The organism is Solidesulfovibrio aerotolerans, assembly GCF_009856865.1.
GTDB lineage: Bacteria > Desulfobacterota > Desulfovibrionia > Desulfovibrionales > Desulfovibrionaceae > Solidesulfovibrio > Solidesulfovibrio aerotolerans.
This window is the reverse complement of record NZ_WVUD01000010.1, coordinates 57,672-114,321: the sequence shown is the minus strand read 5'-3', so window position 1 is coordinate 114,321 and position 56,650 is coordinate 57,672. Positions and strand designations below refer to the sequence as shown.

Below are 56,650 nucleotides of genomic sequence, written 5' to 3'. Positions count from 1 at the left end.
CCACCTCGTCGTACTCCATAAGCGCCACCCAGTCGGCGAACTTGGCCACAAAGGCGTCGGCCTCGCCGGCCGGGGCTTCCAGGCTGTCAAAGAGAAAATGCAGACGCTCCCACAGGATAGGCCCGGCCAATTCCACATCGGCCAGGAGGATTTCCAGCCAGACCGAGAGTTTCGGCTCGGCCTGGCGCAGGGACAGGATCAGCGCGTTGCGCCAGGCGGCCTGCGCGTCTGTGACGGGTGCGGCTGGTGCGGCGGCTGCCTGGGGCTGGGCAGCGGGCCGGGCCGCAGGCTGGGCTGGCTCGGCAGGCGGCGCGACCGGCTGCGGCGCGGGCTGGGGGGTGGCGACTGCCGCAGGTTCGGGCTGCGGCGCGGGTGTCGGGACAGGCGTCGGGACAGGCGCGGGCGTCGGCAGCGGCGTCGGTTCCGGCTCGGGCTGCGGGATCGGTGTCGATTCCGTCCTGGGCCGGGCGGTTGGTTCCGGCTCGGGCCGGGAGGCCGGCGCGGGTTGGGTATGGACCGGTTCCGGTTGGACAGCGGCAGCGGCCGCGTCGGCCTGGCTCGGCGCAGGCTCGGGCACGACGACCGGTTCTGCCTGGGCAACGCCATTCGGTGCGATTTCCTGTGCGGCCGGTCTGGCCGGCGTGGGTTGCGCCAGGGCGGTAATCACCGGGTCGGGGTGGGGCGCTGGCGCGGCCGGGGCGGGAGCCTGGGGCGGCGCGGCCTCGGTAGGCGGCGCGGACGCGGCGGTTGCAGCCGGGGCAGCCGGTGCGGCGGCATCCTGCTCGGCCACTGGTTGGGCGGCATCATCCGGGGCGTTGTCGGCTTTCCAGAATTTTTTCAGCTTGGAAAAAAAACCCATTGGGCGACATCCTTTTGTGGGACAGGCGGTTTGCGCGATTGGGCGCGCCGAGCGGCGCGGCCAGACAATATAGCTGCTGGCCCGGTGGGAAGCAACCGCTGCGTGGCACCGCTGCGGCGATGTCCCGCCGGGCCAACGGCGGTGCGCCGAAGCGGTTGTGGTCAGGCCCTGCGTTGTGGCAAAAGGGCGGGACGTCCGGGACACACTGTGCGGGCCAAGGAGAAACGCAGCTATGGGCAATGCCCCTGAAACAGAGGTCGCCTTGCTGGAAAAACGGCGCATCGAGGCCGCCATCCTGGCCGACCTCTACGCCGTCCTGACCAAACGTCTGGGCCGCGACACCGCCCTGGCCGTAATCGAGGAAACCGTGGCCCGGTCTTCTTTCGAGGCTGGCAAGGCCTTTGCCGCTGCCGCCCCGCACGGACCGAGTCTGGCCCATTTTGTCACGGTCGCCGATCTGTGGCGACGCGGCGGGGCGCTGACCATCGAAGACGAACAACAGACCCCGGACCGCGTTTTTTTTGCGGTCACACGCTGCCGGTACGTCGAGAGCTACCGGGAGATGGGGCTGCCGGAAGAACTGGTCACCCGGTTGTCCTGCCAGCGCGACGGAGCCTTTGCCGCCGGCTACAGCCCCTGCCTTGTATTGTCGCGCCCAACGACCCTTGCCGCCGGCGCATCCGGCTGCCCTTTTACCTTCACCTGGAACAACCCATGAGCATACAACGCACCACCGTCAAAGCGGCCCTTGCCCGTCCTGCCCCCTGTCCCGAAATTCGCGTCATGGGCTGGGTGCGTACCCGTCGCGACGCCAAGGGCTTCTCTTTTCTGGAAATAAACGACGGCTCCTGCCTGTCCAACCTGCAGGTCATCATTGACGACGCGGCCGTTGGCGCGGCGCTGGTCAAGGATCTCGGCACCGGGGCCTCGGTGGCCGTCACTGGCGAACTGATCGCCTCCCCGGGCAAGGGCCAGCGCTACGAGGTCCGGGCCACTGCGCTGGAACTGCTCGGCCCGGCCGACCCGGAAACCTATCCGCTCCAGAAAAAGCGCCATTCCGACGAATTTTTGCGCACCATCGCCCATCTGCGCCCGCGTACCAACAAATATGGGGCCATGCTGCGCATCCGCTCGGCCCTGGCCCACGGCATCCACGCCTATTTTGCCGCGCGCGATTTTGCCCTGGTCCACACCCCGGTCATCACCGGCTCGGACTGCGAAGGGGCCGGCGAGATGTTCCGGGTGACGTCGCTGGGACCGGAAGCGGCCTCGTTGTCGGCCGCTGAGCGCATCAGCCAGGATTTTTTCGGCAAAGAAGCCATGCTGACCGTGTCGGGCCAACTCTCGGCCGAACCGCTGGCCTGCGCCTTGGGCCAAGTCTATACCTTCGGGCCGACCTTTCGGGCTGAGCACTCCGACACTTCGCGCCATGCCGCCGAGTTCTGGATGCTTGAACCGGAAATGGCCTTTGCCGACCTGACCGACAACATGGATCTGGCCGAATCCCTGGTCACCCATCTGGTGCGTCTGGTCATTGAGCAGTGCGCCGAGGACTTTGGGCTGTTTGCCAAGTTTGTGGACCCGACCCTGCCGGCCACCCTGGAAAATCTGCTGGCCAACCCCTTCGTGCGCCTGCCCTATGCCGAGGCCGTGGACATTTTGGCTGCCTGCCCGAAAAAATTCCAGTATCCGGTGGCCTTTGGCCGTGATCTGCAAAGCGAGCACGAGCGGTATCTGGCTGAGGAGCATTTCAAGCGCCCGGTCATCGTGTATGATTATCCCAAGGATATCAAAGCGTTTTACATGCGCCAAAACGACGATGGCCAAACGGTTGCGGCCATGGATGTGCTGGTGCCGGGCATTGGCGAACTGGTCGGCGGCAGCGCCCGCGAAGAGCGCCTGGATCGGCTGGAAGCCCGCATCCGGGAGTTGGGGCTGCCCTTGGAAGCCTACTGGTGGTATCTCGACACCCGGCGTTTCGGCACGGTGCCCCACGTCGGCTTTGGCCTGGGCTTTGAGCGGTTGGTTATGCTGGTCACCGGCATCGGCAACATCCGCGACGTCATGGCCTTTCCGCGCACCTGGAGGCATCTGGAGTTTTAGTCCCCGGCGAAGCCACGGGAGCCGATGCCGGCCGGCCTCCCGTGGCGGTCACGGTCCGTCCAGGTTCAGGCCGGGAGGGCTTCTCCCAGGCAGATGGCGGCACCGGGCAGACGCACGTAAAAGGCGCTGCCCGCGCCGAGTTGCGACTCGGCCCAGATGCGCCCGTCGTAGTGGCGCACGATCTGGCGGCAGATGGCCAATCCCAGGCCCGTGCCCTTGTTGGTCGGGTTGGAAACCGTATCGCCGCGACCCACCTGATGAAATCTGTCAAAGATCGATTCCAGTTGATCTTCCGGGATGCCCAGGCCCTGGTCGCGCACCACGATAAGTATGCCGGTCTCCTCACGCCGGATTTCCATGACGACTTCCCCTGCTGCGGTGAACTTGACCGCGTTTTGCAAAAGATTGGTCGCCACCTGGGCCAGTTGGTCCGGGTCCATGAGCAGAAGGGGGATGTCTGCGTCGCTGGTGAAGCGAAAGGAAATTTCCGGCCGCTGGGCCACGAGTCCGTTGATGGCCTGGGCTGCCTGGCCCAGCACGGCAACGGGATTAATGCAGCGGTCGCGCCATTGCATGTTGCCGGATTCGATGCGGTTGATGTCCAAAACATCGTTTATAAGCCGCGTCAGTCGTTCAGCCTCGCCATAGACCACGGCCAGGTTCTGGGCGATGCGGCGCCCTCGGGCCGACAGAGCCTCGTTGTTGCCGGAAAGAGGCTGGAAATGCTCCTTAAACTCCCGACCGATGAGCTTGGCAAAACCCAGAATCGAGGTGAGCGGCGTACGCAGTTCATGGGAGACCGTGGACAAAAAGGCGGATTTGAGCCGGTCGAGTTCGCTTAAGCGGATATTGGCCTCGGCCAGTTCCAGGGCCTGGCTGCGCAATTCACTGGTGCGGTTCTCCACCTCGGCTTCCAATTGCGATTGCTGGCGTCGCAGCGCGATCTCGGCTTGCTGGCGCTCGGTCACGTCCCGGATAGCCTCGATGGCTCCGGTGACAGCGCCTGTGGCGTCGCAAAGGGCCACGGCCTTGGCCCAGACGTGGCGGGGACCGCCGGGCAGGGCGGTCAGTGTGACCTCGGCGATGATTTCCCGGGGGCCGATGTCGGCCACCTGGTAGCGGGGATCGGGATGGGCCAGCGCGCCCCGGGCGTAATCGAGCAAAAGCGGCGTCGGGCGGCCGTAGAAGGCGGCGCCATAGGCGTAGTCACCTTTGCCGAGCATATCGGCGGCAGTCACGCCAGTCAGTTTCTCCAGGGCCTTGTTCCAGAATGTGACCCGGCCTTCGCCGTCCACCACTAGGGTGGGGTCTGGCAAAAACTCTATTATTTCAGCAAAGTTTCGGTCCCTGTCCTGTATCCGGTTGTGGGCTTGGCGCAATTCTCCGATCAGGCGCGATTGCTCAAAATTAGCCACGGCCAATACGGAAAGATGGTTGGCAAAGTGGTGTAGGGCCTGACAGATTTTTTCAAATCGGGCCAGGGACATGCGCGGCACGTGGGATAAGGCGTCCCGGAAATCGGCCTCGTCGGCCCCGATGACCCGGGCATAGTTCTCAATGGTCTGGGTATCGGCGGATTCGTCAAGAACCTGTCCCACCAGCCAACTGGCGATATGGCGCTGGCCAACATAGATGGCCATGCCGCCGTCAAGCAGGCCGGCACTGAGGCAGTGCCGGATAGTTGGTCCATCCCGACGACCGGTTGCGAGGCAAACGTCAGACCGCAGACAGTTGGCCCTGCCGACTTCGGTTTTTCGAATGATGTCGGCGCAAAGCCTGGTGAAGTTGCTGGGCCGGGTCAGCGGCCGTCCGGCGGGGTCGGTGATAAGCGAGGCCACGTCGGCGGCCTCGGCAAAGGCGTCCTGGATGCGTTGGATATCATCCAGGCAAAAGATATCTTCAAATCGGGCAGTCGCCGGATCTTGCCTGGCGTCTGGCCCACGGGCAGGCGGCTCGGCTTGGCAACTGCCGGCTTCGGGACAAGGGATGCTCGGTTCGGCGCGATCCGTGGACATGGCGTCTCAATGTGGTTGCAGGGTGTCCTGTTTTCTCATTTGTAAGCCATGTATGGGGTTTTTTACAATGGCTAATTTTACGGGAGGCGATTTCCGGTTTTGTCACGGAAATGTCGCTTGCCTCGCACCGGACTCCCGCCCCATCTTTGCCATATGGTAAACTGCCACGAGACACCGAACTGGTCTCAATCCGAACAGCGGGAATTGCTTGACGCCGGGCGGGCGGTGCTGTTGTCCCTGGGCGAAGGGCGGCTGGCCAGGGAGTATTGCCGCCAGGCCGCAGCCACGTCCTCCCGGGAGGAACTGACCGAACTGCTGTTGACCTGCCTTGCGTCCCGCCGCTCCCCCTCCTCCCGTCGCCCCCGTTGACCGAACCCTGTTGTCCTGCCCAGGCCGAAGTACGGCTGGTCGTTGGCGTGTCTCCCAGCCCTCCCGTTGGCCAATCCTTGTCCCGGCTGCGGTCCTTTGTCGCGCCGCAGAAGGCCCGGTCCGGGGGATACGCCGTCCGAATTTTCCCATCGTCACCGGTTTGCCACAAAGCCATGGCCTGATCGTCATGCCCGGGCGGCATAGCAGTTACGGCCGGCGCGGACTTCGGGACGCACGGGCACATCGCGCAAGGACGGCTTGCCCCATGCAGCATAGCGTCAAAATGGCCGCCGAGAACCTGGATTTCTACTATGGGCGCTTTCGGGCCTTGGAAAGCATCAATCTTGAGATCCCCGAACGTCAGGTCTCGGCCCTTATCGGCCCTTCGGGCTGCGGCAAATCCACGTTTCTGCGGTGCTTAAACCGCATGAATGACCTTATTCCCGGCACCCGGACCGAGGGTGCCGTGCTTTTGGACGGGGTGAAAGTCAACGTCCCCAGTCTCGACGTGGTCGAACTGCGGCGCAAGGTGGGCATGGTGTTTCAAAAGCCCAACCCTTTCCCCAAGACCATCTTTGAAAACGTTGCCTATGGGCTGCGGGTGGGCGGCGTGAGCGATCGCAATTTCATTTCCAGCCAGGTGGAAAAGAGCCTGATTGCGGCCGGACTGTTTACCGAGGTCAAAGACCGGTTGCATGACTCGGCCCTGGGGCTGTCCGGTGGCCAGCAGCAGCGCCTGTGCATTGCCCGGGCCGTGGCTCTGGAACCGGAAGTGTTGCTCATGGACGAACCGGCCTCGGCGCTGGACCCCATTGCCACCCAGAAGATCGAAGAGCTGATTGCCGAACTGAAACGCAACTACACCATCGTCATCGTCACCCACAGCATGCAGCAGGCAGCGCGCGTTTCTGATCGCACCGCCTTTTTTTACATGGGCCAACTCGTCGAAGTCGGCCCGACCGAAGGCATTTTTACCCGGCCGGCCAAGCAACAAACCGAAGACTATGTGACCGGACGCTTCGGCTAGCGTAAGCGGCATCCGCACAGAAACGGCTTGCACCGCCGATCGAGACGAAAGCCAAACGCCGGGAGCCTATTTTATGGAAACAAGAGCGCATTTTCACGCCGAGTTGGAGGCCCTCAAGGGTCGTGTCACCGCCTTGTGCGGCCTAGTCGAGGACTCCCGCCAGGGGGCCGTGGCCGCTTACCTGGGACGCGATCTCGGCATGGCCAAACAGGTCATCGAAGCGGATCGGGTCATCAACCAGCAGACCTGCGACATTGACGACGCCTGCCTCAAACTGTTGGCCCTGGAGCAGCCTGTGGCCCTGGATCTGCGCCGCATCGTCGGCTATGCCCGGGCGGTCATCAACCTGGAGCGTCTGGCTGACGAGGCCGTCAACATTGCCGAAGGGGCCTTGGCCGGTGCCGGGCTGCCAGGGGATTGTGACGGGACGCTGCAGCGTCTCTCCGAGCATGTCGCCGCCATGTACGCCCTGGCTGCCCGCTCCTTTGTCGGCGACGACGTGGACGCGGCCATGGAAGTCTGCCGTCTTGACGAACAGGCCCGGGAATTGGCCGTGGCCGCCATGCGCTGCATCACCCAGTCTCTGTCCCAATGTCAGGCTTCGCCGGAAGACGGCGTCCGGGCCATTTTAGCTTGCCGCAGTTTCGAGCGCATGGCCGCTCATGCGGCTAATATTGCAGAAATATTGGTTTTTATTGTCAAGGGCGTGGTTTTGAGCCAGAAGTGTCAGCCGCGTTGACCATGTCTTGCACTGTACGCCACACGGTGGACGCCACAGCGGTTGACTGTGCCGCCATCATTGCCGGGAGTCAGGTGCCCTTGCCCTATGCCCTGGACGTGCTCCTGGCCGGGGTGCGCCTGTGCCTGCGCAGCAACAGCCCGTCGCTCATTGAAGCACTGACACGGTATTACGGTGATTTCATAGGTGACGGCCAGGGCGAACCCGATGTGACGATCTGGGCTATCGACGGTCCGTCGCCGCCCGTTGCGCTGCCTTTCATCCTGCACGGCCAGGCCGGGGCCAAGGAAGAATACTGCGATCTGGCCGACGGCCGGGTGGTGCGCAAACGGCGTACCGGATTGTGGCTGGTGTTCGGCCGGACCGGCAACGCCATCCTTGGTCCGTGCGCCCGGCAGCCGCAGCAGGTGGCCAATTGCATCAACGCCCGCTTTGCCGATTGGCTGTTGTGCCGGGGAGCCAAGCTGGTCCATGCGGCTGGTGTTGCCTTGGGCCAGCGGGGACTGGCGGTTTCCGGCTTTGCCGGCGCTGGCAAGTCAACTTTGGCGCTGGAAATCATGCGGCATGGAGCGGATTTCGTCACCAACGACCGGGCGCTGGTGGGCCGCGACGCCCAGGGTCTTTCTCTTGCCGGCATTGCCCGGCCACCCCGGGTCAATCCCGGCACTATCCTTGGCAACGACCGGCTGCATGGCCTGCTGCCGGACGAGGTGCGCCAGGCCTACGCGAAACTGCCGAGCGGGGAATTGTGGGCCTTGGAACGTAAATACGACGTGCCCATCGCCGCCTGTTTCGGACCCGGCCGGGTGCGGCTTGCCGCCAAACTGGAAGCGCTGGTGGTCCTGGCCTGGAAGCCGGGCGGCGGGGCCATGCAGGCCGACTGGACCACGCTGTCGCGCCGGGAGGAGTATCTGCCGGCCGTGACCAAGGATCTGGGCGTCCTCTTTGAAAACGGACCATGTGCGGCCGACAACGACGGGTATCGGGCGCTTTTCGGCGATTGTCCGGTGCTGGCCCTGACCGGGGGCGTCGATTTCGCCAAAGCTGCCGCCCTGTGTCTGGACGTCCTTGGCCGCAGCGCTTAAACCGTTTGCCTTTCCCGTATTGCCGCGACAAAGGAACCGTTGTGCCACAGAGCAAGTCTTATCCCCGGGTGGCCATCACCCGGACCGTGCGGTTGCCGGACCCGTCCCGGGCGGCATTGTACCGCCGTGCCCCGGAACTGGGTCCGAAAATTCTTTTTTTCAGCGGCGGCACAGCCCTGCGCCACTTAAGCGAAACGCTGATCGAATACACGTCCAATTCCATCCACTTGATCACGCCCTTTGATTCCGGCGGCTCCTCGGCCGTTTTGCGCCGGGCCTTTGCCATGCCGGCCGTGGGCGATCTGCGCAACCGGATCATGGCCCTGGCGGATCGCTCCATCACCGGCAATCCGGCCGTATTCGAGCTTTTCGCCTTCCGGCTGCCCAAGGACGCGTCCCAGGAGGAACTGGCCCTGCGCCTGAGCCGGCTTATCAGCGGCGATGATCCGCTCATCCGGCGTGTGCCCGACCCGCTGCGCAAGATCATTCGCACCCATCTGCGTTTTTTTGAGGAGCGTCGGCCCGCCAGTTTCGATCTGCGCGGGGCCAGCATCGGCAACTGCATCCTGACCGGCGGCTATTTCAACTACAACCGCATGCTCGATCCGGTCATTTACCTTTTCATGCAACTCGTCGAAGCCCGGGGCGTGGTGCGCCCCATTGTCAACGCCGATCTGCATCTGGCTTGCGAACTGGCCGACGGCCGGGTGCTCATGGGCCAGCACCGCATGACCGGCAAAGAGGGAGCGCCCATCGATTCGCCCATTGCCAGGCTTTGGCTCACGGCCGATCTCGAGGACCCCAGCCCGGTCACCGTCCGCATCCGGGACAAAACCGACAAGCTCATCCGCCAGGCCGATGTCATCTGTTTCCCGTATGGGAGCTTTTATTCCAGCCTGCTGGCCAATCTACTGCCCCAGGGCGTGGGCGATGCCATTGTCGCCGCCGGCTGTCCCAAGATCTACATTCCCAATCTTGGCCATGATCCCGAACAGTGCGGTCTGACCGTGGCCGGGCAGACTGCGCGCCTGCTCGCCGCCCTGGAGACCGGCTGTGTGCGGTCCTGCCGGCGGGAGGATTTGCTGCGCTTTGTGGCCGTGGACAGCCGGGGCGGGCGCTACGACGCGCCCCTTGATCTTACCGCCTTGCGTCGTCTGGGCGTGGAAGTCCTCGACGTCCCGCTGGCCCGCGACGACAATCCTGCCCAGGCTGACAGCCGCAAAGTGGCGGAACTGCTGCTTTCTTTGGCCTGATTTGCCGCAAACGCTTGGCGCTGGCACTGTCCCGAATCAGCTCCCGGCCTGGTTTGGCTGGGTGGTTTCCGGCTGCCTTTGCCCCGGGCCAAACAGGGTGCGGCCCGGCCTGCCTGACGTGGCCCGGCCTGCTCGATCTTCCCGATCTGCCCGGCGCTGCCGCTCGACCTTGCCGACGCGGCCAGACGGTGCCGCTCGACCTTCCTGACGTGGCCCGGCCTGCCGCTCGAACTCCCTGAGAGAGGTCGGCGGAGTGCCGGGCCGTGGCTGGGTGGTCCCCGATCGGACCGGGTGTGTGCTGTCGGGCGGGGGCGGCTTAGCCGGGATGGGTTTGGGCGCGGGCAAAGGCACCCAGGAGTCTGTCTTCCCGGGTGATGTGGGTGAGGAACCATTCCGTCAGAAAGGCCAGGATATCGGACAGCATTTGTTCGCTGACCACCCCGAATTCCTTTTCGATCTCAAAAAAAATGACATGGTTGACGAATAGTTCGTGCTGTTGCTGGTGGGCGGCGCGGCCGGGATAGACCAGATCCAGCATAAGTTCGGCTTCCAGCTCGAAATGGTCGTGCAAATAGCTTCGCAGAAATTGCAAAGCTTTGGCGGCAGCAATATCGTCGCCCTGGCCTTTCAGGGCTTCGAGATCGTTTATGAGCGCGATGATGGACTTGTGTTGTGAATCAATTTCAGCGATGCCGACAGTCAGCGCGTCGTCCCATGCAATCATGCCTTGCTCCATGTGCCTTGCGGCGGCTCCGTCATTACTTCTTCGATTCCGGCGCGAGTTTTTCCTGACCATTTGAAGATGCCACAGGTCTTGCCGAAGTCAAGGGAAGGCCACGATAAAGCTGTCTGTCTGCCGCGTCGGGGGAGTTGCACCGAAGAGCTGTTTTTTTGCCGCAAGGGATTCCAAGGCCGCCCACCTTGTCGTAAAGGATACGGGCATGCCGTTTTGAACACCGCTGATCCAGGAGCTGCATATGCCCCACATCCGTTCCCTGCTCATGGTGACTCTCCTGGCCTGTCTGCTGCTGCCGGCCTGTCGCAACAGCGCCTCGACTGGCTCCACAACGGCTCGGGCCATGCCCGCGACCCCGCCTGCGCCCGTGGCCGCGACAGCTTCCCCGACGCCGACTTCCCAGGGAGGGGCACCACTGGCCGGAGCGCGCCAGCTCGTTTTGGTGGTGGCCGAAGGTTTTAACGACAACCAAGCCCGGTTGCGCCGGTTTATGCGCTCGGGCGACGGTCCCTGGCGGCCGGTGGGTGATGACGTGGCCGTGACCCTTGGCAAAAACGGTCTGGCCTGGGGCCGGGGGCTGCATGGCACCGATCTGGGCGGCGGCGGTCCGGTCAAGGTCGAGGGCGACGGGCGCTCGCCTGCCGGGGTGTTCACCTTCAGCACGGCCTTTGCCTACCGGCCGGAAAACACCTGGCAACCGAGTAAGATGCCCATGCACAAAGTGACGGATAAGACGGTGTGTGTGGAAACCATCAATTCGGCCTGGTACAACCGCATTGTGGATGAAAACGCGGTGCCGGCCGTGGACTGGACCTCGCCGGACCGGATGCTGCGCCCGGACGGCATTTACCGCTTTGGGCTTATGGTCGATCACAACGCGCCCGACACCAAGCCCGGGGCGGGCTCGTGCATCTTTTTCCACTTGTGGCGTCGTCCGGGAGCGCCGACAGTCGGCTGTACGGCCATGAACGAGCCGGCCATCCAGGCCGTTATCACTTGGCTGGACCCGGCCCAAAAGCCTGTCCTGGTGCAACTGCCCCGGGCTGAACTGGAACGTCTGGCCCCGGCCTGGGGTGCGCCGGAGTTGCGGGCCTACCGGACCAAGGCCGATTAAGCGGCGGTTTGGCCGGTGCTGCGCCAGAATGGTGCGGCGCTGGCCAAACTCTGGCTGTTTCGCGCCGGCGGGCGGCAGCGGAGGCGGGAGCCGCGCCGGGGAAGGCCGAAGGGGAACGATTCTGGCAGCCCGGGGAGACAAGACACCCCGGACGCCGAAGCCGCCCAGCCGGCGGCAGCGCCTGATCGGCCTGAGCGGGGGGGCACTCCTCAAAACGCCAAGGCTCGAGCCACCGTCTTCGGGGCGGCAACGCCTGCGGGACCTGGACGCGGGGCACTTTTAAAAGCGCCAAGGCTTGCGCCTCAATCTTCGGGGGGCAACGTCTGCGTGGGGCGGGCGAGGTGGTACTGTCCGCAGTGCGGCAGGCAGGGAGGTCAGGCCCCGGGTTCGGGGTCTTTGCCTTGCTTTTTCAGGGCGTAATTGAGGAGCTTTCGAGCCTCGACAAAGCCCGGCGACAGGCGCAGGGCCAGGCGTGAGGCTTTCTCGGCCTTGTCCCAGCGCGCCCAGTCGATATAGAGCCGGCCCAGGTTGAAATAGAGGTTGGGATCGGATTTGGCGAATTCCGTGGCCCGCATGAAATATTTCTCGGCAATGTCGAACTTGCGCAATTTACGCAGCACGATGCCGATGCGGTTGTAGTGGTGTATCTGGTCCGGGGAGAGTTCGATGGCCTCGTCAAGGTAGGAAAAGGCCTCTTCAAAGAGTTCGCCGCCGATGAACAGCTCGGCGATGCGCGCCCGCAGATCGGAATCGCGCGGGAATTCCCGGGCGAGCTTCTCCAGCAGATCCTTGGCCTCGTCAAAGCGCTTTTCTTCGATGAGCAGCTTGCCTGCAGCCAGCCCCCGTTCGATGCGCTCTTCCTTGTCGGCCATCATGTCCTTGGCTGATTCCACAGCCGAGGCCTGGAGTTCGCCAAGGACGCTGTAGAGCTGGTCGACCAGCTCTTTTTCGCTGCCGGGCTTGTACTCAAGGATGAGCGGGTAGATCTTGCGCAGATTGCGGTCGCCGTTTAAGTGCAGCACGGCGTCGAGAATGAGTTTGGAAAACTCTTCTTTTTCGGAGCGGATAAGCTGGGTGCGCATAACCGCAGCCACAGCTTCATACAAGGCCGAGACGGCCGGCAGGGGTTTGGCCTGCTTCAGGTACGTCCCGACCTTGTTGATTTGTGCCCGGGCTTTGGTCAGTTCAGCGGACATGCATCCCCGGCGCTACGGCGCCTGCGGTTATTTGCCCGTCTCCCGGCTCACGAGCTTGCGGAAGCGGGTGAAAAAGTAACGACTGTCATGGGGGCCTGGGGCCGCCTCCGGGTGGTACTGGATGGCAATGACAGGCTTTTTCTTGTGCGCAAAGCCTTCAAGTGTGTTGTCATTTAAGTTGACGTGCGTCAACTCTACGTCGGACAGGCTTTCGATGTCCACGCAAAAACCGTGGTTTTGCGAGGAAATTTCGATGCGTCCGGTCTCCAGATCCTTGACCGGGTGGTTCAGTCCATGGTGGCCGAACTTGAGCTTGAAGGTCCGACCGCCAAGGGCCAGCCCCAGGAGCTGATGGCCGAGGCAGATGCCGGCCAGGGGATAGTCGTTGACCAAAAGCGCGGTGGTGTGGACCAGATCGGTCAGGGCCGCCGGGTCGCCCGGGCCGGGGGACAGGAAGATGGCATCGGGACCGAGCTTGCGCACGGCTTCGGCCGAGGTGGTATAGGGAACCACCAGCATGTCGAACCCCTGGGCAGTCAACAGCCGCAGGATGTTCCACTTGATGCCCATGTCAAAGACCACGAGCTTCGGTCCGGTTCCGGGCCAGGCATAGGTGCCGTCAACGATTTTTGCCGGGACCATGGCCGTGCCGTTCCAGGTGAACGGTGCGTCGCAGCACACCCGGTCGGCCAGCCCCAGGCCTTCCATGGACGGCAGGCCCTTGGCCGCTTGCACAATGCGCTGGGGATCGGACACGTCGGTGGAGATGTAGCCGCGCATGGCTCCGTGCAGGCGCAGATGGCGGGTGAGCGCCCGGGTGTCGATGCCTTCGATGCCGGTTATGCCTTGCCCGGTGAGATAGTCGGGCAGGGACATGGTGGAACGCCAGTTGGAGGGCTCTTTGCAACATTCCTTGACGATAAACCCGGCCACGCGGATGTGGGCCGACTCCATGTCGTCGGGGTTGATGCCGTAGTTGCCGACATGGGGATAGGTCATGCACACCATCTGTCCGGTATAGGACGGATCGGTGAGGACTTCCTGATAGCCGGTCATGCCGGTGTTGAAGATAACTTCACCGCCAGCGGCACTGGCACCGGTAAAAGTGTGGCCGTGAAACAAGGTGCCGTCTTCAAGGGCCAGGATGGCTTTCATGCGTGTCTCCGAACGTATTGGCTATGGACCGCAGCGTGCGGCCGGCGGCAGGGTATATCGGAACGGGGTCGGCGTAAAGGCCGGGTGTCCCCGCGGGCAGCGCTCAATTAAGGCCTCTTGCCCCGCTGCGCAAGGCCAAGTTCCATGAGTCGGGCAATGAGGTCGTCAAAACTCAGGCCCGCCGCCCGGGCCGAGCGGGGCAAAAGGCTCGTCGGGGTCATGCCGGGCAGGGTGTTTGTCTCCAGCAATTTAAGCCCGCTCTCGGTCAAAATGAAGTCCGAGCGGCTGTAGCCGTCAAGCCCCAGCGCGGCGTGGGCCGCCAGACTGATGCGGCCAAGGGCCTCGGTGACGGCGGCATCGACCGGGGCCGGACAGAGCTCTTCGGCCGCGTCCGGCTCGTACTTGCTGGCGTAATTAAAAAAATCACCAGCCTTGGGACGAATCAGGATGGGCGGCAGGGCGACCTCGCCAAGGACGGCGCAGGTCAGTTCCGGCCCGCTCAGGCCCTCTTCAATCAGCGCATCGTCGCCCGAATCGAAAACGCGCGCCAGGGCTGCCGGCAGTTCGTCGGCCGTACGCACCAGGGTCATGTGGATGCTTGATCCGCCAAGGTTGGGCTTCACAAACCAGGGCAGCGGGAAATCGGGCGTAAAATCCGTGGCCGCGTCGCGCGGTAAAAAGGCCCAGCGCGGCGTATCCAGGCCGGCGGCGGCATAGAGCTGCTTGGAAGCGGCCTTATTAAGCGCCAAAAACGAACCGGCCGGCCCGCTGCCCTGGTAGGGCCGGCCGATGGCGTCGAGCAGGGCTTGGGGCAGCCCGTCCTCGCCCGGCGCGCCGTGCAGATTTAAAAAAACAAAATCGCAGGCCGCAGCCGCGGTGATAAAACCCGGAAAATGCTCCGACAGGTCATGGACGACAACGTCGTGGCCAAGGCTTGCCAACGCCTTTTCGATCTGCACCGCGCCAGACAGCGAAACCACCCGTTCAATCGACCAGCCGCCCGCAACCAAAAGTACTTTCATGGATATCCAGACCCACTGTTTCGGCCAAAGCCCGTTCGATGGCTGCGGCCTGTTGGAAGGATTCGTGAATGCGGGTTCGGATGTAGTCCGTTGTCCCGTAACGCTCAAGCAGATCGTCAAACCGGGTCTCCAGGGTCACGATCTGGTTGTGCTTGACCCGTTTGTCGCTATAAATAAGCGTGAGCGGCAGGAAATCCGTGCGCAGATCGAGGGGGTGGGGCCAGGAGACATGCCAGAGTACCCCCTGGGCCAGGGCCGGATTGCCGGTCAGTTCCTGCACCCAGGCCGCCCCAAGCTGGCAGTGGTTGCCACCGTGGCAGATGGTGTAGGTCTTGGCCAGATCGTGGAGCAGGGCGGCCGCCCGGACTTCGGCCACGTTGACGACCAGCCCGGCCACTTCGGCCAGACGGGCCAGGGCCGTGGCCACGCAGGCCACAAGCCGGCTGTGCTCCCGGATGTTTGGCAGCATGTCGTAGGCGTCCCACAGCAGCCGGCATTCCTCGTCGCTGGGGATGCGCGAGACACGCGGCCCGTCGGGCACCACGGGCGCGGCCTGCGGCGTATCCGACGGCTGGGGCGCGTTGTCGGCCCCGGGAGTATGCGTCTGGGTGTGCTGTGCCATGAAAAAACGCCGGGGTGTGTGAAAAAACGGTTCGCTCCCGGCCTTGGTCCTGATACCAACCCCGAGGGAAAAAGCAAAGGCCGGCGTGGCGCATAAGGCCGGGCCGCCAGGGAAGTCCTATGAAAAAATATCGCGTTCGCTACGAAACCAAACTGCTTGAGGCCCGCGAAGGCATTGAGGTGGTGGCAGCCACCGGCAAAGGCCAGGCCATGTTTGCGGTCCAGGCCAAGCTCCACCCCTCGGCCCGCACCGACGAGCCGTATTTCCACTACGAGCCGCTGTCCATCCGTCCCCTGGAGACGCCGGACACCTACGAGGTCAGCTACCGCACCAAAATCGAGCGCGAGGTGGCCGGCTCCGTGGATGTGGCGGCCGAGGATGCGGACAAGGCGGCCAACAAGGCCCGCTTTGCCGTGCACCAGGAACTGATTCCGCCCAAATGTTTCAAGGCCCTGGAGGTCGTCGAAATAGCCGAAGGGGCGTGATGCGCCACGGCTTTTGACAAGTGCGCTTTCCGTGCGCACTCTGTCCCGCAGGCAGGGCCTTGTCACGGCCGCCTGCTTTTGAGTCCGCTTCTCGTGCGGTCCCGCCCACGGGAGGCTTCGCCGCCTGCCGCAACAGCCAAGCCCGGAGGTTCCCATGTGCCTTGCCGTTCCGATGGAAGTTATTGCCATAAATGATAAGATAGCCGACGTGGAAATCGGCGGCGTCACCCGCCAGGTGCGCCTGGACCTCATCGACGCCGCTCCGGCCCTCGGCGATTTCGTCATCGTCCACGCCGGGTTCGCCATCCGGCGTATGGACCGCGACGACGCCATGGAAACCATCAAGCTCTTTCAGGAAGGGTTGGGTCTTGAACTCATTTGACGCCTTTAAAGATCCCAAACTCTGTCGGGCGCTCCTGGATCGGCTTCTTGCCGAGGCCGACCAGCCCTTGCGGTTCATGGAGGTCTGCGGCACCCATACTGTCTCCATTTTCCAGTCCGGGCTGCGCAGCCTGCTGCCGGCGACCATCACCCACGTCACCGGGCCGGGCTGTCCGGTCTGCGTCACCCACGAGTCGGAAGTGGCCTGCTTTCTGGAACTGGCCAAACGCGACGACGTGATTATCGCCACCTTCGGCGATCTCATGCGCGTGCCCGGTCCCAAGGGCAAAAGCCTCAAAACCGCCCAGGCCGACGGGGCCAGGGTCGAAATCGTCTATTCGCCCATTGACGCCCTGGCCGTGGCGGCGGCCAATCCCGGCCGCACCGTGGTCTTTTTGGGTGTGGGCTTTGAGACCACCGCCCCGGCCGTGGCCGCCACCATCCGGCTGGCCCGGGAGCAAAATCTCAAAAACTTCCGGGTGCTGTGCTTTCACAAGCTGGTGCCGCCGGCCCTTGAGGCCTTGCTGGCCGACCCGGAAACGAACATCGACGCCTTTATTTTGCCGGGCCACGTCTCGGCCATCATCGGCGCAGCCCCGTACGCTTTTCTGGCCGACCGCTATCATGTGCCGTCCGTTATTACCGGGTTCGAGCCGCTGGATATCCTCTCCGCCCTGCTGGAAATCGTGGCCATGCGCAAAAGCGGCCAGCCGGCCGTGGTCAATGCCTACACCCGCGTGGTGGCTGATAGTGGCAATCCCGTGGCCCGGGCGGTCATGGACGAGGTGTTTGTTCCGGTGGACGCCCTGTGGCGCGGGCTTGGACTGCTTCCGGGCAGCGGGCTGGTCATCCGCGAGGCCTTTGCCGATTTCGACGCCATGCGCCTGCCGGGTGTGACCCTGCCCGATGCGCCGCCCCTGGCCGGCTGCCGCTGCGGCGAAGTGCTCAAAGGCAAAATGGCCCCCAACGAGTGCCCGCTCTTTGACAAAGCCTGCACCCCGGCCACGCCGGTGGGGCCGTGCATGGTCTCCACCGAAGGCGGCTGCGCTGCCTTTTACAAATACAAACTTGATTTGTAAGAAAAGAGGAAGAGTGCCTCCGGCGGCCGGGAGGGGGTAACCCCCTCCCGGACCCTCCCTGACAGGGGGAAGTTTTTCAGGGGATTGCGGCATCAGACCTCGGCGACGCGCACAACGATACAAAACTGAAGTGGGTTTCCAAAGGGGTCACCCCTTTGGCTGCCGGAGGCATGCCTCCCTTCCTCCCCACTTGCGAAGGTTTTACCATGGACAAGGTTTTGCTCGATTACGGCAGCGGCGGCCGGGCCTCGCACCGGTTTGTGGCCGATCTTTTTTTCAAGCATCTGGGCAACGACATCCTGGCCCGCATGGACGATGCGGCCGTGCTGTCCCTGACCGGCCCGGTGGCCATGAGCACCGACAGCTTCGTGGTCGATCCCATTTTCTTCCCGGGCGGCGACATCGGCTCCCTGGCCGTGCACGGCACGGTCAACGACGTGGCCATGATGGGGGCGCGCCCGCTGTATCTCACTTGCGGCTTTATCCTGGAAGAAGGCCTGCCCATGGATGATCTGGCCCGCATTGTGGCCTCCATGGGCGAGGCGGCCAGAGCCGCCAGGGTGCGTATCGTGGCTGGCGACACCAAGGTGGTGCCCCGGGGTGCGGCGGATAAGATCTTTATCAATACCACCGGCATCGGCGAAATCATGGTTGATCCGGCCCCCAGCGGCCACCGGGCGGCGGTTGGCGACGTGGTCCTCGTTTCGGGCAACATGGGCGATCACGGGCTGGCCATTTTGTCCACCCGGGCCGGCCTGTCCTTTGACGCGCCGGTGGTCAGCGACAGCGCCTCCCTGGGCGGGCTGGTGGGCAAGCTGCTTGCCGCCGTTCCCGGGGTGCATGTGCTGCGCGATCCCACCCGGGGCGGGCTGGCCACGACGCTTAACGAAATCGCCGGCCAGTCAAACGTCGGCATCGAGATCAATGAGGCCGACATTCCGGTTGATCCGGCCGTGGCCGGGGGCTGTTCGATCCTGGGGCTTGATCCGCTGTATCTGGCCAATGAGGGCAAGTTTTTGTGTATTTTGCCCGAACCCCAGGCCCAGGCGGCCCTGGCCGTTTTGCGGGCCGATCCGCTGGGCAGCGGGGCCGTTGCCATCGGCCGGGTGACGGCCGAGCATGCCGGCAAGGTGGCCATGGTCACGCCCCTTGGCGGCAAACGGCTGCTGGGCATGCTTGAGGGCGAACAGTTGCCGCGTATTTGCTAGGCAGGGCGGCGACGCAATTTTTCAACCAACAGGAGCGCAAGCATGAGCGTATGTGACGTGGTGATCATGGGGGCTTTGGGGCGCATGGGCGCGACCCTGGTGCGGCTGGTCCAGGCCGATCCGGCGACCTTTCGGCTGGTCGGGGCGTTGGAGCGCACGGGCTGCACCGCCGGTCTGTCGAATCTGCGCTGCGAAGTGGGCGACGATCTGGCTGTTGTGTTGGCTAAATGTCCGGGAGCGGTGGTGGTTGATTTCACTGCGCCGGCGAATTCGGTCCATGTGGCCAAAATCGCCGCCGCCTCGGGCAATCCGGTGGTCATCGGCACCACAGGTCTGACCGCTGAACAGACCGCCTCCCTGGCCGAAGCGGCCCAAAAAACGCCGCTCTTTTTCGCCCCCAACATGAGTATCGGCCTCAATGTGCTGCTGGCCGTGCTGCCCGACCTCGTGCGCAAGCTCGGGCCGGCCTACAATCTCGAAGTGATGGAAGTGCATCATAATAAAAAAGTCGATGCGCCCAGCGGCACGGCCATCAAACTCGGCCAGTGTCTGGCCGAGGCCCGGGGCGCGGACTACGACGCGGTCAAGCGCCACACCCGCGACGGCATCATCGGGGCGCGCACCAGCGAAGAGATCGGCGTGGCCTCGATCCGCGGCGGCGACGTGGTGGGCGACCACACCGTTTATTTCTTCGGCCCGGGCGAACGCATCGAGGTGAAGCATCAGGTGCACACGCGCGATACCCTGGCCCAGGGAGCGTTGCGTGCCGCGCCCTGGATTGCGGCCCAAAAGCCCGGAAAGCTCTACGCCATGGCCGACATGCTGGCCTGATTCCGTCTTTTTTGCGCACACACCGAAGGCACGGCCGTTCCTGCGGGAGCGGCCGTGCCTTTTGCATCGCAGGGAAGGGGGCGCGGTTGCCCAGGATTGACGTTGCGTCTGTCGCCTGGGCAACCTCATGCCGCTTGGGCAGGCCGTGGTTGCTGCGGCAGGCCGGGGTGAAGCTGTGTCTGGGGCTGGGCAGCCTCGTCGCCGCACCTTGGACAGGGCGCGGTTGCTGTGGCAGGCCGTGGCGACGTTGCCTCTGCCGGTTCGACGACGTGTTGGTGTCGCGGAAGCGGCCAGCCGGTGGCCGCTGTGGGCTGGTGGGTGCTGGCTTGTTTTTTTCTCATTATTTCCAGCGGGAGGGCGGCATGGCGGCGATGGAGGCGGGCTGGTGGGTGCTGGCTGTTGGCGGCCCTTATGACGCGAACGATTTCGACCAGCGCGAGCGGGCGCGCACCCGGTTGCGCCAGGAGTTGCTGCTGTTGGCCATTGTGCCGGACGAATACGTCTGGGTCTGGGACGAGACGGACATGGCCCAGCTCGTGCTGCGCAGCTTCGGCGACCGTGAGAGTGCTGCGGCCTATGCGGCCTATTTGAGTGGCCGGGGCGTGACCGCCCGGGTGACGCCGGTTACAGCCGAGCCTGATGCGGAGAGCGGCTCGCGTTGACTAGGGCAGTGTGCGTCCTTGGTGCCTCGTCTGTCGCCAACCTGTGCGTAACCGGGGTTCGGTTCGTCGCCAGCCTCGCCAAACCTGTTCCTAACCCTGAGACGCTTTTGCTTACGCTGTTCCTCTCCCCGCGATCCCTGTGCCTGCCTTGTTCTTAATCCCGTGCTGCCTGTTCGTAGCTTGTTCTCATCCCGCGACTGTCTGTGCCTAACGGGTTTCTCGTCTGTCGCTAGCGTGTTCATAACCCTTCGCGGTCTGTTGCTTGCGTGTGCAAAACGCCTCCCCAGGCTGTTCCTTGCCTGTTCGTTTTCTATTCGAATCCTGTTCGTATCCTGTTCCTAACTTGTTCGTAGCCGCCCGCGATCCTGTACAAAACGTGTTGCCAACTTGCCCAGAATTGTTCGTTTGCTGTTCTTTTTGTGTGCATAAATATCATAACATACTTAAATAATTTATTAAGTTGTGTTCGGTGCAGGCTGGAGGCAAGAAGGCCGTTTGTGCCTGTCGTGTTCCCTGGCGGTTCAAAACTTGTTCGAAATCTGTTCGAAACAAGAGTAATTAGCTAAAATTTAATATTATTTTAAAAATCCCGACGGCCTTTGAAAATGGCCATCGCCCCGGCCATACGCCGCCCAGGATCAGCCACGCCGCATACTTGGACCACAGCGACCTTGGGCCACTTCCACCTTGGAAAAACCCGCCGCCCCGGGCATACTCCGGCCATGCCGCTGCCGTTTCATCCGCTGGTCGCTGACTGGTTCACCCGCCATATCGGCCAACCTACCGACATCCAAAGCCGGGCCTGGCCCCGCATAGCCGCCGGCGAGCACGTTCTGGCCGTGGCTCCCACCGGGTCCGGCAAGACGCTGACCGCCTTTTTAACCGCCCTGGATGCCCTGGCCACCGGTCGCTGGCCGACCGGACAGGTGAGCGTCGTCTATGTCTCGCCGCTCAAGGCCTTGGGCAGCGATGTGCGGGCCAACTTGCTGCGTCCCCTGGCCGGACTGCGTCAGGCCTTTGCCGCTGCCGGCGAACCCTTCCCCGCCCTGCGGGCCGAAATACGCTCCGGCGACACACCCAGCCAGGCCCGGCGGCGCATGTTGCGCCAGCCGCCGGAAATCCTCATCACCACCCCGGAATCCTTAAATTTGCTCCTCAGTTCCAAGGGCGGCCGGGGATTGCTTGCGCCGGTGCGGCTGGTCATTTTGGATGAAATCCACGCCGTGGCCGGCAGCAAGCGCGGCGTCTTTCTCCTGTCGGCGGTGGAGCGGCTGGCCATGCTTGCCGGCGAATTCCAGCGCGTGGCCCTGTCGGCCACGGTGTCGCCCCTGGAGACGGTTGCGGCCATGGTCGGCGGCCTGCGTCCGGTGGGCGATGCCACAGACGGGGAGTGGACCCCGCGTCCGGTGGGTGATGCGGCCGGCGGGGAATTGACCTCGCGTCCGGTGGGCGATGCGGCCGACGGGGAATTGACTTCGCGCCCGGTGGCGGTGGTGGTCAGCCCGGCCGAAAAGCGGATGGATTTGCGGGTGGAATACGCTTCCTGGGAGGAGCGCGAAACGCCTGGGGCCTCGTTTCTGGCCCTGGTCGCGGCCCGGGTGCGGCAGCGTATCGCCGCCAACCGCACCACCCTTGTATTCGTGAACAGCCGCAAACTGTGCGAAAAGCTGGCCCGGCTGGTAAACGCCGAAGCAGACGAACCCCTCGCCCACGCCCACCACGGTTCCCTGGCCAAGGAACTGCGCCAGGCCGTGGAAGCGCGCCTCAAAGCCGGCGAACTGCGGGCGGTGGTGGCCACCAATTCCCTGGAACTGGGCATCGACATCGGTTCGGTGGACGAGGTGCTGCTTATCGAATGCCCGCCCACGGTGAGCGCGGCGGTCCAGCGCATCGGCCGTTCGGGCCATGGCGTGGGCGAGGTGAGCCGGGCGCTTTTCCTGCCCACCTCCGAAAAAGATCTCTTGGAAGCGGCCGTCATGGCCAAGGCGGCGGCCGGGCGCGACATCGAGCCGCTGCAGCCCGTCAATGCGCCGTTGGACGTCCTGGCCCAGGTGCTGGTGGCTATGCTCGGGGTCGAGACTTGGGATCTGGACGCGCTCTTTACGGCCGTGCGCCGGGCCTGGCCCTACCGCGAGTTGACGCGAACGGCCTTCGACCTGACGCTTGGCATGCTCACCGGGCGCTACGCCGCCACCCGCCTGCGCGAACTTTCGCCATTGGTCGCCATCGACGCCATCGACGGCACGGCCACGGCCCGGGCCGGGGCGCTGTTGCGCCTGTATGCCTCGGGCGGGGTCATTGCCGACCGGGGCTATTACGCGCTGCGCCGCCAGGACGTGGGCACGCGGCTGGGCGAACTCGACGAGGTGTTCGTCTGGGAGGCGCGCCTGGGGCAGGTCTTTGCCTTCGGGGCGCAAAACTGGCGCATCGAGCGCATCACCGACGCCGATGTTTTCGTCTCGCCGGCTTCGGCCGGAGCGGTGCCGGCCCCGTTCTGGCTTGGCGACGCCCGCTCCCGGGACCGCCATTTTTCCAGCCGCCTGGGCGAATTTCTGGAAGAGGCCGACGCGCGCCTGGGTGATCCCGCCTTTGCCCGGGAGCTGGAAACCGACTGCTTCCTGGACCCGGCCGCTGCTGCGGCCTTGCTGGGCTATCTGGCCCGCCAGAAGGAAGCGACCGGCACCCCGCTACCCCATGCCCGCCATCTGCTTATCGAGGTCACCGACACCGGCCCGGGCGGCGCGCCCGGCAATCAGGTCATTCTCCACGCCCCGTTGGGCTTGGCCGTCACAGCACCCCTTGCGTTGGCTCTGGAAACCGCCCTGGAGACGCTCACCGGCCATCCGGTGCCGGTCTTTGCCGGCAACGACTGCGTGGCGGCCACCCTGCCCGGGGACATCGATCCCCTGGCCGTGTTGAGCGCCGTGCCAGCCGGGAAGGTGGGCAAACTGCTGCGGGAGCGTCTGGAAGGTTCTGGTGCCTTTGGCGCGGCCTTTCGCGAAGCGGCCGGTCGGGCGCTCCTTTTGCCGCGTGATGGCTTTGGCAAGCGCCAGCCGCTGTGGATCACCCGGCTGCGGGCGCGAAAACTTCTGGCCGCCGTGGCTGGCTATGGCGATTTTCCCATTGTCTTGGAGGCCTGGCGCACCTGCCTGGTCGATCTTTTTGATCCGGCCGGGCTGGCCGCCTTTCTGGCCGAGGCCCAGTCCGGGGCCATGGCCGTCACGGTGGCCAAAACGCGTGTCCAAAGTCCCTTTGCCGCCGACCTCGTCTGGCGGCATATCACCGAATACATGTATTTAACCGACGCCGGCACTGCCGCCGGCCCCACCGGGGCGCGTTCCGATCTGGTGGCCGAAGTGGCCCGCAGTCCGGCGTGTCCGGCCGTGCCGGCAGCCGTGGTCGCCGCTTTTGAGGCCAGACGCCAGCGCCTGCATCCCGGCTATGCCCCGGGCAGTCCGGCCGAGGTGCTGGAATACGTGAAGGATCGCATCTGCCTGCCCCAGAGCGAATGGCAGGCCCTTCTGGCGGCCGTGGCCCGGGACCACGGCACGCCGTCGGAAACCATCGAAGCGGCCCTGGCCGCCAAGCTGGCCCGTATCGAATCGCCTGACGGCGGGGCTGGGTTGGTGCTTGCCCTGGAGCGGGGGAACGACGTGGCCGAGGCTTTTTTTGGCGACGCCGCCCTGGTGCGGCCGTGGCTGGCAACGGCCCGGTTGCCGCGCTGGCGGCCGGGGCCGGATGCAGACCGCGAGGCTGCCCGGGAAGGGCTTTTTGCCCAGTGGCTGTCCTTTTACGGTCCCCGCAGCCAGGAATCGCTGGCCGGGCTGCTCGGCCTGTCGCCGGCAAATCTTCAAGCGATGCTTGAAGATTTGCGCGCCGCCGGCAACGTCGTCTCCGGGGAACTTGTGACCGGAGAGGCGCAGCTGCACTGGTGCGATGCCGCCAATTTCGAGACCCTGCTGCGACTGGCCCGGGCCGCCCGGCGGCCGGCCTTGGTCGCGCTGCCGGCAGAAAAACTGCCGTATTTCCTGGCCCAGTGGCAGGGGCTGGCCCGGCCGGCAACCGACGCGGCCGGACTGGCCGAGCGCCTGGAGCGGCTCTCCTGCCTGCCGTTGCCGGCCGGGTTGTGGGAGACCGAGATTCTGCCGGCGCGCTGCCAACACTACGAGCCGGCCCTGCTCGACGCTGCCCTGGAAGCGGCCGGATGCGGCTGGTTTGGGGCCGGGGAGAAAAAGGTGCTGTTCGCCCGGCCGGACGACCTCGATCTGGCCGGCTTTTCGCCCCGGGCGCAGGACGCCGGGCTGTTTCCGGACCCCCGGGCCAGCTACGACTTTTCCGCCCTGCTGGAAATGACGGGCCTTTCGCCGACGGCGCTGACCGAACGGTTGTGGCAGGCGGTCTGGAAGGGGCAGGCGGCTTGCAGCGCCCTGGCCGTGCTGCGCCGGGGCGTGGCCACCGATTTTACGGCCGAGGCTGCCTACGGCGAAACCGGCCGGGAGCGGGGTGCCGGCCGGCGGACCTTTCGGCGCACCGCTCCCGGCCGGTTTGCCGCCTCGTTGCCCCTGGCCGGGGTGTGGCGGGCGGTGCGTGTGCCGCCTGTGTCCGACGATCCCCTGGCCGATTCGGAATTGGCCATGGATCGCGCCCGGCTGCTCCTTGCCCGCTATGGCGTCGTCTGCCGGGACATGCTGGCCCGGGAGACGGCGGCCCTGGGTTGGACCGGCGTCTTTCGGGCGCTGCGGCGTATGGAACTGTCGGGCGAGGTTGTTTCCGGGGAATTTTTCGCCGGCCTGTCCGGCCCGCAGTTTGCCGACGCACGGGCCGTTCGCGTGTTGGCTGCCGGGCTTGTCGGCCAGGAGTCGTGGTGGCTGGCCGGGCGCGACCCGGCGGCGTTGTGGAGCGGGGCAGGGGAGCCTTGGGGCTTGCCCTGGCCGCGCCGGGCGGCCGGAACCTGGGTTTCCTTTCGTGGCGCGCGTCCGGTCGGCGTGTTCGAGGCCGGGGGCGCTCGCATGACTCTGGCTCTGGCCCCGGACGACGCCGGCCTGCCGGCGGCCCTGGCCCCGCTGACCCATTTGCTCGCGCGGCGCACGGCTCCCCTGGCCCGGCTGGCCGTCACCAGCATCAACGGCCAGCCGGCCGGGGACAGTCCCTATGTGGGCATGTTGCGCGTCCTTTTTGAGGTGGTGCGGGAGCAGCGGGGACTGACCCTCTACCGCTCGCGCGCCACCGCGTCATCGCCGTCTGTCTGACCGCAAGGGGTGGGCTGTTTTCAGCGCTCTACGCTCGCGCGTCACCGCCGTCGTAAGCCCGGATCAACGGGCCGCCCGTCCCGTGCCATGATACATTTTGGCCTCGGTCTTTTCCGGCTTTTTGTTCAGATATTGGTACCGGTTGCCGGCGACTGCGGCAAAACGGGCCAGAATCGCCGGCAGATCGGACCCGCGCAGTTCTGCAGCCAGGGGCGCATGGTCGCCAAGGCGCGGCGAGAGCGTATACCCCGGCTCCTGGCCCGGAGTCAGAACAATGTCCTCGTAAAAGATCTCAAACGGCTCGCTGTGTTCGGCCAACACACCGTTTAAAAGCTCCAGCATGCTGTAGACGAAAAATTTTTGCACATCGGCCGTGGATTCGGCCAGCCCCATGCTTTCGCGCAATTTCGGGGCCAAGGCGTGTTCGAGCTTGGTAAACGAGGCAATCCTGGTCATAAAACCTCCCTGATTGGGGTTAGCGCACCCATAGCACACAATCGCGGGCAAGGGGAGAGGCCCTTGCCATTTATGACACCTTTGGCCATGAGATGGTTACGTGGAAAAGGACGGCCTTTCCTCGCCAACGTCCGCCAAGGAGCCGCCTGTGACCGTGCCGCAACTCCCCGACGCCGCAACGTTTACGCGAAGTGTCAACCGTGAACTGCGCCGCGAATCCGACCGCCTTGTGCCCTGGTTTCTGGCCAACATGCCGGCCTATTATTTTCGCACCCACGCCCCGGCCGAACGCGCCCGCCATCTCCGGGCCGTCATTTCCGGCGAGGTGCTCTCGGGCGGGCAGTCGGCCACCCTTTGGGATAAGACGCGCACCACGGTCACGCGCATCGCCCCGGCCGGTCCCCAGGCCCTTCTCGAACACCTGGCTGAACGCATCGACGACAACATCCGCACCTCGCGCCTGTACGCCTCCCTGGACGGCCGGTTGCGCCTCGACACCTTTTTGCTCGACCCCCAGCCGGCGGTGGGCACCGGCAGCCGGGCCATGCGTCAGGCCCTGGCGGCCATGGAGTCCGGCGGGCATCTCGATCCCCGCCACCGCAAGGCGTTCATTGCTTTTTTGCGCGGCGCGCCGGCCGATTACGTGGAAAAATTCGACCCCTTGCGGGCTGCCCGCCATTTTGCCCTGGCCCGGGAACTAAGCGGCCGCGACGAAGTGCGGGTGGAGCTGCATATCCTGGCCGAAGCCTTTGAAAGCCGGCTGGTGGTGGCCATGCGCGAACCGCCGCGCAGCCGGCTGCTGCTCCAGGTGGCCCGGGCCGTGGCCGCCGAGGGCCTCGACATCCGGCGCGGCTATTCCGACCGATTTGTCCTGGCCGGCGGCGATGTGTCGGTGGTCAGCCTCTATGTGGCCAAGGACGGCGTGGCCCTGACAGCTGACGATCCGGCCTGGAAACGTTTGCGTTTGCGCCTGCGCCGGGTCAAATGGAGCGTCCCGGGCGTGTGGGATGTCCTGACCAGCCAGCATGGCTTCAGCCCGCAAGAGGCGGAACTGACGGCGGCCGGCTGCGAATGCGTGCGCCAGTTTCTGCTCGGCCAGCGGCCGTATGCGTTCAGTTCCTACAACGTGACCCGGGCAGTGCTCAAGCATCCTGCCCCGTTGCGCGCGTGCTTGGTGGCCTTTGCCGCCCGGTTTGATCCCGCCGCCCGGTTGCAACTGCCGGGCGGGGCCGAACCGGCCGAGGCCGCCGCCCAGGCCGCCGTGGCAGCGGTGGAGGACGAGGTGGCCCGCCAGATATTTACCGGGCTGCTGACGCTGTGGCGGCATACCCGGCGCACCAATTGCTATTTGCCGGACCGCTTCGGACTGGCCCTGCGCCTTGATCCGGGTGTGATCGAGGGCATAACCGGGCTGCCCCTGCCCGACGGCGAGCAACTGCCCCATGCCTTGTTTTTTTTCACCGGCCCGGACATGCGCGGCTTTCACGTGCGCTATCGGGAGATGGCCCGGGGCGGGGTGCGTCTGGTGCGGACCAAAAGCCCGGAGCAGCTTGAAGCCGAAGCCGGCCGTCTGTTTGGCGAAGCCAAGAATCTGGCCCTGTCCCAGCAGTATAAAAATAAGGACATCCCCGAAGGCGGGGCCAAGGCCGTGCTGCTCCTTGGACCCGGGGCCGATGCCACTTTGGCCCTTAAAAGCGCCGTGGACGGGCTGCTCGATTTGCTGGTCCCGGGGGAGGACGGTCCGAGCCTGCCCGGGGTGGTCGATTTCCTTGGCCGGGAAGAACTGGTCTATCTGGGGCCGGATGAGGGCATAACGCCCGAGCATATCCGCTGGATCGTGCGCCGGGCCGGCGAGCGTGGGTACGGCTGGCCCCGGGCCTTTATGAGCTCCAAGCCCGAGGGCGGCATCAACCACAAACGCTATGGCGTGACCAGTCTTGGCGTGCTGGAATTTGCCGACGCGTTCCTGCGCGAGGCCGGCATCGATCCCGATGTCCAGCCCTTCACGGTCAAGATCACCGGCGGCCCGGCCGGGGATGTGGCCGGCAACGCCATGCTCCAGCTTTTTGCCCGCTACGGCGACCGGGCCCGTCTGATCGCCGTAAGCGACGGCCATGGCGCGGCTTATGATCCCCTTGGCCTCGATCCCGGGGAGCTGACCCGGCTGGTGGCTGCCGAGCGCACTATTGCCGCCTTTGCCCCGGAGAAGCTCTCCGGCCCGGACGCCTTCGTGGTCGCCGCCGACACGCCCCAGGGTGCCAAGATCCGCAGCAATCTGCACAATGCGGTGGTGGCTGATCTCTTTATTCCGGCCGGTGGCCGGCCCGATACCATCCACGGCGGCAACTGGCAGGAATTTTGCGACGCCGCGGGTAGTCCTTCGGCCCGGGTGATCATCGAAGGCGCCAACCTTTTTCTCACCGCCAAGGCCCGGGTGCATCTGGAAGCGGCCGGGGTCCTCATTGCCCCCGGACCCTCGGCCAACAAGGCCGGGGTGACCTGCTCGTCGTATGAAATTCTGGCCGGCATGGCCATGAGCGAGGCGGAATTTGCCGCCTGCCGCCGCCGCTATATTCCCGAAGTGCTGACGCTATTGCGGCAAAAAGCCCGGGACGAGGCCGGGCTGCTCCTGCGCGAACGGCGTCTTTCCGGCGGCCGGACCGGGCTTGTGGCCTTAAGCAGCGACGTCTCGGCCGAGATCACGGCTCTTAAGGATGCCATCGGCGCGGCCCTGGCCCGGGAAGTCCCCACCGTGGCGGATATTGCCGCCGATCCGCTGCTGCGCCGGCTGGTGGCCGAGCACTGCCCGCCGCTGGTGGCCGCCCGTTTCTTCGACCGCCTGCTGGCCACGGCCCCGGCCTCGTATCTCCATGCCGTCATCGCTGCCCATGCTGCCTCCACCATCGTCTATGCCGAGGGGCTGGGCTGGTTGTCCCGACTGGCCGGCCTGCGCGACCTCATGAACGTGGTGCGGGCCTATTTTGCCACGGCTGACACACTCTCCGGGCATTTGGCGGTCCTGGCCAAAAGCCGGCTGCCCGGGCGCAGGGACATCGCCCGCATTCTGGCGCGCTCGGGGCGCAAGGTGTTGTGCCAGGCAGCCCTGGCCCTGGAGGGACCGTACCCGGGTGGCGAGGCAACGGGTGGGGAAAGGGAGTAGCGCTGCAAGAACGAACTGGGTTTACTAGGCTGATACCTGGCACGGTGCGCAAAGGGCTAGGGAGCGCGGACGGTGTCGAGTCGGCGATTGGGTTGGTGGCTCGGCTGATGCGCGGCCAGGGCGGTGCCGTGGCCCCATGCGAGGCAGGTGAAGGGCAAGTCGGTAGACAGGAAGGGATTAGAGTTGCAGCGGCGGCAGGCTGTCGTTGCGCAGCGGCGTATCCCAGATGTGTTGGAGCAGGCGCTTGGCCTCGGCCAGATCGGGGTTGAGCGCCAACGCTTCCCGGGCCATGGCTTCGGCCTCGGGCAGGCGTTTTTGCTCGTAGTAGACCCGGGCGATGTTGAGCAGGAGATGGTCGTCGTCGCTGGAAAGCTCGCGGGCGCGGAAATAATACTTGAGCGCCTCGTCAAAAAGACGCTTCTTGCGCAGGCTGATGCCGAATTCATTAAAGAGGTGCTTGTGCCGGGGCTCGAAGGCTTCCTCCAGTCGCACCAGCCGGTCGAAGATGTAGGTGGCCTTCTCGGTCTTGTCCATGGTCAGGTAGACCAGCCCGAGTCCGAAGTTGGCCCGGATGTTGTCCTCGTCGATGCGCTTGATCTTTAAGTATTCCTGCTCGGCGTTGGCGGGCTTGGCCGTGGCCCGGTAGTGGTCGCCGACCAGCAGGGGCTGGCTGAGCAGCCGGTAGCTCAAGTCCGGTTCCAGGTGATAATCTTCAAACAAGTGCGCCCGGTCGATGACAAAGGGCTTGCCCTGGCGCTTGAAATCCATATCCAGGCTTTGCACCTCGAAGGCATCGTCCCCGGTCTCCTTGACGAACCAATACGTTTCGGAAAGGGCGGCGTGTTTGGTGCCGCCGAAGCCGACCTTGAGGGTCGTTTTCATGGAAAAGATGCCGGATATCCGGTTGTCCTGGGACATGGGGCGGGTATCCGTCCTCAGACATCCATGGCCAGGCTGGCCTGGCCGGCGTCAGGTGCGACTGTTTTTGCGGGAGATGCAAGCTGATCGTATTGTTTGGCGCGTAATTTGGCAAGCAATTGAGCGGCTTCGGGGAAAGGATCACGGATGGTCAGGGCTTCTTCGAGATGGGCGATGGCCTGGGCATAGTCTTTGGCGAAAATACAGGCCTTGGCGATGTTGTAGCGCAGATTTTCGTCCTTGGGCGTCAGTGCCAGTGCCTGGGTATAGGCATGCATGGCCCCGGGGTAGTCGCCTTTTTTGCGTAGATCGATGCCCAGGGAGTTGTACGGGTTGATGGCGTCTGGGTTGGCTTCGAGAATCTCGGCAAAAAGTTCCTGAAGTTCGGCCAGACGATCCTGGAGAGCCAGTATTTCGGCAGATTTGTCTAAAAATGCCTGGTAATTGGCGACATCGCCTTTGCCCTTGTAGGCATGGGCCATGCCCTTGTAGGCCTCGGCGTACATGGAATTAAGGGCCACGGCCTTATTAAAGGCGATGATGGCTTTGCCGTATTTTTGATGGTGCAGATAATCCATGCCCTTATTAAACCAGGTCAGTGATTCGTTCTCTTCCTCAACGATCTCGCTAAAATCCTGCAAGGCCTCATCAAAGCGACCCTGGGCAACCAGTTCATTGGCTGTAGCCAACTGCTCCATTTCCACCTCGTCGATGCCGGTCGTCTCAATGGCCATCTGGAGATGCCGTTCAAACGTTGTTATGGAATACGGTCGAATGATATAGCCATTGCAGCCTGCGGCGATGGCTTTGACGACATGTTGTTGGTTGCTTTCAGTCGTGATCATTACGACTGGTAAAAGCTTGGATCGTGTGGCTTTTCTGAGGGCGCGCAGACATTTCCAGCCGTCCATACCCTTGACAGCAGAGTCAATAAGCACCAGCTGCACCGCATCATCCTGGATCGGTTGCAGCAGGTCTTCCAGATCATCGCTTATGAGAACATTTTTGACGTTGAGTTGAAGACAATTCTTTTTGTCTCTGGTCGCATGGTGCAGATTGTTGCTTAAGATGGCAATGGAGATGTTTTGCTTTTCCATAGTACGCTCGGTTGCCAAGAGGAGATGACGGAGGATGGTTTGAGCTCGATTGCATGCTTCATGCCTTTACAATCGTCATGAAATCAGTCGGAATCCGGCAACCTTGGGTCTTTTCAAAGGCGTATGTTTGTTCACAGAATCCACGGGAAATTGACTGCGATCCAACCCGGTCCCTCTACGGTCCAACCATGTCCACAGGAAAGGGGAGCATACCATTTCTGTTTCAATGCAGCAATGCAAGGAATGGTTCGCGTGGCAACAACTTGTCGCAATTACCAGCCGCCACCCCCACCACCGCCGCCGCCGCCACCGGAGCTGCCGCCGCCGCCGCTGCCCGACGTTGAACCCGGGGCCGTGGCCGAAGAACTGATGGCCGAGGAAAAACCATTGCCCAGACTGTCGGCAAATCCCGAAAAATTACCCGAGGCAAAGTCATGGCCGACATACCAGACCGGGGCGTAGCCTTCGGCGGACGCCTGGGCCAAAACGTCGGCAAACTGGGCTGCCCAGGCGTTTTCAACGTCCAGGGCTAAAGCGTAGGGCAGATACCGCTCGAACAGTTCCGGCGTGCGCTGGGGCGGATTGAGGATATTGAGGCGGTCGCGCTCGGCCACGGACAGGTAGAGCCGAAAGCCGTCCAGCGCGTCCATGATTCGACGTCCCTGGGGCGTGGGAGCCTTAAGCAGATGCCAAAAGACGGCGTTTAGAACGGCAATGCCGACCAGACAGGCCGTGGTCGGCAGGGAAAGGGCGGCAGACAAAAAAAACGTGCCCACCAGTTCGCCGACCAGAAACGGTACGGCAAACAGGCAGGCGAAAATGGCCCCGAAGATGGTTGTAAAGCGCGGCCGCGACCGGGCCTTGCGCAGGGCGTGTAAGGCCCGCAGGGACAAGGCGGCCACGGCAAAGCTCCAGCCGGCCAGCCAGGTGATAAATAGGCCGGCCACTTGCGGTTCGTTGGCCCAAAGCGCGCTCAGCACCAGGGCTATGACTGAAAGCGCCGCGCCAAAGAAGAAAAAGGCGCGGTTTGTCTGGAAATGCGAGCCCTGATAGTCATTTTTCAGACTGGATTCCAGGGCCTTGCGCGCCGCCGCGATGACGTCGTGGTTGTCCTGCTCCAGGCGCACGGCCGGGGCAGAGTCAAGCAGGGCATCGGCAATCTCGTTTTGCCATGAGCCCTTGGTGCTGGCGGTTTTTCCCCGGGCCAGGACATAGGCGTCGTCGCCGTCCTCGATGACCAGCGCCCCCGCCACGGCCATCTGCACCAGGGCGGCGGCAAAGGTCTTGTCATCATAGCCCATGCGCCGCAGATACCGGGCCGCCGGTGCCGAAATGCCTGGCGGCGGCGCAAAAAGCGGCACTGTCAGGCCGCGCACGGGATCGCGGCCCACGAGAAACCAGGCGATCAGGAAAAAGACCGCCACCACGACAAGGCCCGCCGCCGCCATTTGAAAACCCTGGTTGGTCAGCGCCTGCTGGGCCGGCGTCGGCAATTGGACAAAGCCCTTTGGAAAGGCCACCGCCACGGTCAGTCCTTCCCCGGGGGGCAACGGTTTGGTTGTCTCGCAGGAGAAAACGCCCGCCCCGGTCTGGATGGCGTAGTTGCGGCCTTTGGCCCCGGCCGGGCCGGTGTAGGCGGCGTATTGCCCGATGGCGGCCCCGGGCGGCAGCGTGATCCGGGCGGTGGCATGATCGATGGGCAGACGCCAGTCGTTGCCGGTGACGTTCCAGTACAGTTCGTCATACGTCGCAAACTGTCCGATCTGGCCGTCGGTTGCATAGCGCAGTTCGTAGACATGCTCGCCGGGGCTTATGAAACGGCCCTTTTCCCCCATATAAATCTTAACGCCGTTGGCCAGCGAGTCCGTGTGCCAGTTTTCCTTCTGGCCGTCGCGCCGCACCGAGAGAATATGAAATCCGACCGTGACCGACGTGCCGTCAGGCAAGGCGTAGCGGGTGGGAAATTCGCGCATAAGCCCCTGGCGGATGCTCTCCCCGGTGGCCCAGACCCGGATGGTTTCGGTGACGGTAAGCGCACCGTCCGGGGCGATACCCATCTGGCTGTCAAAGGACAGGATGCGCTCAGCTCCCCCGGCGGCCCCTGCGACCCTGGACAGGCCGACAAACAACAGCCCGAGGACCAGCAGGAGCCGGCAAAGACTCCCCCGGCTCACGCCCCGGCTCCGTCGTCGAAGCTGATGCGGGGAACCGCGCGGTCAGCCGGATCGTCGATTTCAAAATAGGGCAGGGTGGCAAAGCCAAGCGAGGCCGAGACCAGATTGGCCGGGAAGGTCTGGACCCGGTCGTTTTGTGCCCGGGCTGCGCCGTTGTAATAGCGCCGGGCCAATTGGATTTCCGATTCGATGTTGGCCAGCTCCTGCTGCAGGGAGGTGAAATTCTCGCTGGCTCGCAGTTGCGGGTAGTTCTCGGCCACAGCGAAGAGCTGCCCCAGCGCCTGGGTCAAGGCACCTTCCAGGCGAAAGCGGGAACTGTCGTCCGGGGCGTTCTGGATTTTGGTTCGCAGGCCCGTCACCGCCTCCAAAACGCCGCGTTCATGGCCCATATAGCCTTTGACGGCGGCCAGCAGATTGGGAATGAGGTCGGCCCGGCGTTTGAGTTGCACATCTACGCCGCTTTTGGCTTCCGCCGCCAGATTGCGGCCGCGAACAAGGCCGTTGTAAAGGGCGATGCAATAGACGGCAGCCATAACGAGGACGGCGGCAACGACAAGCAGGGCGGTCATAGGCAGAGCTCCTTGGCGACAGGCGCAGGTACAGTAAAAATCCTGGTCAGCATACGGGAAAACAGGCTGGATTTGCAACTGATACGCTTCCCGGATTCTTCCCATGCCCGGGCGCTGATGGTAAAAGAGGAACATGTGCGAGACGGCAAGAGGGGGCGTGACGGTATGGGCAGCATTGGAATCTGGCAGGATGGCATTGGACAGGATCTGGCGTGCATGCTGGCGGCTGCCGGGCTGGCGGTGGCCACGGGACCGGCCGGGTCGGCCCTTGGTGACGAAGTGGTCTGTCTGGTGGCGGCTGGGGCTGCTCTGGCCGCCCATGCCGGCGTTGTGGCCGGCCGCAGGGTGCGTTGCGGCGCGCGGCCTTTTTCTGTGCTGGCCGTTTTGCCTGCCACTGCCGACGAAACAGCCGTGGCCAGCGCCCTGGCCCTGGCCGACGAGGTGATTTTTGAGCCTGTGCGCGCGGTCGAACTGACGGGCCGGGTGACCAGACTGCTGGCCGCCCGGGAACAGGCCCTGGCCCAGGCGCTGCACAGGGAATCCCTGGGCCGGCTGGCCGCCGGCATTGCCCACGAAATCAACACCCCGGTGCAGTATGTCGGCGGCAATCTGGAATTTCTGGGCACGGCCCTTGGCAAGCTTCTGGAGCTGCTGGACGCTTTGGCCGAAACCGCTCTGACGGATCGGGACGAGGGCAGTCTGGCCGAAGAATTGACGCAGTTGCTGGATGATGAGGAACTGGGATTCCTGTTGCAAGAGGTTCCGGCCGCCATCCGGGAGTCCAAGGAGGGTTTGGATCAGGTGACTTCCCTGGTCCTTGCCATGAAGCGGTTCGCCCAACCCGGGATCGGGCGGCCCGAGCCTCTTGATCTGGCCCAGGCCGTGGCCGACACCCTGGCCGTGTCGCGCAGCGTGTGGCACTTTGCCGCTGATGTGACCGTGGACATGGACGCCAATTTGCCGCCGGTGCTGTTCGTGCCCGGCGATCTGAACCAGGTGCTGCTCCATATCGTGGTCAACGCGGCCGAGGCAATTGCGGAGAAGTATGCCGGCCAAGGCGAGAAGGGGCATATCACCATCCGGGCCACGCGCAACGGCGCGGTCGTGGAGCTGGTCATTGCCGATGACGGACCCGGCATCCCCGAGGCCATCCGGCAGCGCATCTTCGATCCTTTTTTTACCACCAAGGCAGCCGGCAAGGGCAGCGGGCAGGGGTTGGCTATCAGCCAGGCCATCCTTGTGCGCCACAACGCCCGGCTGGAAGTGCTGACTGCCCCCGACGCAGGCACGAGTATCGTGATCAGCCTGCCCGTGGCCCAGCAACCGGTTTTGGACTGCTAGCAACGGTTGCCGGGAGTCCTTCGGAGGGGTATTTCTGTCCCTCGGCGTCGTGCTGTATCCCAAGCGGCGTCTGGAGGATGCATGCCCACCGGCGAAACCCAAGTCGTTACCACCTGCACCCGTGATTGCCCGAGCGCCTGCGGTCTTATCGCCCATGTGCAGGGCGGCCGGGTGGTCAAATTGTCCGGCAACCCCGCCCATCCCGTCAACCAGGGCACGGTGTGCCGCAAGGTTCCGGCTTTTTTGCGCCGCATGCACAGCCCGCAGCGGGTGCTCACGCCCTTGCGCCGCCGGGGCGGCTCCTGGTCGCCGGTGTCCTGGAAGGACGCTCTGGACGAGATGGCCGAGCGGCTCAAGGACGCCGTCGAACGTTTCGGGCCGGAATCAATCCTTTATTACATGGGCTTTGGCGAGCGTACGGCGCTTAAACTGCTCAACGCCCGATTTTTCGCCCTGCTTGGCGGGGTCACCACCCTTCGCGGCACGCTGTGCGGCGGCACAGGCTACGCCGCCCAGAGCCAGGATTTCGGCCCGCGCGTTTCCCACGATCCCCTTGATCTGGCCAATGCCCGCACCATTGTGCTGTGGGGCCGCAATCCGGTGGCCACCCAGTTTGGGCTTATGCCGCAGTTGCGCCGAGCCCGGGACCGGGGTGTCAAAGTGGTGCTCATTGATCCGCGCGCCAGCGAATCGGCTGCGCTGGCCAACGTCCACATCCGCCCCCGGCCCGGCCGCGACGCTTTTCTGGCTCTGGCCGTGGCCAAGCGCATCCTCGAACAGGGCTGGCAGGATCAGGAATTTCTGGCCCTTCACGCCGACAATCTGGAAGCCTATCTGGACATGCTGGCCCGGGAGCCGATGGACGCCCTGCTGGCCGCCTGCGATGTGGACGCGGCGACCGTGGACGCCCTGGCTTGCGATTATGTCCAGGGCCGGCCCACGGCCACGCTGCTTGGCTGGGGCCTGCACCGCTTCACCCTGGGGCATGAGATGATCCGGGCCGTGGACGCGCTCGGTGCTGTTTCCGGCAACATCGGCCTTGCCGGTGGTGGTGTGTCCCAAGGTTTTGAGGAATGGGGTCCGTACGATCAGGAGGTCTGGGGCGCGGACCTGCATCCGCCCCGGCGCACCTTTTTGATGCCGCAGATCGGCCGGGAAATCCTGGCCGCGACGGATCCGCCCGTGGCCGTTGCCGTTATTTCCGCCGCCAATCCGGTGTGCATGGCCCCCAATTCCGATCTTGTGGCCCAAGCCCTCGATGCTGTGCCGTTTGTCGTCAACATGAACCTGTTTCTGGACGACACGGCCGATCATTGCGACTTGTTTTTGCCGTGTGCCGCTTTTTACGAACAGCGCGATCTGGTGGCCAGCTACGGCCACAACATGGTCGGGCCGCTCCTTCGGGCCGTTGATCCGCCGGGGGAGTGCCGCTCCCAGTTCGATATCTTCATGGATCTGGCCACGCGCTTTCCTTTTGCCGACCAGTTCGTCCACTCCGAGGAGCTTTGGCTGCGCCGCATCTTGCGGCCGTTGCTGGAAAAAGGTGTTGCCTGGGACGAGTTGTGGCGTGGCCCGGTGCGCATCCCGGACGCACCCATGGTCCCCTGGGCCGACGGCCGTTTTGACACGCCGACCGGGCGGTTCCAGCTGCTCACCGAAGTGTCGGCCTGCGCCGACTGCCGCGACGCCGCGCGCTATCCGTTCAGCCTCTTGACCGTGGGCGGGGCGCGGTATCTGTGTTCCGAGCGCGAACCCGGCGACGGCGCCGGGCCGGCTGACTTGAGCATGGCTTCCGATGTGGCCCTGCGTCTGGGCATTGCCGATGGTTCGCCGGCCCGCATGACCAGCCCCCTTGGCAGCAGTCTGGTTGTGACGGTTCGCCACGATGCGACACTGCGCCCGGACGTGGTGGTCTGCGAGCGCGGCGGCTGGCTCAAAGCCGGGCAGGGCGTCAATAGGCTCATCCCGGACATGGTGAGCGCGGTCGGGCAGGGCACGCCGTATTACGAGGCGCGGGTGGATGTGGAGCCGCTGGCATGATCGCCCGGGAATGGAAGTGCCTGTGCCCGGGGGAGCATCGCGACGGGTTTCTCAAGCATTTGTATGCCACAGGTGTGGCCGAGACAGCGGCGCTGCCCGGGTTTTGCGACTATCAGATTCTGGAGCGCGAGTTGGGCGGCGCGGTGGAAGTGACGCTTGTGACCTACTGGACATCGCTCGAGGATGTGAAGGCCTTCGCCGGCGAGGATATCGGACGAGCGGTGCTGTATCCTGGGGACGAGGTGTACGAGATCGTGCCGGAGACGGTGGTGCGGCATTATGGAGTTGTAGGGGCGGGGTGGCCGGCGGCGGGGAAGTAGCAAGCAAAAAAAACGCCCCGCTGGCTCTGTGTCCAGCGGGGCGGCGTCTCTCCAAAAAATCCAAGCCAAGCCAATCGGCTGACAAACCGTCTCTTCTAGGTGAACAGATAGTCTTCGCAGGCTTCGCCTTTTTCCAGGGCGTCCAGCAACTCGTCCACTTTATCTTCGCTGTCGATCTCTTTGTACCACCAGTTGTTGGGCATAACCACCACAACCGGTCCGTCTTCGCACTGCTTTAAGCATCCGGTGCTGACCACACGGGCGTCGATGTCCCGGTCGAGGATGCCTTCTTCCATGTAGCCAAGCAGATTGTGCGATCCCTTTTTGTGGCAGATGCCCTTGGCTTCGCCCTTGACGCGAAAGCTCGCGCAGACGTTGATCAGGTATTGCGGCTTTTCCATGTTCCGTGCGTCTCCCTCGTGTTGCGTCCAATAAAAATCCGACAGAATTTGAACTGGTGGAACCTTTGTCCCGGTGTGATGTCCTCGAAAGAGCTGGTTGCGCGCTTCGAGGACATCACACCGGGCGTCTTCGCTGTTACATCTGGAGTTCGAAACGGGTTTCCGGGGCATCGCGGTCTTCGCGATCGAGAATGGCACCCAGGAACTTTTCCATCAGCCGCATGGCTCCGGAGTAGCCCACCGACGGGAAGTACTGGTGGCCGACGCGGTCGAGGATCGGGAAGCCGTGGCGAATGAGCGGGATGTCCTCATCGCGGGCGATGTACTTTAAGTACGTGTTGCCAATGAGCAGATCAACGTGGTCGTTTTTGATCCACTGGTGCAGCAGGAACATATCCGCTTCGCCGCCGCACTTGAACTTGCAGTCATACGGCACGTCTTTGAGCAGTTCCTTCATGCGTTCGTCAAAGTACTTTCCGGCGGTGCCCGTGACCGTGTAGGCCGGGATCATGCCCAGGGTGATGACGAATTCGACAAGGGCCAGGATCTGATCCGGGTCGCCGGCCATGGCCACTTTCTTGCCGTAGAAGTACTGGCTGTAGTCGGAGATGATATCCACGACCTGGCCGCGCTCGAAGTTGATGGCGTCGGGCACGTCCTTGCCGGACAGGCGGCGCAGCATGTCCACGTACATGTCGGTGGCCTTTAAGCCGATGGGCAGCGGCAGCACCTTGCCCGGCACCTTGAACTCGGAGTCGAGGTAGTTGACCGCTTCGGTGGTGGCCCAGCGACCCAGGCCGATGGTGGCCTTGGAGTCGCCCATGGTGGCGATTTCGGCCGGCGTGGCTCCGGCGTTGGGGTACATCTCGTATTTGCCGGTCAGCGGGCCGTTGAGCACGCCGTTGGTGTCGGGAACCATGGTGATGTCAACGCCCATCATGGCGGCCAGGCGGCGCATCTCGGCCATGTCGGACGGTTCGCAAAAGCCCGGGATCACATTGATCTTGTCGTTGGGCGTACCGGTCTTTTTGACAAAACCCTTGAGGATGCCCTTGACCATGTTGGCGTAGCCGGTGACATGGGTGCCGACGTAACTCGGGGTGCTGGCGTAGATGATGTGCTTGCCGGTGGGCACCTTGCCATCGTCAATGGCCTTCTGGGAGATCTGGCGCAAATCGTCGCCGATGGTCTCGGAGAGGCAGGTGGTGTGGATGGCGATGACCTCGGGGTCATACAGGGTGAAGATGTTGTCGATGGCCGCGATCAGGTTGGACTGACCGCCGAACACCGAGGAACCTTCGGTGAAGGAGGAGGTTCCGGCCACGACCGGCTCCTTGTAGTGCCGGGTCAGGGCGGAGCGGTGGTAGGCGCAGCAGCCCTGGGAACCGTGGCTGTGGGGGAAACATCCCTTGACGCCAAGGGCCGCGTACATGGCACCGACGGGCTGGCAGGTCTTGGCCGGGTTGACGGTGAGCGCAGAGCGTTCCTTGATCTCGCCGGTGGTGTGTCTTAAGAGAGCCATAATGCTTTCCTTTCTCGCAGATCGCGTTCGTTGCTAGGCGACGTAGGTGGCTTCGAGCTCGGGGCCGGTGGACTGCCAGGGGGCCTTGATGAGCGCCCAGACCTTGGTGTTCACCATCCGGTCGATGTCGCGGTACCAGTTGATGGCTCCGTTGAATCCGGCGTAGGGACCGCCCATGTCGTAGTTGTGCAACTGCTTCAGCGGAATGCCCATCTTCTGGACGATGAATTTTTCCTTGATGCCGGCGCAAAAGATGTCGGGCTTATAGATCTCAAGGAGCTTTTCCGTCTCGTAGTGGTTGATATCGTCGATGACCATGGCGTTTTTGCCCATGCCCTCGATCATGCCTTCGTAGCCCTTGAAATCCACACCCTTTTCGTTGAGCCGGGCCATTTCCGCTTCGGTCTTGCGCGGCTTGTAGCGCTCGGGATCGGGCAGAATCTCCAGCTCTTCGATGTTGCGCGAATCGGCATCGACCTTGATGTTGGGCAGCACATGCCGGCCTTCATAGTCGTCGCGGTGGGCGAACTCGTAGCCCGCGCCCAGGATCTTCATGTCCAGTTCTTTGAACAGTTCCTGGTAGTGGTGGGCCCGGGAGCCGCCGACAAACAGCATGGCGGTCTTGCCTGCGGTGCGGGGCTTGATTTCTTCCACGACCTTGTTGACGGCAACCAGTTCCTCGGCAATGACGGCCTCGACCCGGTCGATCAGTTCCTGATCTTCGAAGTAGGCGGCCATGCGGCGCAGGGACTTGGCCGACGCTTCGGCCCCGATGAAGTTCACCTTGATCCAGGGGATGCCGAACTTGGTTTCCATCATCTCGGCCACGTAGTTCAGCGACCGGTGGCACATGACGGTGTTGAGGTCGGCGTTATGGGCCACCCGGAAATCCTGCACCGTGGAGTTGCCGGAGAAGGTGGCGACCAGGGTGAAGCCGCACTTCTCCAGGATGCGCTCGATCTCAAAGGCGTCGCCGCCGATGTTGTACTCGCCGAGCATGTTGACCTTGAACTTGCCCTCGATCTTGGTGTCGTCATCCGTGCCGATGACGTGCTTCATGATCTGGTTGTTGGCAATGTGGTGGCCGGCGGACTGGGACACGCCCTTGTAGCCTTCGCAGGAGTTGGCGAAGATGGTGATGCCCAGTTCTTCCTGCATGGTGCGGGCAACGGCGTGAATGTCATCGCCGATAAGGCCGACCGGACAGGTGGAGAAGATGGAGATGGCCTTGGGGTGGAAGGTATCGTAGGCTTCCTTGATGGCCGCACGCAGCTTCTTTTCACCACCAAACACAATGTCGTGCTCGGTCATGTCCGTGGAGAAGGAGTAGGGGATAAAGTTTTCGCCGTCCGGTCCGGCCTCGGTCTGGTTGCGGCGGGTCAGCCAGGAATAGAAGCCGCAGCCGATGGGACCGTGGGTCAGGTTGACGATGTCCCGGGAGGGTCCGAGGACGACGCCCTTGCAGCCGGCGTAGGTGCAGCCGCGCTGGGTGATGATGCCGGGGATGGTGCGGACGTTGGACTGTATTTCAGGAATCGGCTCGCCCATCTCGGTGCCCGGAAGGATCGACTTGGCCCGCTTGCGCGCAACCTTGGTGGGCATCTTGGCGATCAATTCTTTCTTGATCTCTTCGACATTGGTGGGCTTGGTGCTCATCTCAGTGCTACCTCATTGGTCTAAGGGGTCCGGTGACGTCCGCCGTGCCGGCTAGACGATAGCCGCGTCGCCGGCTTCGCCGGTTCTGACCCGGATGGAATCGGAGACGGGCATCACAAAGATCTTGCCGTCGCCGGCCTGGCCGGTCTTGTTGACGCTCATCAGCGCATCCACAGCTTCTTTGACCTGGTTGTCCGGGACAACGATGGAAATGATGCGTTTGGGATAGAGGCGGCCCTTGGTGCCAAGAAGCGCAATGGCTTCCTCGTTTCCGGCCGCCGCGCCGTCCAGCACGGCCTGGTTGACCAGACCCTTGCCGCGTCCGTAGCCTTCGCGGGCCACGAAGGCCGGGATGCCGGCGTCGGCTAAGGCCTTCTTGGTCTGATTCATCTTATTCATGCGGATAACCGCCATTATCTCCTGCATGACATGCTCCCTTAGGCTTCCTTGACGCCGGAGGAGATGGTGTACATCTCGGCCACCGGGCTGATGAAGATCTTGCCATCGCCAAAGGCACCCTTGGAACCGGTGCGGGCGGCTTCCATGATGGTCTTGAGCACGAATTCCTTGTCGTTGTCTTCCACGACACAGATCAGCATGACTTTGGGAATCTCGTCGTACTGGATCTCGCCGATCTTGATGCCGCGCTGCTTGCCGCGACCGGCCACGTTGAATTTGGTCACTGCGGGGAAACCGGCATCCATGAGGGCAGACAGGACTTCATCGGTCTTCTCGGGGCGAACGATTGCTCTCACCATGGTCAGCATATCGAGTACTCCTTGCGTGTGTGCGTAAATGTTGCGGTGCGGGTCGGGTGGCAGGCCTAGTTGGCGATGCCGAAGTCGACGAGCAGCTTTTCGAGCTGGGCCATTTCCAGGGGCTTGGGGATGACCAGCATCTTGTTTTCATCGATCTTCTTGGCCAGGGCGCGGTATTCGTCGGCCTGGGGATGCTCGGGGGAGTAGTCGATAACGGTCTTGCGGTTGATTTCAGCCCGCTGCACCTGGTTTTCGCGGGGCATGAAGTGGATCATCTGGGTACCGATCTGGCGGCACAGCTCTTCGATCATTTCCTTTTCGAAATCGACCTTACGGCTGTTGCAGATGATGCCGCCCAGACGCACGCCGCCGGTGTCGGCGTACTTGACGATGCCCTTGCAGATGTTGTTGGCGGCGTACATGGCCATCATCTCGCCGGAGCAGACGATGTAGATCTCTTCAGCCTTGCCGTCGCGGATGGGCATGGCGAAACCGCCGCACACAACGTCGCCCAGAACGTCGTAGAAAACGTAGTCGAGCTTCTTTTCTTCCTCGTAGGCACCGAGCTGCTCAAGGAGGTTGATGGAGGTGATGATACCGCGACCGGCGCAACCAACTCCGGGCTCGGGACCGCCGGACTCGGTGCACATGGTGCCGCCGTAGCCTTCCTTGAGGATATCATCGAGATCGACGTCTTCGCCTTCCTCGCGCAGGGTGTCGAGGACGGTCTTCTGGGCCAGCCCGTGCAGGAGGAGCCGGGTGGAGTCGGCCTTGGGGTCGCAACCGACCACCATGACTTTCTTGCCCATTTCCGCCAGACCGGCGACGGTGTTCTGCGTGGTGGTGGACTTGCCGATGCCGCCCTTGCCGTAAATAGCGATCTTGCGCATTTTGTAATGCCTCCTGCTGCAACGTTGGAATGTTTTCCTCTTAGCAGGAGTCATGCCAGAGTAGTGTTGGCGTGATAGGGTTTATTCAAGCGTTTAAAATCGTTGTATTAATTAATATCAAGAAAAAGGCAGGCCACGCGTGGGCGGCTGTTTCAGACAAAATTGTCGGTCATGCCGCGACAAAAATGTCAGGCAATAGTGTCGGTTGTCTTTGTGCGGGAGGAGCGCGGCGAGGGATCGGGGCGAAGAAAAGGCGCAGCCGGGTGGGCGGCGGCCCGCTTGGCATTCAGGAACTCTGCGTGGGTGGTGGTGCTGCGGGAATGGGGCGGTTGTGCTGGCCACGGGCGCGGCCGTGAGCCGCGCCCATAATGCGTTGGCCGGACTAATGTCTTACCCGGGGCGCTGCCTGTGGGTGCGGCCGCGAGCCGCGCCCGGTGTTAAGGTGTCGCACCAAGGTCGTTTTTTTCAAAATTGTCAGATTGGCGGCGGGTCGGTTTGCCGGGTTTTTCCCAGACCCGGCGACGATCAGGCCCGGCCCTCGCCCGTCCCCAGCGGATCGCGCTTCATGCTCAGGCTAATGCGGCCGCGCTCGCGGTCCACCTCCAGCACCGTGACCAGCACCTCCTTGCCCACAGTCACCACCTTGGACGGGTCGGCCACATACGTGTCGGCCAGATGGCTGACGTGGACCAGGCCGTCGCGGTGCACGCCGATATCCACGAAGGCCCCAAACGTGGCCACATTGGTGACCAGACCCGGCAGGCGCATACCCGGGCGCAGATCGGCGATATCCTCAACGCCTTCGGCAAAGGCAAAGGCCGTGAAGGACGGCCGGGGATCGCGACCCGGCCGGGCCAGTTCGGCCATGATGTCGGTAAGCGTTTCTTTCCCGACATCGTCGCTGACAAATTGCGCCACGTCGATACGCGCCCGGGCCTCGGCGTCGGCCACCAGCTCGGCCACGCTGCACGCAGCCTGGGCGGCCATACGCGACACCAGGGCGTAGCGTTCCGGGTGCACGGCCGTGGCGTCCAGCACCGGCCCGCCGCGCAGCCGCAAAAAACCGGCCGCCTGCTCAAAGGCCTTTGGCCCCAGGCGCTTGACCTTGCGCAGTTCGGCCCGGGAGCGAAACGGGCCATGCTCCAGGCGGTGGGCCAGAATGTTGGCGGCAAGGGACGGCCCAAGCCCGGACACAAAGGCCAGCAACTCCAGGCTGGCCGTATTGAGATCGACACCAACGGCATTCACGCAGCTCGCCACCACCGCATCCAGGGCTTGCTTGAGCGCCGTCTGGTCCACGTCGTGCTGGTATTGCCCGACCCCGATGGATTTGGGGTCGATTTTGACCAGTTCGGCCAGCGGGTCCATGAGCCGACGGCCGATGCTCACCGCCCCGCGCACCGTGAGATCGAGGTCGGGAAATTCCCGCCGGGCCACGTCAGACGCCGAATAAATGGACGCCCCGGCCTCGTTGACCATAAGCACCGGCAGGCCAAGGCCCAGCCCCCGGACAAAGCGCTCGGTTTCGCGCCCGGCTGTGCCGTTGCCCACGGCCACGGCCTGGATGGCGTGCCGGGCGCACAGTTCGCGCACAACGCCCGCCGCTTCCTCGGCCTGGCGCGGCGAGCCGGTTGGGTAGATGGCGGTATGGTGGAGTAGCGCCCCCTGGGCATCGAGCACCACCAGCTTGGCCCCGGTGCGAAAACCCGGGTCCAGGGCCAGCACCCGCGATTGTCCCAGGGGCGCGGCCAGGAGCAGCTCGCGCAGATTGGCGGAAAAAACGCTGATGGCCTCACTATCGGCCCGGGCCTTGACCTGGGCGCGCAATTCGTTTTCCAGCGACGGGCCAAGGAGGCGCTTGTAGCCGTCTTCAACCGCTGTGGCCACTTCCCGGCTGTCCTCCCCGCGTCCGGTGACGGTCAGGCGATGGACCAGCGCCAGGGCCTCGGCCTCGGGCGGCCGGACAGTCAGGGACAGTACACCTTCGCGCTCGCCGCGAAACATGGCCAAGGCCCGATGGCCGGCCAGACCGCGCACGGCCTCGTCCCAGTCGAAAAAGTCCCGGAAGTTGCCGCCGGCAGCCTCCTTGCCCTTGACCGCCCGGGAGACGAAGCGGCCGCGCCGGGTGAAGAGTTCGCGCATGGCCCCGCGAATCCGGGCGTCCTCGGTGGTCGTCTCGGCAATGATGTCCCTGGCCCCGGCCAGGGCGGCGGCGATGTCTGCCACGCCTTTTTCCGGATCGACAAAGCGTCGGGCCTCGATCTGCGGATCAAGGCCGCGCTGGCGCAGCAGCGCCTGGGCCAGCGGTTCCAGACCGCGCTCGCGGGCCATGGCCGCCCGGGTGCGCCGTTTGGGGCGATAGGGCAGATAGAGATCTTCGAGACGGGCCATATCCGGGGCGGCGACGATGGATTTTTCCAGGGCGTCGGTGAGCAGCTCGCGCTCTTTGAGGGAGCCGAGGATGGCCTCGCGCCGCTTATCAAGCTCGGTGAGCTGGGCCAGCCTGTCCTGGATGGCGGCCACCGCCACTTCGTCCAGGGAGCCGGAGGCTTCCTTGCGGTAGCGGGCAATAAAAGGGACGGTGGCCCCTTCGGCCAGCAACCGGGCCACGGCTGCGACCTGACCGTCCTTGATGGAAAGCTCCCGGGCGAGCAGGGGGGCATACTTTTCGATCATGTGCGTGGGCCTTTTTCAGCTAGAGGGCAAAAGGGAGCCGCACCGCGCCGGCTTCGGGGCAGCGGCGGGCCGGGAAAGGGTCGCCTGCGGGGCAGCACAGGGCGTATGGTGCAGCGCAGCCGGGCAAGTCGCCGGCAACGGTCTAATCCATCTCCGGGAAAATGATGGAAGCCATGAATTTGCCATCCGGGCCAATGTCGATCCGCAGCATCCGGCCGCCGCTGTTGATGATCTCGGACTCCAGGGAAAAAACCTTGCCGTCGGAGGAATGCCAGGAACCGACGAAGTGTTTGGGACTGTCGCTTTTTTCGTTTTCTTTGATTGTTGCCCAGATTTCGCTTATGTCACGGGCGTTTATCACCGAAAAACACTGCATCAGCTTGTGGAAATCCTGCATCAGCGCACCTCGCAAGCGTTTTGTCGTTTTGCGGTTTGGGTCGTATCCTGGGTTGTTTCGCCTGGGCAGGCTGGCCCAGACTAGCGTATTTGCGCAGCACTTGCGAGCAGCGACACGGCGTTTCGGCCTGGCGGGGGGCAAGAGAGCAGATTGGGAAATTGTCGGCCCTGGCAGCGTTGCGCGCTACCGGGTGCTGGCCGTTTAAAAGGTTTCGACGCGCTGGGAGGAACCGGGTACGTTGGAATTGTCAAAAAATATTCCCGGGCCGTTGCCGTCGCGAGGCGACGGCCGGCAGGACAGGCCTGGTTGTCGCCTGTTACGCTCCAAGGGTTGTCCCAATGTCGCAATTTGATCTGGTGACGCAGTGGCGTATCGGTGCCAGCCTGGATGCGGTCTGGGACGCCATTACCGCGCCTGCCCAATGGCCGCAGTGGTGGCGCGGCCTGGAGGCGGTGACGGAACTGGACAGGGGAGACGCGGGCGGGATGCACAACCGGCAGCGTTTCATCTGGAAGGGAGCGCTGCCGTACCGGTTGGTCACCGAGCTTGCGATCACTCGCCTTGAGCCGCTGGTTTTGATTGAAGGCGAGGCCTCCGGGGATGTGACGGGTCTGGGGGCCTGGCGGTTCGCCCGTAAGAATGGCGTCACCGAGGTGCGCCACGAGTGGCGGGTGCGGGCAGCCTCGCCCTGGCTCATGGTCCTGGCCGGCGTCGCCCGGCCGTTGGTGTGCTGGAACCATGGCAAGATCATGGAATGGGGCGCTTACGGACTGGCCCGACGGTTGGGGGCGCGTTGTTGCAGCGTGGAAAAAGATCCGGACAAGGCTTGAAGTGACCGGCGGTCAGGCGGGAGTGTTGCTCCAATGGCCTGGGAGCAGTCGCACCGAATCGCACACCCGGGCGCAGGCGGCAACTTCTGGACAGGCCAGCCAGGTGGCGTACCCCCCGCCTATGGTTTGAAAAACTGCTCGTCAAACGGGATATCGATTTCCAGGTCGTCCATGAGCACCGTTTCGCGCAGACGCCCTGCGCCGTCGTAGGTTCTGACCTGCACCGGCAGCAGGGTGGCGGCGTCCAGATTGAGGAGGAAGCGATTGGTCCCGTCCAGGGTGAAGCCTTGCTTGCCTTCGACGTTGACAAGGACGGTGGACTTGCCGCCCACGTGTTCCTCTCCGGCAGCGGTCGTCTGTCCCTGTTTCTGGAGCGCGAGCACCCGCCCCAGCAACGTTCCGATATCGGATTCGTCCACGCGGTGGCCGGAAGGGCTTTTCACCAGGGGATTGTCCGGCTTCAAGGTCAGGCTGAAGGCTTTGGTGTTCCCAAAGGGCTGCAACCGCACCCGCTTGGTCGTGGGGTCATAGAGCAGGAGCGCGCCTTTGTGGGGCGTGACGAACTCCATGCGAATAAATCCCGGCTTTTTATAGAAATATTTGATGATATCGTTGGAGCGGCCATGGCTGACCCGCAGGGTTGTCTGGTAGGACGCGACGTTTTCATAGCGCGCAAGGGCGGCAGGAATCATGTCGTTTGGCATGGAGACCAGACTGGCCAGCAGGGCGAAGGTAAATAACATAGGGGCGTTGTCCGGGAAAGGGCGTTTGGGAGTGAAGCCCCGGACTGGGTGGCCCGCTCAACGGCTGCGGCCAAGCGGCTTCTGGAACTGGCAGGGGCGAAAAGAGTGTCCATGATCGTAAAATACGGGAGAGTGGCAGACCTGTCCAGGCGAAGATCGGTTTTGGTTTTTCTTCGCCGATGATGCTGCCCCAAGAGTTGCCCCGCGCATCCCTTGGGCGCGGAATTCGAGTTACCCTGCATGAGAATCCGCCCAAAATCACAGCAGTTCCAGTATAGCCCCTGTGGGTTATGGCGTTCATGGCGTCACCCCTGCGTTTTTTAGCAATTCCCGGATACTTGGGGCGGGGTTTAGGGCGAGGGATGGCCTATCGCCTTTCGATACTCTGCTCCGCAGCCTGAACCAAAAAGAGGAGTTTGGACTTCATTATGAGAGTTTTCAGGATTTTGGATTTCAAATCAAGTAAGTTATGGTAATCGGCGGAAGAAAAGCCTAAATTGAGTTTGTTTTAGGATGAGACGGTCATTGTGTTGGCCGACGCTTCTTCTGAATCAGCGTTTCGATATCTGCCTGTATTGAAAAATGGATGGATTTAGCAGTGGTCTTTGGCACTCCTGTTTGTCTCATTGCCTGCGTGGATGTGTAAAGATTATGGGTATCGCATGGAACATAATTCCTTCGTAGGCTTATTTCAGAATATCTCTTTGTTGTTGGCGGTGGCGCTACTCTTTGAAGTGGCTGTTGTCCGCTTTAAAAAAAGTAATACGCTCTTGACCCAAGTCTTTACTGGTGTTGCACTTGGGGGCCTTGGCGTAGTTGTCATGCTCACACCCTGGACGCTGATTCCTGGCGTGGTTTTTGACACGCGCTCCGTCTTGGTTGGAATAGCCGGTTTATTTTTTGGCCCACTATCTACCGTGATAGCTGTTCTAATGACTTCCGCTTTTCGGTTGAACCAGGGCGGACAAGGGGCATGGACGGGCGTCAGCGTAATAATCGCTTCAGGTATTATTGGTTTGGTTTGGCGATATTTCAAAGGACGCCAGCTGCACCAAATGACTTGGCGAGAGCTGTATCTGTTCGGCTTTGTCGTTCATATTGCCATGCTGGTATTGATGCTGACGCTTCCATGGCATATTGCCATGCGTGTATTAAGCAATATCGCCCTGCCGGTCATTCTCATATATCCTGTTGGCACAGCGCTGTTGGGCTCATTGTTGGTTAACTATCTTGGACGTGAGCGTACAGGCAAACAGTTAAGTGAAAGCATGGAGAGATACAGGCTGTTGGTTGACACTGCCAACGAGGGAATCTGGGCCATGGATCGAGAGCATGTGACGACGTATGTCAACGCTGCAATGGCAAACATGTTAGGCTATCGTCAGGTTGAAATGATTGGCAGTAAAGTCGAAAATTATCTTTACCCTGAGGACGTTGAGCTTCACCGCAAAAGCATGGCACAGAGACATAAGGGGAAAGACGAGGTGTATGAGCGTCGATTTCGCCGAAAAGATGGGAAAGAACTGTGGACAATGGTTTCTGCTAAAGCTTTAAAGAACGAAAGCAATGTGTTCCAAGGTTCTTTCGCCATGTTCACCGATATTACATTGCGGAAAGTAGCCGAAAACGCTTTGGCAAAGTCAGAACTGATGCTGCGAATGATAATGAACACTATCCCGGATTTGGTTTGGCTCAAAGACGTTGATGGAGTGTATCTGCATTGCAACAAAAAATTCGAACGGTTCTTCGGAGCTGACGAAGCTACGATAGTCGGAAAAGATGACTATGCATTTTTAAACAAAGAACTGGCAGATTTTTTCAGAGATAATGATCGTAAGGCCATCAACTCTGAAGGTCCAAGAATAAATGAAGAGTGGCTGACCTTTGCCTCAGACGGCTACCATGGCCTGTTTGAGACAATTAAAGCTCCTATGCATGATGATCACGGCAAATTGATAGGCGTTCTGGGCATTGCCCGTGACATCACAGCACGTAAAACGACCGAGGAAGCTCTGCGAGAGAGTGAGACACGCTTCAAAGCGTTACATAATGCTTCTTTTGGTGGAATTGCTATCCATGACAAAGGCGTCATCCTGGAGTGCAACCTGGGGCTGAGTGAAATGTTCGGCTATTCTAGAGAAGAACTCATCGGAATGGATGGCCTGCTTCTTGTTGCAAATGGTTCACGCGATGTTGTCATGTCCCGTATTTTATCCGGCTACGAAAAACCCTATGAGGAATATGGCCTCCGGAAAAATGGGGAAGAGTTTCCCATGCGACTGGAGGCGCGGAATCTCCCGTACAAAGGGAAAATGGTTCGCGCTGTAGAGTTTCGTGACATTACCGACTCTGTAAACGCAGCCAAAGCATTATTGGCAGCGAAAGAGGCCGCCGAGAGCGCCACTCAAGCCAAGTCCGAGTTTCTGGCCAATATGAGCCACGAAGTCAGAACTCCGCTTAATGGTGTCCTTGGTATGCTTCAGCTGCTCCAAACGACCGAACAATCAGATGAGCAAAAAGAATACATTCTTGGAGCGATCAAGTCGACAAGGAGGCTGACTCGATTGCTTGCCGATATTCTGGATATTTCAAAGATCGAATCCGGCAAGTTGCAGATCATCGAAGCGGAGTTTTCTACGGTGTGTCTCCAGGAATCCATAATTGAAATATTCCATCCAACAGCACGTGAAAAAAGCCTGAATTTTAATTTTCATGTTGATACCCAAGTTCCGCCAAGGCTTATTGGTGATGAAACGCGCGTTCGACAAATCCTCTTTAACCTTGTTGGTAATGCCATCAAGTTTACTGAAAGCGGTTCTGTCTTGGTCGAAGCGACACTTCTTCCTGCTAAAGATAACGAGAATTTCCGTGTTTTGTTCGCTGTGAGTGATACTGGAATAGGTATTTCCGATGAGCAGCTGAAAGATATCTTTGAACCATTCGTCCAGGGTGAGCAGAGCTATACCCGCTGTTACCAGGGAGCCGGGCTGGGGCTCGCCATTGTCCGCAAACTGGTAAAAATACTCGGCGGCGAGATGGCGATAGACAATGCTGCGGGCAACGGCACTACGATTTACGTTTCTTTGCCTTTCAAACTTCCCGTTTCGCATCAGAAACAAGCAGAGATGCAACCTTATCAAACCGATGAACCGGTTGGAGCTCCTTGGCGCATCCTTTTGGTTGAGGATGAAGAACTCAGCTTGTTCTCCGGAAAGCGGATGCTGCACAAAATGGGCTATTCCGTAACAACAGCACCAGATGGAATGGAGGCCCTTGGCATCCTTCATGAGCAGGACTTTGATTTGGTTCTTATGGATATCCAGATGCCTGTCATGGATGGCGTCGAAGCGACGAAGGCCATCAGAGGGTCATCGGACCTTGGGGCGAAGTCTCAAATTCCCATAATCGCCATGACCGCGTATGCGATGACTGGCGACAAGGAAAGGTTTCTCGCGGCGGGAATGGATGATTACATTTCCAAGCCGGTGGACAGAGACGAGCTCAAAACCGTCATCGAGAGAGTCATGGGAAAGGGGAGCCCAGCTTGTCAAGGCGTTTGACACGGTCTTTGCCACGACGTCCGGCGTGAGAAGCGAACCAAGCTGTACGCCTTTGTCGCCTGGTATGACCGGCCCGTAGGAGCAGGTTTGCGCGTTGCTTTCCCGATAAAACACGCTCTTATGGCGCGTCTTGAGATACTTTCCGGCCATGGTTTCGGGATAGCGCGGGGGAAGAATTTTGGGAAGCTACTTACAACGAAATAAGGGTTACGGCGTTAACCGTAACCCTTTGGAATCATTTGGTGGGCAATGTAGGATTCGAACCTACGGCCTTTGGCTCCGGAGGCCAACGCTCTATCCAACTGAGCTAATTGCCCGAGGAACGATGTACCTACGCGTCACGGTTGACGTTGTCAACAAACTTCGGTGCCTTTGATTCCAGGTTGGCCCTATCGGCAATTCCCGAACGCGACACTAGCCAGCTTCCACCGCCTCGTAGGCGGCCTCGTCGGTCCGCGTCACCGGACCCAGGGCCGTACAGACCTGATTGCGTCCCAGATGCTTGGCCTGATACAGAGCCTTGTCGGCCTTTTCCAGTAATTCCTTGCGCTTGGTCAGGGAACCGGGCTGCAAGGTGGCTGCGCCGATGGATACGGTGATGCAAAAGGCTTCGCCGTCATGGGCAAACCGGGCACCGGCGATGATGGCGCGCAGGCGCTCGGCCAGAATCCGGCTCTGTTCCTCGGTGGTCTGGGGCAGGATCACCACAAATTCTTCACCGCCGTAACGGGCTGTGAAATCCGTGCTGCGAAGTGTCCCGGAGAGGATGCTGCCGACCTCGCGCAACACCTCGTCGCCGATCAGATGGCCGAAGCGGTCGTTAATACCCTTAAAGTGGTCGATATCGACCATGAGCAGGCTCATGGGATGGTGGTAGCGCTGGTGGCGGCGCAATTCGTCAATAAATCGTTCGTCAAAAGCCCGACGGTTGTGAATCCGGGTGAGGGCGTCGTGATCGGCCCGGATCTTGACCTGGCTAAACAGTGCGGCGTTTTTAAGTGCCAGGGCCAAGTGGTTGACCGAGGCGTAGAGCGCCTGCACCTGATCCTTGCCCAGAGCCCGGCCCTTGGCCCGGTAGAGCACGAGCAGCCCAAACATCTGCCCGCCGGCCCGCAGCGGCAAGGTGATCAGTTCTTCCGGGACGCTCGGGATGCCGACCGGCTCGCGGTTTGGGGAACCTTCGAGGAAGCTGGCCCGGTAGCTGTGCATGGGCTTGCCGGCGATCTTGGCCGCCTGGCGCAGCAGTTGCTCGGTCCAATGCTGTTCGGCGCTTTGATCCATGTCGGGTTCGAGAAACAATTCCGCTTCCAGGGTTCCCGAGTCCCCGGTCTGCCAGAACGCGCCCATGAGGGCGTTAAGCGGCAGCAGCAGTTGCAGATCTTCCCGGGCGTTGTCCAAAATGACGCTGGGGTCGAGGGATTCGCTGGCCCGGCTGAGGATGCGGTTTAAAAACAGCACCAGATCGGTCTTGCGGGCAAGCAGTTCCCGCTCCAGCATGATCTCGCGGGTCATGCGGAAAATATCGTCGTAGAGGCTTTTGACTTCTTTGGCCCGAAAGATAACGTCGCGGACCTTTTTGTCGGTGAGCGGCTCGGAAATAGCCGAGAGAAAGCCGTTTTCCAGCACTTCCTCGAAATCGGCCACGGACTGCGACGCGCCCAAAACCAGCACGCGCTGGGGAATCTCCCACTCCTCAATGCCCAGTCGGGTGGCGGGGGGCAGGGCGTCCCAGGCCTCCTTGACCACGAAGACGACAAGGGGCGTGGCCCTGGCAATGTCGCGCTCGCCAGGCGAGGAGCCGGCAGGCCAGTTGCGAAGGACATAGCCTGTGCCCAGGGCCTTGGAAATGGCCATTTCGGCCTCGTTGGTCAGGCCAATGCCCCATACCTGCTCGGGTCGCATGCCGCGCGTCATGACAGCCTCCTTGCGTCTGGCCAGGAAAATACTTCCTGTCCACAGCCTCGTTTGCAAGAGACAGGCCAAGACAAGTAAATCAAGCCATTTGACATCGGAGCACGGCTGTGGCTCCGTCTCCACCATGCGCGCACAACGAATTTTTGGCACCCTCGATCCCTTTGTCGAATCCGACGATGTCATGGGCCGCAAAGTGGCCAACGCCGCCTTTTTAGACGCGCTGATGCGGGCCGATCCTTATGACGCCTATCATTTTTTCATGCCGTCGCGGCAGTGGCGGGACCGGCAGGAAGGACTTCTCGCCGCCCGCTATCCCCAGGTGGCCCAGCGCGGGGCGTTCAAAGTTCTGACGCGCCAGGAACTGCCGCACGCCCTGGCCGACACCGACTACGCCGTCTTTCACCTCTCCGATTGCATCACCGCCCAGGCCCGTCTCGCAGCCGCCCGAAACGCCCTGGCCCGCTCGATCTTTCCCATCACCGGCACCACCCATTCGCTGAGTAACGCCGTGTTCCAGCGGGATTTTCTGGCCCACCTCTGGCCCGGCACCACCCGGCGCGACGCTATCGTGGCCACGTCCACGGCCGGCCTGGGGGCCGTGGAAGCGATCTTTGCCTCCCTGCGCCGGGGCTATGGGCTTTCCCCCGAGGACTATCCGGCCCCGGAACTGGCCCTTATTCCTTTAGGTGTCGATCCGGCCGATTGGACGCGCCTTGACGGGGAGGCGCGCCGCGCGGCCCGGGACGCCTTCGGCATTGCCCCCGAGACGGCGGTTTTACTGGTTTTCGGCCGCATCTCCCACAGCTCCAAGATGGATCTGCTGCCGCTTTTCCGGGCGGTGCAGCGTCTTATTGCCGCCGGCGTCGCTGCGGCCGGGCTGACCCTGGTCGTGGCCGGTTGGACAGATACGGACACCGATGACGATCCGTTTTTGACCACCCTGGCCAATCTGGCCGCCAATATCGGCTTGTCCCTGGTGCTTATCCGGCGGCCGGCCGAGGCGGCCAAGCAGGCGCTGTTCGGGCTGGCCGACGTGTTCGTGTCCCTGGCGGACAATCCCCAGGAGACGTTTGGCCTCACCCTCCTGGAAGCCATGGCCGCCGGATTGCCGGTTGTTGCTTCGGACTATGACGGCTACCGCGATATCGTGGTCCACGGCCGCACCGGTTGGCTGCTGCCCACGCTCGGGCCGGTCGAAACCGGCCTGCGCGACGTGCTGGCACCGTTGTGCTATGACAACCACACCCATCTGCGTCTGGCCCAGTCCCTGGCCGTGGACGTGCCGGCCCTGGCCCAGGCCCTGCTGGCGCTCATCCGGGAACCGCAGTTGCGTCAAACCATGGGCTTGGCCGGGAAGCAACGAGCCACCGAGTTGTTCACCTGGGATGCCTGCCTGGCCCGGCATCTGGCGTTGTGGGAGCGTCTGGCCGGCGCGCCCGTGCCGGACCGGGCGCTGCTTGCCCGCACGCCCCATCCCCTGACCCTGGCCTATGGCGAGGTCTTTGCCGGCTATCCGGGCGGCCAGCTTGGCGACGGCGTGCGCCTGACATGGAGCCGGGCCGGACTGGCACTCTATAACCGGCAGGATTTTCCCGTTATTTATGCAGAACTTGATAAGGAAATACGGCCGGATGCCTTGCGTATTCTGGTCTTTCTGGCCCGCTCCGGGTGTCCCGGCCTGACCCTGGCCAAACGGCTGGCGGCGGCCGTGCCCGGTCTTTCTGGCGCGGATGCGGCCGGGCATGTCCTGTGGGCGCTCAAACACGATTTGCTGGAAAAGGAGCATGGATGACACGTCGCGAACGCGCCCAGGCGCCCGGGGACGCGCCCGGCGCGCACTACGCCCCGGCCAAGCGGAGCCTGGGGCAGAATTTCCTGGTCGATCCCAACATTGCGGCCAAAATTGTGGCCCGCCTGGGCATCACCGCCGCCGATACGGTCATCGAGATCGGGCCGGGCCGGGGGGCGCTGTCGGCCCATATCCTGGCCGCCGGCCCCCGGGCCTATCTGGCCCTGGAAAAAGACCGCGAGCTGGCGGCGCGTCTGCCAACGGCCCATCCCGGGGCGCATCCGGCCCTGGTTGATGCCCTGCGTATGGATTGGAGCCGGCTGGACCGACTGCCCGGGGTCAAGCTTATCGGCAACCTCCCGTATAACATCGCCTCGCCGCTGCTCTGGGACATTTGCGCCGGCTCGCTGCTCTTTGGCCGGGGCGTCTTTATGGTCCAGCACGAGGTGGCGCTGCGCCTGTGTGCCCCGCCGGGCGGGCGGCAGTACGGGGCGCTGACGGCCTGGACTTCGGCTTTTGCCAAGCTCGAATACTGCTTTAAGGTGCCGCCGACGGTTTTTCGGCCCCAGCCCAAAGTGGATTCGGCCGTGGTGGCGATAACGCCCCGGCCGGCTGGCGAGCGGCCTGAAGAACCCCGGGCGCTGTCGTTGTTGCTCAAACGGCTTTTTTCGTTGCGGCGCAAACAGTTGGCCGGTATCCTGAAACCGTTTTGGACGGATGGCCTCCCCGAGGCCTGCGAGGCGCTCGGCATTCAGGGGCGGGACCGGCCCGAAGTTTTATCGCCGGGCCAGCTCGGCGCACTGGCCAAATTGCTCAAAACGCGCCTGCCCTCTTGACTTTGGGCTTGAAATCGATTTTGGTTTGCCCACTCGTGCGTATCGCGTTTTGCCGCATGGGCAGCGCACCAGGGGCAGGAGGGCCGTTCTCGCCGCGGGGAGGCGAGGGGGGGCGTCCCTGTTGACGTTTTTTGCGAGACAGGCGCGCAGAGAGGATCGGGAGCATGGTGCCGCCGCGTTTGCCGGGGGCGATTAACCGAGGAGGAGAGGACTGATGACCAAGGCTGATCTGGTAGGTAAGATTGCCGAAAAGACGGGACTGACCAAAGCCAATGCCGAACGCGCGCTCAATGCCTTTATCGAGGCCATTGAGGAGACGTTGGTGGGCGAAGGGAAGATCACACTGACGGGGTTTGGCACCTTCATGGTCGATGAGCGCAAGGCCCGGACCGGCCGCAACCCCCGCACCGGTGCCGAGATCAACATCCCGGCCTCCAAAGTGGTCAAATTTCGGCCGGGGAAGTTGCTTAAGGACGCCATCCAATAACCAATCGCGGGAGAATTTTTCATGTTACACGGCGAAACTGTTCACAGCCCCCTGCCGCAGGATCTCCCCTGGTGGCAGCCCGATCATTTCGTGTTTTTCAGTGTGCTGTATCTGGTGCTTTTCATCATTGCCTCGGGCATGGGCTATTGCATGTACAAGGCCTATCTGGACACCAAGAACGCACCGGCCCACGGCCACCACTAGCCTTGCCGCCTGGTCACGGGACTCTGCCGCCGCCCGGTGTCAGCCGGGCGGTTTTTATTCTGCGTGTCGGCCGCATGTCTTGACATGGCGGGTCGACTCGGATAAACCGCACGTTTTGCCGCAGGGAATTTTCCAAAGAGGGGGTGATGTAAATGCCCGGTGTCTACCTTGACGAATCCGACAACTTTGACGTGGCCCTTCGCCGCTTCAAAAAGCAAGTCGAAAAATCCGGGATTCTCTCCGAGCTGAAGAAACGTCAGCACTTTGAGAAACCCAGCGTCATGCGCAAGAAGAAGAAGGCTGCCGCTCGCAAGCGGTTGCTTAAGAAAATGCGCAAAATAAACATGATGTAATGAATCTACAAGCCCGTATCGAATCCGATTCCCTGATTGCCATGAAGGCCAGGGATGCACTGACCCTCGGTGTCTTGCGCATGCTGCGAGCAGCCGCCAAGACGCTCCAGGTCGAGCTGCGTCGTCCCTTGACCGAGGCGGAGTTTTTTGACGTCTTCGCCAAGCAGGTCAAGCAGCGTCGGGAGTCCATCGATCTGTTCGCCAAGGCGAACCGGGCTGATTTGGTCGAAAAAGAGGAGCGGGAACTGGCGGTCCTTATTGCCTATCTTCCCGCTCCCCTGACCGACGACGAGCTTGCCGCCGCCGTCAACGCCGCCGTGGCCGAACTTGCCGCCAGCACCATGAAGGACATGGGAAAGGTCGTGCAGT

Annotated in this window: 49 protein-coding genes and 1 tRNA gene (2 of these 50 only partly in view); 27 read left to right on the top strand and 23 right to left on the bottom strand. The window is 62.6% G+C overall.

Annotated elements, in window-relative coordinates; translation table 11 throughout:
* Positions 1-859 carry the 5' end (the start) of a signal recognition particle-docking protein FtsY gene (ftsY, locus tag GTA51_RS08135; protein WP_211922488.1) on the bottom strand. It extends 989 nt beyond the left edge of the window, so only the first 859 of its 1,848 coding nucleotides appear in the window; it begins with the start codon at positions 857-859; the stop codon falls past the left edge of the window.
* Positions 860-1,091: 232 nt separating this feature from the next.
* On the opposite strand from ftsY, the gene GTA51_RS08130 reads away from it, so the two are divergent.
* Together GTA51_RS08130 and asnS are read left to right on the top strand one after the other, a co-directional pair.
* Entirely contained in the window at positions 1,092-1,577 is a 486-nt protein-coding gene (locus GTA51_RS08130) for an L-2-amino-thiazoline-4-carboxylic acid hydrolase (protein WP_160960161.1), read from the top strand.
* Positions 1,574-2,962, top strand: a complete 1,389-nt coding sequence (asnS, locus tag GTA51_RS08125) for an asparagine--tRNA ligase (protein ID WP_160960159.1) — start codon at positions 1,574-1,576, stop codon at positions 2,960-2,962. Before GTA51_RS08130 ends, asnS begins: the two co-directional genes overlap by 4 nt.
* Before the next feature lie 65 nt (positions 2,963-3,027).
* On the opposite strand, the gene GTA51_RS08120 is transcribed toward asnS, so the two are convergent.
* Positions 3,028-4,977, bottom strand: a complete 1,950-nt coding sequence (locus GTA51_RS08120; RefSeq protein ID WP_160960158.1) for a sensor histidine kinase — start codon at positions 4,975-4,977, stop codon at positions 3,028-3,030.
* A gap of 117 nt (positions 4,978-5,094) precedes the next feature.
* On the opposite strand from GTA51_RS08120, the gene GTA51_RS08115 reads away from it, so the two are divergent.
* The 5 genes from GTA51_RS08115 to GTA51_RS08095 all read left to right on the top strand — a co-directional run bounded on the left by GTA51_RS08115 (position 5,095) and on the right by GTA51_RS08095 (position 9,450).
* Positions 5,095-5,346 (top strand): hypothetical protein, encoded by a 252-nt coding sequence (locus tag GTA51_RS08115; protein WP_246198048.1) that lies wholly within the window; start codon positions 5,095-5,097, stop codon positions 5,344-5,346.
* Positions 5,347-5,611: 265 nt separating this feature from the next.
* Positions 5,612-6,373, top strand: a complete 762-nt coding sequence (gene pstB / locus GTA51_RS08110; RefSeq protein ID WP_160960156.1) for a phosphate ABC transporter ATP-binding protein PstB — start codon at positions 5,612-5,614, stop codon at positions 6,371-6,373.
* A 73-nt stretch (positions 6,374-6,446) separates the two neighbouring features.
* Positions 6,447-7,112, top strand: coding sequence for a phosphate signaling complex protein PhoU (gene phoU, locus GTA51_RS08105; RefSeq protein ID WP_160960154.1), 666 nt, complete (start codon positions 6,447-6,449; stop codon positions 7,110-7,112).
* Between the two features lie 2 nt (positions 7,113-7,114).
* Positions 7,115-8,197, top strand: a complete 1,083-nt coding sequence (locus tag GTA51_RS08100) for an HprK-related kinase B (protein WP_160960153.1) — start codon at positions 7,115-7,117, stop codon at positions 8,195-8,197.
* Positions 8,198-8,238: 41 nt separating this feature from the next.
* Entirely contained in the window at positions 8,239-9,450 is a 1,212-nt protein-coding gene (locus GTA51_RS08095) for a GAK system CofD-like protein (protein ID WP_160960151.1), read from the top strand.
* Positions 9,451-9,766: 316 nt separating this feature from the next.
* Here the strand turns inward: GTA51_RS08095 and GTA51_RS08090 are convergent, their stop codons facing one another.
* Entirely contained in the window at positions 9,767-10,174 is a 408-nt protein-coding gene (locus GTA51_RS08090) for a bacteriohemerythrin (RefSeq protein ID WP_160960149.1), read from the bottom strand.
* 253 nt (positions 10,175-10,427) lie between these two features.
* On the opposite strand from GTA51_RS08090, the gene GTA51_RS08085 reads away from it, so the two are divergent.
* On the top strand, positions 10,428-11,300 hold the full coding sequence (locus GTA51_RS08085; RefSeq protein WP_160960148.1) for a L,D-transpeptidase family protein: 873 nt from the start codon (positions 10,428-10,430) through the stop codon (positions 11,298-11,300).
* A gap of 374 nt (positions 11,301-11,674) precedes the next feature.
* Here GTA51_RS08085 and GTA51_RS08080 read toward each other — a convergent pair whose 3' ends face one another.
* The 4 genes from GTA51_RS08080 to GTA51_RS08065 all read right to left on the bottom strand — a co-directional run bounded on the left by GTA51_RS08080 (position 11,675) and on the right by GTA51_RS08065 (position 15,295).
* Positions 11,675-12,496: a tetratricopeptide repeat protein gene (locus GTA51_RS08080; protein ID WP_160960146.1), complete on the bottom strand. Its 822-nt coding sequence runs from the start codon at positions 12,494-12,496 to the stop codon at positions 11,675-11,677.
* Between the two features lie 27 nt (positions 12,497-12,523).
* Positions 12,524-13,651, bottom strand: coding sequence for a glutamine-hydrolyzing carbamoyl-phosphate synthase small subunit (carA, locus tag GTA51_RS08075; protein ID WP_160960144.1), 1,128 nt, complete (start codon positions 13,649-13,651; stop codon positions 12,524-12,526).
* A gap of 107 nt (positions 13,652-13,758) precedes the next feature.
* Positions 13,759-14,673: a D-alanine--D-alanine ligase family protein gene (locus GTA51_RS08070; protein ID WP_160960143.1), complete on the bottom strand. Its 915-nt coding sequence runs from the start codon at positions 14,671-14,673 to the stop codon at positions 13,759-13,761.
* On the bottom strand, positions 14,636-15,295 hold the full coding sequence (locus GTA51_RS08065) for an HDIG domain-containing metalloprotein (RefSeq protein WP_160960141.1): 660 nt from the start codon (positions 15,293-15,295) through the stop codon (positions 14,636-14,638). The genes GTA51_RS08070 and GTA51_RS08065 overlap by 38 nt, the downstream gene beginning before the upstream one ends.
* Positions 15,296-15,414: 119 nt before the next feature.
* Between GTA51_RS08065 and GTA51_RS08060 the strand changes: the two genes are divergently transcribed.
* The 7 genes from GTA51_RS08060 (at position 15,415) to GTA51_RS08030 (ending at position 25,190) form a co-directional block, all read left to right on the top strand.
* Positions 15,415-15,780, top strand: coding sequence for a hypothetical protein (locus GTA51_RS08060; protein WP_160960139.1), 366 nt, complete (start codon positions 15,415-15,417; stop codon positions 15,778-15,780).
* Positions 15,781-15,934: 154 nt separating this feature from the next.
* Complete coding sequence (locus GTA51_RS08055; RefSeq protein ID WP_160960138.1) at positions 15,935-16,162, top strand: HypC/HybG/HupF family hydrogenase formation chaperone; 228 nt, start codon at positions 15,935-15,937, stop codon at positions 16,160-16,162.
* Positions 16,149-17,240, top strand: coding sequence for a hydrogenase formation protein HypD (gene hypD / locus GTA51_RS08050; protein WP_160960136.1), 1,092 nt, complete (start codon positions 16,149-16,151; stop codon positions 17,238-17,240). Before GTA51_RS08055 ends, hypD begins: the two co-directional genes overlap by 14 nt.
* A 206-nt stretch (positions 17,241-17,446) precedes the next feature.
* Positions 17,447-18,448, top strand: coding sequence for a hydrogenase expression/formation protein HypE (gene hypE, locus GTA51_RS08045; protein WP_160960135.1), 1,002 nt, complete (start codon positions 17,447-17,449; stop codon positions 18,446-18,448).
* A 42-nt stretch (positions 18,449-18,490) separates the two neighbouring features.
* A complete protein-coding gene (gene dapB / locus GTA51_RS08040; RefSeq protein ID WP_160960133.1) occupies positions 18,491-19,279 on the top strand; it encodes a 4-hydroxy-tetrahydrodipicolinate reductase in 789 nt (262 codons plus the stop codon).
* 362 nt (positions 19,280-19,641) lie between these two features.
* Complete coding sequence (locus GTA51_RS08035) at positions 19,642-19,941, top strand: hypothetical protein (RefSeq protein ID WP_246198047.1); 300 nt, start codon at positions 19,642-19,644, stop codon at positions 19,939-19,941.
* Positions 19,942-20,663: 722 nt separating this feature from the next.
* Positions 20,664-25,190 carry a DEAD/DEAH box helicase gene (locus GTA51_RS08030; protein ID WP_160960132.1) on the top strand — a complete coding sequence of 1,509 codons (4,527 nt, stop codon included), beginning with the start codon at positions 20,664-20,666 and terminating at the stop codon, positions 25,188-25,190.
* 63 nt (positions 25,191-25,253) lie between these two features.
* Here the strand turns inward: GTA51_RS08030 and GTA51_RS08025 are convergent, their stop codons facing one another.
* Complete coding sequence (locus GTA51_RS08025; protein ID WP_160960130.1) at positions 25,254-25,646, bottom strand: hypothetical protein; 393 nt, start codon at positions 25,644-25,646, stop codon at positions 25,254-25,256.
* A 100-nt stretch (positions 25,647-25,746) separates the two neighbouring features.
* Between GTA51_RS08025 and GTA51_RS08020 the strand changes: the two genes are divergently transcribed.
* Positions 25,747-28,806, top strand: coding sequence for an NAD-glutamate dehydrogenase domain-containing protein (locus GTA51_RS08020; protein WP_343039499.1), 3,060 nt, complete (start codon positions 25,747-25,749; stop codon positions 28,804-28,806).
* Between the two features lie 177 nt (positions 28,807-28,983).
* Here the strand turns inward: GTA51_RS08020 and GTA51_RS08015 are convergent, their stop codons facing one another.
* From GTA51_RS08015 to GTA51_RS08000, 4 genes are all read right to left on the bottom strand, one after another.
* Positions 28,984-29,724 carry a tetratricopeptide repeat protein gene (locus GTA51_RS08015; protein ID WP_160960129.1) on the bottom strand — a complete coding sequence of 247 codons (741 nt, stop codon included), beginning with the start codon at positions 29,722-29,724 and terminating at the stop codon, positions 28,984-28,986.
* A gap of 17 nt (positions 29,725-29,741) precedes the next feature.
* On the bottom strand, positions 29,742-30,821 hold the full coding sequence (locus tag GTA51_RS08010; RefSeq protein WP_160960127.1) for a tetratricopeptide repeat protein: 1,080 nt from the start codon (positions 30,819-30,821) through the stop codon (positions 29,742-29,744).
* A gap of 272 nt (positions 30,822-31,093) precedes the next feature.
* The gene (locus GTA51_RS08005; RefSeq protein ID WP_343039498.1) at positions 31,094-32,995 is read right to left on the bottom strand and encodes a DUF2207 domain-containing protein; all 1,902 of its coding nucleotides are present in this window, start codon (positions 32,993-32,995) and stop codon (positions 31,094-31,096) included.
* The gene (locus GTA51_RS08000; protein ID WP_160960126.1) at positions 32,992-33,564 is read right to left on the bottom strand and encodes a LemA family protein; all 573 of its coding nucleotides are present in this window, start codon (positions 33,562-33,564) and stop codon (positions 32,992-32,994) included. Before GTA51_RS08000 ends, GTA51_RS08005 begins: the two co-directional genes overlap by 4 nt.
* 165 nt (positions 33,565-33,729) lie before the next feature.
* Between GTA51_RS08000 and GTA51_RS07995 the strand changes: the two genes are divergently transcribed.
* From GTA51_RS07995 to GTA51_RS07985, 3 genes are all read left to right on the top strand, one after another.
* Positions 33,730-34,905: a sensor histidine kinase gene (locus GTA51_RS07995; protein ID WP_246198046.1), complete on the top strand. Its 1,176-nt coding sequence runs from the start codon at positions 33,730-33,732 to the stop codon at positions 34,903-34,905.
* Positions 34,906-34,986: 81 nt separating this feature from the next.
* The gene (locus GTA51_RS07990; protein ID WP_160960124.1) at positions 34,987-36,945 is read left to right on the top strand and encodes a molybdopterin-dependent oxidoreductase; all 1,959 of its coding nucleotides are present in this window, start codon (positions 34,987-34,989) and stop codon (positions 36,943-36,945) included.
* A complete protein-coding gene (locus GTA51_RS07985) occupies positions 36,942-37,265 on the top strand; it encodes an antibiotic biosynthesis monooxygenase family protein (protein ID WP_160960122.1) in 324 nt (107 codons plus the stop codon). The genes GTA51_RS07990 and GTA51_RS07985 overlap by 4 nt, the downstream gene beginning before the upstream one ends.
* Positions 37,266-37,360: 95 nt before the next feature.
* Here GTA51_RS07985 and GTA51_RS07980 read toward each other — a convergent pair whose 3' ends face one another.
* From GTA51_RS07980 to GTA51_RS07945, 8 genes are all read right to left on the bottom strand, one after another.
* Positions 37,361-37,666, bottom strand: coding sequence for a (2Fe-2S) ferredoxin domain-containing protein (locus GTA51_RS07980; RefSeq protein WP_043631043.1), 306 nt, complete (start codon positions 37,664-37,666; stop codon positions 37,361-37,363).
* Between the two features lie 136 nt (positions 37,667-37,802).
* Positions 37,803-39,188 carry a nitrogenase molybdenum-iron protein subunit beta gene (nifK, locus tag GTA51_RS07975; protein WP_160960121.1) on the bottom strand — a complete coding sequence of 462 codons (1,386 nt, stop codon included), beginning with the start codon at positions 39,186-39,188 and terminating at the stop codon, positions 37,803-37,805.
* 33 nt (positions 39,189-39,221) lie between these two features.
* Entirely contained in the window at positions 39,222-40,844 is a 1,623-nt protein-coding gene (gene nifD, locus GTA51_RS07970) for a nitrogenase molybdenum-iron protein alpha chain (RefSeq protein ID WP_160960119.1), read from the bottom strand.
* A gap of 51 nt (positions 40,845-40,895) precedes the next feature.
* Positions 40,896-41,270, bottom strand: coding sequence for a P-II family nitrogen regulator (locus GTA51_RS07965; RefSeq protein ID WP_024826813.1), 375 nt, complete (start codon positions 41,268-41,270; stop codon positions 40,896-40,898).
* A gap of 11 nt (positions 41,271-41,281) precedes the next feature.
* Positions 41,282-41,611, bottom strand: coding sequence for a P-II family nitrogen regulator (locus tag GTA51_RS07960; protein ID WP_160960118.1), 330 nt, complete (start codon positions 41,609-41,611; stop codon positions 41,282-41,284).
* Between the two features lie 56 nt (positions 41,612-41,667).
* Positions 41,668-42,492 carry a nitrogenase iron protein gene (gene nifH, locus GTA51_RS07955; RefSeq protein WP_246198045.1) on the bottom strand — a complete coding sequence of 275 codons (825 nt, stop codon included), beginning with the start codon at positions 42,490-42,492 and terminating at the stop codon, positions 41,668-41,670.
* Positions 42,493-43,017: 525 nt separating this feature from the next.
* Positions 43,018-45,168, bottom strand: a complete 2,151-nt coding sequence (locus GTA51_RS07950) for a Tex family protein (protein ID WP_160960114.1) — start codon at positions 45,166-45,168, stop codon at positions 43,018-43,020.
* A 142-nt stretch (positions 45,169-45,310) separates the two neighbouring features.
* Positions 45,311-45,565, bottom strand: a complete 255-nt coding sequence (locus GTA51_RS07945; protein WP_160960113.1) for a hypothetical protein — start codon at positions 45,563-45,565, stop codon at positions 45,311-45,313.
* A gap of 338 nt (positions 45,566-45,903) precedes the next feature.
* On the opposite strand from GTA51_RS07945, the gene GTA51_RS07940 reads away from it, so the two are divergent.
* Entirely contained in the window at positions 45,904-46,395 is a 492-nt protein-coding gene (locus GTA51_RS07940; protein ID WP_160960111.1) for an SRPBCC family protein, read from the top strand.
* 119 nt (positions 46,396-46,514) lie between these two features.
* Here the strand turns inward: GTA51_RS07940 and GTA51_RS07935 are convergent, their stop codons facing one another.
* Positions 46,515-47,138 (bottom strand): LolA family protein, encoded by a 624-nt coding sequence (locus GTA51_RS07935; protein WP_160960110.1) that lies wholly within the window; start codon positions 47,136-47,138, stop codon positions 46,515-46,517.
* A 662-nt stretch (positions 47,139-47,800) separates the two neighbouring features.
* Between GTA51_RS07935 and GTA51_RS07930 the strand changes: the two genes are divergently transcribed.
* Positions 47,801-50,698 carry a PAS domain S-box protein gene (locus tag GTA51_RS07930; RefSeq protein WP_160960108.1) on the top strand — a complete coding sequence of 966 codons (2,898 nt, stop codon included), beginning with the start codon at positions 47,801-47,803 and terminating at the stop codon, positions 50,696-50,698.
* A gap of 240 nt (positions 50,699-50,938) precedes the next feature.
* Here GTA51_RS07930 and GTA51_RS07925 read toward each other — a convergent pair.
* Together GTA51_RS07925 and GTA51_RS07920 are read right to left on the bottom strand one after the other, a co-directional pair.
* A tRNA-Arg gene (locus GTA51_RS07925) sits at positions 50,939-51,015 on the bottom strand.
* Positions 51,016-51,112: 97 nt separating this feature from the next.
* The gene (locus GTA51_RS07920; RefSeq protein ID WP_160960107.1) at positions 51,113-52,612 is read right to left on the bottom strand and encodes a GGDEF domain-containing protein; all 1,500 of its coding nucleotides are present in this window, start codon (positions 52,610-52,612) and stop codon (positions 51,113-51,115) included.
* 124 nt (positions 52,613-52,736) lie between these two features.
* Between GTA51_RS07920 and GTA51_RS07915 the strand changes: the two genes are divergently transcribed.
* The 6 genes from GTA51_RS07915 to GTA51_RS07890 all read left to right on the top strand — a co-directional run.
* Positions 52,737-54,404 carry a glycosyltransferase family 4 protein gene (locus GTA51_RS07915; protein ID WP_160960105.1) on the top strand — a complete coding sequence of 556 codons (1,668 nt, stop codon included), beginning with the start codon at positions 52,737-52,739 and terminating at the stop codon, positions 54,402-54,404.
* Complete coding sequence (gene rsmA, locus GTA51_RS07910; protein ID WP_160960104.1) at positions 54,401-55,237, top strand: 16S rRNA (adenine(1518)-N(6)/adenine(1519)-N(6))-dimethyltransferase RsmA; 837 nt, start codon at positions 54,401-54,403, stop codon at positions 55,235-55,237. The genes GTA51_RS07915 and rsmA overlap by 4 nt, the downstream gene beginning before the upstream one ends.
* Before the next feature lie 214 nt (positions 55,238-55,451).
* Positions 55,452-55,724 carry an HU family DNA-binding protein gene (locus GTA51_RS07905; protein WP_006918963.1) on the top strand — a complete coding sequence of 91 codons (273 nt, stop codon included), beginning with the start codon at positions 55,452-55,454 and terminating at the stop codon, positions 55,722-55,724.
* A gap of 21 nt (positions 55,725-55,745) precedes the next feature.
* Positions 55,746-55,928 (top strand): hypothetical protein, encoded by a 183-nt coding sequence (locus tag GTA51_RS07900; protein ID WP_160960102.1) that lies wholly within the window; start codon positions 55,746-55,748, stop codon positions 55,926-55,928.
* Positions 55,929-56,080: 152 nt separating this feature from the next.
* Entirely contained in the window at positions 56,081-56,281 is a 201-nt protein-coding gene (gene rpsU / locus GTA51_RS07895; protein ID WP_005990045.1) for a 30S ribosomal protein S21, read from the top strand.
* Positions 56,281-56,650 carry the 5' portion of a GatB/YqeY domain-containing protein gene (locus tag GTA51_RS07890; RefSeq protein WP_160960101.1) on the top strand. 77 nt of this gene lie beyond the right edge of the window, so only the first 370 of its 447 coding nucleotides appear in the window; its start codon is at positions 56,281-56,283; the stop codon falls past the right edge of the window. Before rpsU ends, GTA51_RS07890 begins: the two co-directional genes overlap by 1 nt.

Excerpts from the sequence above, each read along its gene's own strand:
- GTA51_RS07920 (WP_160960107.1), bottom strand. The coding sequence starts at position 52,612 with ATGACGCGCGGCATGCGACCCGAGCAGGTATGGGGCATTGGCCTGACC.
- GTA51_RS07930 (WP_160960108.1), top strand. The coding sequence starts at position 47,801 with ATGGAACATAATTCCTTCGTAGGCTTATTTCAGAATATCTCTTTGTTG.
- GTA51_RS07990 (WP_160960124.1), top strand. The coding sequence starts at position 34,987 with ATGCCCACCGGCGAAACCCAAGTCGTTACCACCTGCACCCGTGATTGC.
- GTA51_RS08130 (WP_160960161.1), top strand. The coding sequence starts at position 1,092 with ATGGGCAATGCCCCTGAAACAGAGGTCGCCTTGCTGGAAAAACGGCGC.
- dapB (WP_160960133.1), top strand. The coding sequence starts at position 18,491 with ATGAGCGTATGTGACGTGGTGATCATGGGGGCTTTGGGGCGCATGGGC.
- nifK (WP_160960121.1), bottom strand. The coding sequence starts at position 39,188 with ATGGCTCTCTTAAGACACACCACCGGCGAGATCAAGGAACGCTCTGCG.
- GTA51_RS08000 (WP_160960126.1), bottom strand. The coding sequence starts at position 33,564 with ATGACCGCCCTGCTTGTCGTTGCCGCCGTCCTCGTTATGGCTGCCGTC.
- GTA51_RS08085 (WP_160960148.1), top strand. The coding sequence starts at position 10,428 with ATGCCCCACATCCGTTCCCTGCTCATGGTGACTCTCCTGGCCTGTCTG.
- pstB (WP_160960156.1), top strand. The coding sequence starts at position 5,612 with ATGCAGCATAGCGTCAAAATGGCCGCCGAGAACCTGGATTTCTACTAT.
- GTA51_RS08030 (WP_160960132.1), top strand. The coding sequence starts at position 20,664 with ATGCCGCTGCCGTTTCATCCGCTGGTCGCTGACTGGTTCACCCGCCAT.
- GTA51_RS07915 (WP_160960105.1), top strand. The coding sequence starts at position 52,737 with ATGCGCGCACAACGAATTTTTGGCACCCTCGATCCCTTTGTCGAATCC.
- GTA51_RS07945 (WP_160960113.1), bottom strand. The coding sequence starts at position 45,565 with ATGCAGGATTTCCACAAGCTGATGCAGTGTTTTTCGGTGATAAACGCC.
- GTA51_RS07965 (WP_024826813.1), bottom strand. The coding sequence starts at position 41,270 with ATGCAGGAGATAATGGCGGTTATCCGCATGAATAAGATGAATCAGACC.
- nifD (WP_160960119.1), bottom strand. The coding sequence starts at position 40,844 with ATGAGCACCAAGCCCACCAATGTCGAAGAGATCAAGAAAGAATTGATC.
- GTA51_RS07960 (WP_160960118.1), bottom strand. The coding sequence starts at position 41,611 with ATGCTGACCATGGTGAGAGCAATCGTTCGCCCCGAGAAGACCGATGAA.
- GTA51_RS07985 (WP_160960122.1), top strand. The coding sequence starts at position 36,942 with ATGATCGCCCGGGAATGGAAGTGCCTGTGCCCGGGGGAGCATCGCGAC.
- GTA51_RS08100 (WP_160960153.1), top strand. The coding sequence starts at position 7,115 with ATGTCTTGCACTGTACGCCACACGGTGGACGCCACAGCGGTTGACTGT.
- GTA51_RS08080 (WP_160960146.1), bottom strand. The coding sequence starts at position 12,496 with ATGTCCGCTGAACTGACCAAAGCCCGGGCACAAATCAACAAGGTCGGG.
- asnS (WP_160960159.1), top strand. The coding sequence starts at position 1,574 with ATGAGCATACAACGCACCACCGTCAAAGCGGCCCTTGCCCGTCCTGCC.
- phoU (WP_160960154.1), top strand. The coding sequence starts at position 6,447 with ATGGAAACAAGAGCGCATTTTCACGCCGAGTTGGAGGCCCTCAAGGGT.
- GTA51_RS08120 (WP_160960158.1), bottom strand. The coding sequence starts at position 4,977 with ATGTCCACGGATCGCGCCGAACCGAGCATCCCTTGTCCCGAAGCCGGC.
- GTA51_RS07995 (WP_246198046.1), top strand. The coding sequence starts at position 33,730 with ATGGGCAGCATTGGAATCTGGCAGGATGGCATTGGACAGGATCTGGCG.
- carA (WP_160960144.1), bottom strand. The coding sequence starts at position 13,651 with ATGAAAGCCATCCTGGCCCTTGAAGACGGCACCTTGTTTCACGGCCAC.
- GTA51_RS08035 (WP_246198047.1), top strand. The coding sequence starts at position 19,642 with ATGGCGGCGATGGAGGCGGGCTGGTGGGTGCTGGCTGTTGGCGGCCCT.
- GTA51_RS07940 (WP_160960111.1), top strand. The coding sequence starts at position 45,904 with ATGTCGCAATTTGATCTGGTGACGCAGTGGCGTATCGGTGCCAGCCTG.
- rsmA (WP_160960104.1), top strand. The coding sequence starts at position 54,401 with ATGACACGTCGCGAACGCGCCCAGGCGCCCGGGGACGCGCCCGGCGCG.
- GTA51_RS07950 (WP_160960114.1), bottom strand. The coding sequence starts at position 45,168 with ATGATCGAAAAGTATGCCCCCCTGCTCGCCCGGGAGCTTTCCATCAAG.
- GTA51_RS08060 (WP_160960139.1), top strand. The coding sequence starts at position 15,415 with ATGAAAAAATATCGCGTTCGCTACGAAACCAAACTGCTTGAGGCCCGC.
- GTA51_RS08010 (WP_160960127.1), bottom strand. The coding sequence starts at position 30,821 with ATGGAAAAGCAAAACATCTCCATTGCCATCTTAAGCAACAATCTGCAC.
- GTA51_RS08025 (WP_160960130.1), bottom strand. The coding sequence starts at position 25,646 with ATGACCAGGATTGCCTCGTTTACCAAGCTCGAACACGCCTTGGCCCCG.
- GTA51_RS07980 (WP_043631043.1), bottom strand. The coding sequence starts at position 37,666 with ATGGAAAAGCCGCAATACCTGATCAACGTCTGCGCGAGCTTTCGCGTC.
- GTA51_RS08065 (WP_160960141.1), bottom strand. The coding sequence starts at position 15,295 with ATGGCACAGCACACCCAGACGCATACTCCCGGGGCCGACAACGCGCCC.
- GTA51_RS07900 (WP_160960102.1), top strand. The coding sequence starts at position 55,746 with ATGTTACACGGCGAAACTGTTCACAGCCCCCTGCCGCAGGATCTCCCC.
- GTA51_RS07935 (WP_160960110.1), bottom strand. The coding sequence starts at position 47,138 with ATGTTATTTACCTTCGCCCTGCTGGCCAGTCTGGTCTCCATGCCAAAC.
- GTA51_RS08090 (WP_160960149.1), bottom strand. The coding sequence starts at position 10,174 with ATGATTGCATGGGACGACGCGCTGACTGTCGGCATCGCTGAAATTGAT.
- GTA51_RS08015 (WP_160960129.1), bottom strand. The coding sequence starts at position 29,724 with ATGTCCCAGGACAACCGGATATCCGGCATCTTTTCCATGAAAACGACC.
- rpsU (WP_005990045.1), top strand. The coding sequence starts at position 56,081 with ATGCCCGGTGTCTACCTTGACGAATCCGACAACTTTGACGTGGCCCTT.
- GTA51_RS08055 (WP_160960138.1), top strand. The coding sequence starts at position 15,935 with ATGTGCCTTGCCGTTCCGATGGAAGTTATTGCCATAAATGATAAGATA.
- nifH (WP_246198045.1), bottom strand. The coding sequence starts at position 42,492 with ATGCGCAAGATCGCTATTTACGGCAAGGGCGGCATCGGCAAGTCCACC.
- GTA51_RS08070 (WP_160960143.1), bottom strand. The coding sequence starts at position 14,673 with ATGAAAGTACTTTTGGTTGCGGGCGGCTGGTCGATTGAACGGGTGGTT.
- GTA51_RS07905 (WP_006918963.1), top strand. The coding sequence starts at position 55,452 with ATGACCAAGGCTGATCTGGTAGGTAAGATTGCCGAAAAGACGGGACTG.
- hypE (WP_160960135.1), top strand. The coding sequence starts at position 17,447 with ATGGACAAGGTTTTGCTCGATTACGGCAGCGGCGGCCGGGCCTCGCAC.